Raw genomic sequence first — 56945 nt, forward strand, 5'->3', positions numbered from 1 at the left:
TATCTTAATTCGTCGGGGCATTGCTTTGCTTGGACACTCTTCATTTATATCGTAACTTATTCATCGGACTTGATATGATTGCAATACCGCAGGAAGCTCTACCTCAATAATTTGTCTAATAATATCCAATTTAGGATCGTCATATTCATGCACAATAAATATCACGTAAACCAGCCATTTTCCTCCAAGTAATTTCTGGATTCCGAGATCGGAATTCATGGGATAGAGGCTTAGTCGCTTCATCGATAATCATTAATCGACGAATAACTGTATCTTGATCTTTTGTGTTTTGTTCAAAATTTTCCCAATTCGTCGATTGAAGATACTCAAAGATTAAGTGAATTGAATCAACAATATCAAGAATCGATTGTTTATCTCTTTCCATAAATCACCTGCGCTGATTCCAGGATTGATTTACGTCTTAACCAATTACGACTTTTCCCAATACCCTGCTTACTGACCAAATCAACCTTTCGGCAGAATAAACGTTCTAGCTCTTTCTGGATATCCCAAAAATCAAATCCATAAGTGACTCCTGGATCGAAAACATACAGTAGATCGATATCACTGGGATCATTGTCTGCTGACCGAAAATCGTCCCGTAGTACCGATCCAAACACTGATAATTCTATAATTTTCCACTTCTGGCAAAATGCCACAACTTGTTCCGGAGTGACTTGCAACCGTTTGTAAATTTGCGCGATCGGTATATTAATCTGCCCCAGTTGTGGTTCAAGATTGGTTTCCATCCACAATTCTCTCCTAATCTTTATAGAATAATCGATCTAATTGACTGCAAATTCGGTATAACGTCGGATATGGGGAAGATAAAATCCTAGGACAATTTTATTTTGGGGAATTCCGGCTCTGAGTAAATCATCGGCGATGCCATCTTCTAAACCATCCTCATGAATCCAAATTTTATCTCCAACTACTTCTAGATGAACAATACAACTATGGACTCGCTTTCCTTTCAGTTCTCCGACGGTTAACAATACATAATTCTGGCGATCTTCCCCAATCACCAGTTTGCGCTCTAGTTTCCCATGGGCATAGGGCAGTTTGGCATATTCTACCAGAATGTTTTTAATGACTTCATAATAACGATCTAGGGAATCCATTGCACAATCACCTCCTGCTGTCCATCGAAAACCATTAGATTTAGCCGTTTTTTTCTTAATAGAACTTCCCCAATGGGTTCTGTGAAAATCTCTTCAAATGCATCTTCTGAGAGGGCAAGATAGAGAGTTCTATCTGGATCTGTTTCTTGCATAATATCATAATAGAGAATATATTGTCCTAACGCCTTTTCTAGATCGTTAATCCGGGATTTTCCAATAAAGCTTTTAACTTCGACAGCAATCTTTTGGTTGTCCTTCTCTGCCTACAGCAGTTTCTCGGCTCCTAAATCAACAAACAAGTCTTTTCTACCGATAGTCAAAATGTAGGGATCGTTCGTAATATTCCATCCGTCCTTGATCAAGGCATTTTTTACCGTATCGTGATAAATGTCTTTAGCAGGCATCATTGACCTCTTGTTTTAAGCATCGCGATCAATCTCATGGAGTATGGTTAACACTGTAGCAAAAAACAAAACTCTAGCCTGTCTTGAAATCGTTTCTGGAATCTCTAAAGTCAATTTTCCCAGTAATGGGGTTTGCGTTGCCAGTGCATCACCGCCATAATTAAGATTCTGTCTTCTTCTTGGATTTGATAAATAATACTATAAGGAAAACGGCTGATACGGCAACATCGTGTATTTGCTGATAAAAACGACCAGGCTTCAGGGAACTGTTTGATACGATCTAAAGTGCGATCGAATTCATCTAAAAAAGCATCGCCCAAATCAGGATTGATATTGTCGTAGTAGCTAACAATATCATTTAACTCTTGTCTAGCGGCGGGATGAAAATCATAAATCATTTCTGATGCCTTTCCCGCAATTCCTGAATAACCTGTGACCCAGAAATGGGTGTTACTCGACTTTCCTGAATATCTAACACTCGTTTTTCGGCTTCTTCTGCCCAGGCTTCATTGATTTCATTTTGTTCGACTGCATCAAGACTGTTTAATAGCTGTTCTGCTAACATCACTCGTAAATGGGGAGACAAGTTGATAGCAGCGCTCAAAACATCATTGTAAGTTGCATTAACCATAGAAGTGTCTGGATCGGATACGCTTTTTGAATTATAGCATTCAGATCGGGATAGCCATTGTGTGAATTTGAACGATATGGCTGCTTATCCTGCCGACCTTACTGAGATTAGGGAAATTCTCAAGTGTCAGCATAATTTCATAGCATCCCCGAACCCAGCGATAAGATTGATTGGGGATATTTTACTGGAGCCAAAGAAAGATATTTTATATATCTTGGTTTGCCGTAGGAGATATTTCAACTCGGTAGGTCATATTTTTGCTGAAACTCTTCCCATGCTTGACGAATCGAAATTCCCTGTCCTTGCTCAAATTCTTCTAAGCTTTTCCGAATTCCGACTATTGTTTCTAATGATTCTAGTTTGTCGAGCAGGTTTTGATAACTTTCAGCATCTTGCAGCACAGCCGCAGCTTTGCCATCAATGGTAATCACAATGGGTGTTTTATCGGTTTTTAACTCGTCAAGAATGGCTGGAACGGCTTCTTGAACTTGATCAAGGGAACGAGTGCGAGAAAGATTAAGCATGGTTATTGATCTCATTGAGTATAGTTAATACGGTAGCAAAAGAGCATCTTGCCTTATTCCCTACGCCCTACTCGCCACACCAGTTTGCCCGGAGCCTGGTATCTTAATCCAGGAGTTCATCATTATAATAGTAAGCTTAAAGCGCGAAGATCGCCAATTACCCTAACCATGCAGCCAACTGATTCATCAAAATTTACCAATAAAGCTTGGGAAGCCATTGTCAACTCTCAGGATGTCGCTCGTCGAGGGAAACATCAGCAGTTGGAAGTCGAGCATGTGGCGATCGCCCTTTTGGAGCAAGGAGGACTGGCAAAAACTATCCTAGAAAAGGCGGGAATTGAGCCAGGGCGCTTATTACAGCAACTCAACCAGTTTGATAGTCGCCAGAAAACCACCTACAATGTTGATCAACTTTATCTCGGTCGCAGTTTGGATAAGCTCCTCGATGAAGCCGAAACTGCCCGCCAAAGTTGGAATGATGAATATATCTCCGTCGAGCATATTTTACTGGCTCTTGCCGAAGATCAACGGATTGGCCGGGAATTGGTGCGTCGGTTTAACCGCACCCGCACCCAACTCGAACAAACGATCAAAGACATTCGCGGCAGTCAGACAGTCTCGGATCAAGCCCCAGAAAATAGCTACAACGCTCTGGAGAAATACGGGCGAGATTTGACAGAATTGGCGCGATCGGGCAATCTAGACCCCGTTATCGGGCGGGATGAGGAGATTCGGCGGGTGATACAAGTCCTCTCCCGCAGACGGAAAAATAATCCGGTACTCATTGGGGAACCGGGAGTGGGAAAAACGGCGATCGCCGAAGCCCTAGCCCAGCGTATTGTTAATAATGAAGTACCAGAGTCTCTCAAAAACCGGCAACTGATCACCCTAGATATGGGGAGTTTAATCGCTGGAGCCAAATATCGGGGCGAATTTGAAGCCAGACTGCGGGCAGTTTTGCGGGAAGTTACCCACTCCGAAGGACAAATTGTCCTCTTTATCGATGAGCTACATACCGTAGTCGGAACCGGTTCCGGACAGTCGAGTGCCATGGATGCCTCCAATTTACTCAAACCCATGTTAGCGCGGGGCGAGTTGCGCTGTATTGGAGCAACGACTCTGGATGAATACCGCAATTATATTGAAAAGGATGCGGCTCTAGAGCGTCGCTTCCAACAGGTTTATGTCGATCAACCCGGTGTCGAAGATACCATTTCCATTCTGCGGGGGTTAAAAGAGCGCTACGAAGTCCACCATGGAGTCAAAATTACGGACTCGGCTCTGGTAGCAGCAGCCAAGTTATCAAACCGGTATATTACCGACCGCTTCTTACCCGATAAGGCGATCGATTTAGTCGATGAAGCAGCCGCTAAACTGAAAATGGATATTACCTCTAAACCGGTGGAACTGGAAACTAGAGATCGCCGGATCATGCAGTTAGAGATGGAAAAACTCTCTTTGGATGGGGAACAAACCAAAGAACCCCAAGAAAGAGTCAGACGCATTGAGCAAGAAATTACCGAACTCAAGCAAGAACAGAAAGAATTAAACGATCAATGGCAAGGGGAAAAACAATTGATCGATGATATTAATATCCTCAAAGAATTAGAAGACCAATTGCGCGTGCAAATTGAACAAGCAGAACGGGCTTATGATTTAAATCGGGCAGCACAACTCAAATATGGAAAATTAGAAAAAACGGAACGGGAGCGGGAAACTAAAGAAGGGCAACTGCAACAGCTACAGGAACAGGGATCAGCCCTATTGCGCGAACAAGTTACAGAAGCTGATATTGCCGAAATTGTTGCTAAGTGGACCGGTATTCCCGTCAATAGTTTACTAGAGTCCGAAAGGCAAAAACTGCTCCATCTAGAAGCTTATTTACATCAGCGTGTAGTCGGTCAACATGAGGCCGTACAGGCCGTTTCTGAAGCCATACGCCGCGCTAGAGCAGGGATGAAAGATCCCGGTCGTCCCATCGGTTCGTTCCTGTTCATGGGGCCGACAGGGGTGGGAAAAACGGAATTAGCCAGATCCTTGGCCGCCAGTTTATTCGACTCGGAAGAAGCCATGGTTAGAATTGATATGTCCGAGTATATGGAGAAACACGCCGTTTCTCGCTTAGTCGGTGCGCCTCCAGGATATGTGGGATATGAGGAAGGGGGACAACTGAGCGAGCAAGTCCGCCGTCGTCCCTATTCCGTGGTGCTATTAGATGAGGTGGAAAAGGCGCACCCGGATGTGTTCAATATCTTGCTGCAAGTCCTCGATGATGGACGAATTACGGACTCCCAAGGACGGATGATTGATTTCCGCAATACGGTGATTGTGATGACCAGTAATATTGGATCGGAGCATATCCTGGATGTTTCTGGTGATGATAGCCAATATGAGGAGATGCGCAAACGGGTACAAAAGGCACTCCGCAAACAGTTTCGACCGGAGTTTCTCAACCGCGTTGACGATCTGATCCTCTTCCATGCCTTGGGTAAAGGAGAATTGGGTAGTATTGTCCATATTCAACTCAAACGCACTCAGCAGTTGTTAGCGGAACAAAAGATTACGCTGGAAATTACTCCGGCTGCGGTTGACCATCTGGTAGAGGCAGGCTACGATCCGGTCTATGGGGCCCGTCCCCTAAAACGGGCGATTCAAAAACAGGTGGAAAATGCGATCGCCACCCGAATTTTAGACAATAGCTTCATTGAAGGAGATGCTATTAAAATTGATTGCCAAGAGGGTGCACTCACCTTCGGTAAACTCAGCGATGTAATCGTATCTCCAGAACCCGAACCCGTTGCCTCGATCTCCGAGTAAAGAGAGGAAAAATGTCTGTACAATTTACAGTTGCTATCCCCACCTATAATGGCGCAAACCGGTTTCCAGAAGTTTTGGATAAATTGCGCCAACAAACGGGTATCGATTCCCTGACCTGGGAAATTATCCTAGTTGATAATAACAGTACGGACAAGACGAAACAAGTTTTTCAAGAGTACCAAAACAATTGGGATTTAGACATTCCCTTGCGCTATGTCTTTGAGCCACAACAAGGACTTGCTTTTGCTCGACAATGTGCCTTTCAAGCAGCGCAAGGAGAGTGGGTAGGTTTTCTTGATGACGATAATTTACCCTATCCCAATTGGCTGATTTCAGCTTACCAATTTGGGCAAGCACATCCTAAAGCGGGAGCATTGGGCAGTCAGGTTCACGGTTTATTTGAATCTCCTCCTTCAGAAGAGCTTAAACCCCTCCTACCTTATTTAGCTCTGGTTGAACGAGGTTCTAAACCCCGACTCTACTCTCCTCGAAATAACCTCCTTCCTCCAGGTGCTGGTATTGTCATTCGCAAACAAGCCTGGTTAGAAAGTGTGCCGGAAAAATTAACCTTAAGCGGAAGAATCAACGGTAAGTTTATTAGTGGTGAAGATTTAGAGCTATTATCCTACATTCAAAACAAAGGCTGGGATATTTGGTACAATCCAGCGATGGAATTGGATCATAAAATTCCTCCTTGGCGTTTAGAACGAGACTATTTAATTCAGATGTTTCGGGGAATTGGTCTGAGTCGATATGTTACTCGTACCTTGAAAGCTAAGGATTGGCAGAGGCTTGTGATTTATCCTTTCTATATGATCAATGATACCAGAAAGCTTGTGATGTTGCTATTGCGCTACCGAGATCGCGTCCAATCTGATATCGTTGCAACCTGTCAATTAGAAATTCTCCTCAATAGTTTGAGGAGTCCATTTTATTTGTGGATGCAAGGGTATTTTAATAAGACAATTGATAGGTCTAAAGTTTGAGAGATTCATTACTTATGACAGTAGATTTTACCATTGCAATTATTACTTATAATGGAGCCACAAGGATTCCAGAAGTTTTAGAGTGTTTATTGAAGCAAGAGATAAACTCTATCAACTGGGAAGTTTTAGTGGTTGATAATAATAGCGAGGATAACACTCGTGAAGTCGTTTTGCAATATGGGAAAACTTGGCGTACAGATAGTCAGCTTCGTTATACATTCGAGAGTCGTCAAGGGGCAACTTATGCCCGATATCGTGCGGTAGCAGAAGCCAATAGTAAAAGTTTAATCGGGTTTCTAGATGATGATAATTTACCGAAAGAAAATTGGGTTGCAGAAAGTGTTGATTTTGGCATAAAAAATCCCAATATTGGTGCGTATGGTGGAATCATTCATGCCCAACTGGATATCGATCCCCCCAGTTATTTTCGCCAGATGAAAAACTATCTGACCATATGCAATCGCGGTTCTAAACCTTTCCAATATAAACGCAGTCATAAGATTCGCAGAATTCCCCCTGCACCCGGTGTGGTGATTCGTAAAGAGGCTTGGCAAGAGGCGATGCCTTCCCCAGAAAAATTGTTAATTTCAGGACGAGATCCAAGGACAATGGCTGCGGGTGAAGATGCAGAAATGATGTTTTATCTCCAAAATAGTTCCTGGGAAGTTTGGCATAATCCCCAAATGGAGATTTGGCATCATATCTATGCTCACCGCCTACAAGAAGACTATCTTCTAAAGCTAGCTAGAGGTTATGGTTTATCCAATCATTTAACTCGTTTAGCGCGATATTATCCTTGGCAACGTCCCTGGTTGCAGTTGCTTCGACCTGCATACTTTATACGTGGTGGTTTAAGAGTAATGATGTTTTATTACAAAAATCGACATGATTTAGATCGCGACTTCTCTAAACAATGTGAGTTGCAATGCAAAATTGGCCAGATGTATAGTCCATTCTTAGAAATTTATACAAATTTGATCCATAAATAATGTTATGGCGAGAAACAAGCGTAAATTTGGATTGTATAGCAGAGAAAGAGTTAGTTAGAATGCTAAGTCATGGTTTGAGGCCATAGGCAATAGAAAATCTGCTAATTCTTCCTTGCTCTGCTATAGAAGAGAGAATCGCTATATGCCACACGATAACCTAGAAACTGAGTTTCTGGTGTATTGGGTGGAAACCCAGCTTCTTTTCACAGCTATCCTCTACACGGTTTCCTGTTGAGCGGCTGCTTTGGGTTGTCCTTGGGGTTGGAACTGGAACAGAGAATAAACCACATTCCGGCGAATGGAAATCATCATCTCTAAGAATAGTTCATAGCCTTCACTCTTATACTCAATCAACGGGTCTTTTTGTCCATAACCGCGCAGTCCCACAGACTCTCGCAAGGCATCCATTTGTTGGAGATGTTCCCGCCAAAGGGTATCAATTTGCTGGAGAATAAAGAACCGTTCTGCTTGACGCATTAACCCCGCTTGAATTTGGTCTACTTCCGCTTCTTTCAAGTCGTAAGCAATGCGGACTTGTTCGTGCAAGAAGGTTTTCATCTCCGCAAAACTCAGGTCTTGGAGTTGTTGAGGTTGCAAGTCTCTGAGTAGATAGACAAACTCTTGGACTTTACTCACCAGTTGGCCCAAATCCCATTCTTCGGCGGGTAGTTCTGGGTTAACATAGGCTTCAACAATATCGTCCATAGTTCGTTCCGCATAGGCTATCACCTGTTCCTTCAAGTCTTGTCCTTCCAAGACGCGGCGACGCTCGGCATAAATGGCTCGGCGCTGGTTATTCATCACCTCGTCATATTCAAACACCTGCTTGCGGATATCGTAGTAGTAGGTTTCGACTTTCTTCTGCGCTCCTTCCAGGGAACGGGTGAGCATTCCTGACTCAATGGGCATATCTTCTTCCACTTTGAACATCCCCATCAGACCGGCAACGCGATCGCCCCCAAAAATTCGCAGCAAGTTATCCTGTAAGCTGAGGAAAAACTTCGTTGTTCCAGGGTCACCTTGACGACCCGCACGACCTCGGAGCTGATTATCAATACGTCGGGAATCATGGCGCTCTGTACCAATGACAAACAAACCACCGAGGTTAATCACCTCGTCATGTTCTTGGTCAGTCAATTCCTCATATTCCGAGCGAATGAGATTAAACACTTCCCGCAGCTTTTGAATCACCGAGTCATTGGTCGGCGCTTTTTCTGCGGCTACCGCTACCTTATCCTCAGCCGTCAATTCCGGTAAAGAGCGCTCCCCATACTCTGCTACGGCAAAATCAACAACTTCTTTCAATTTAGCTTGGGTACTCGCCGACAACTCTGTGGGGAAAATCTTCGGGGACACCTTCCAAGTTTTCACCTTCTTATCCAAACTAAACCCTTGGGCAGCCTTCCGTTTACCCGTACCCGCCACTTTCTGCACGCCCAAGCCATCCTCATCTTCCGGCTTCACAATTCGGGGCATAAAATACTCCCGTAACTTCAACCGGGCCATATAATCCGAGTTACCACCGAGTATAATATCTGTCCCCCGTCCTGCCATGTTCGTGGCAATGGTAACTCCCCCTTTGCGCCCGGCTTGCGCCACAATTTCCGATTCCCGCTCCACATTCTCCGGCTTCGCATTGAGTAACTGATGAGGCACACTCAACCCGCTCAACAGCTCTGACAAGACCTCCGACTTCTCCACACTCGTGGTTCCCACCAGAATCGGCCGACCTTCTTGGTAAAGTTCAGAACACTCTTGTGCTACCGCTTTCCACTTCGCTTCCTCTGTTTTATACACCACATCGGCCATGTCTTTACGCCCTGTCGGCCGGTTGGTGGGAACAATGGTCACCTCTAAGTTATAAATCTTCTCAAATTCTGCTTCCTCTGTTTTTGCTGTTCCCGTCATTCCCGATAACTTGGGATAGAGTAAAAAGAAATTCTGATAGGTAATGCTAGCCAAGGTTTGGGTTTCTGGCTGAATCTCCACATGCTCCTTCGCCTCAATGGCCTGATGTAGTCCATCACTCCAGCGACGACCCGGCATTACGCGACCGGTAAACTCATCCACAATGACAATTTCATCGTCCCGGACAATATAGTTAACATCCTTAATAAACAACTCCTTAGCCTTAATTGCATTAAACACAAAATGGGCCCAAGGATCATCTGGGTTAAATAAGTCGGCAACTTGTAAAAATTCTTCAGAGGCAATATACCCGTCATCGGTTAACAGTACATTACGGGCCTTTTCATCGACTTCATAATGGCCATTACCACTTTCCTCATCTAAGGCAACTAAACCTTGGGCCAGTTGAGCCGCTCTAATATATTTTTCACTCGGCCGGTCTACTTGACCTGAAATAATCAGAGGAGTTCGTGCTTCATCAACTAAGACCGAATCTACTTCGTCAATAATGCAGAAATTAAACGGCCGCTGCACCACTTCAGCCATGGAAGAAGCCATATTATCGCGCAGATAATCAAATCCGACTTCCGAGTTAGTCGCGTAGGTAATATCACAGTTATAGTTTTTGCGGCGTTCTGAGGGGGGCATATTTTGTTGAATCAAGCCCACGCTTAATCCCAGGAATCGATGGACTTGCCCCATCCATTCCGCGTCCCGACGGGCCAGGTAGTCGTTAACGGTAATAACATGAACTCCTTTTCCGGTGAGGGCGTTTAAGTAAGCCGGAAGCGTAGCCACCAGGGTTTTTCCTTCCCCGGTTTTCATTTCTGCAATCTGGCCATCGTGGAGGACCATCCCCCCAATCATTTGTACATCGTAGTGCCGCATTCCCAATACGCGCTTGCCAGCTTCGCGCACAACGGCGAATGCTTCGGGAAGGATGTCATCAAGTAAGTCTTTTTGAGCTTGCTCAGAACCCGCTTTTTCCAAACTTTGCTTAAATTCTGCGGTTTTGCCCCTCAATTCGTCGTCCGATAGACCTTGAATGTCTTCTTCGTAGAGGCTGATGTCAGAAACGAAGGGCTGATATTTTTTGAGTTTGCGGGTGTTGGGATCACCAAACAGGTTTTTCAGCATAATCGATGTACTCTACCAGACACTTTGAGGGTAATTAAAAACTTCTCCTCATGGTATCACCTCTAAGATGGGTAATGGGTAATAGGTGATGGGTAATCACCGTATCCCGGCATTCCTATCTTCCTTATCCGCGCTAGGGAATAGGGATATTACATGCCTTTAAAGCCAACGGAGCGGTCTAGTCCAGAAGCGGATAGGGGTTTGGGAGGAGGGGAAGAGGAGAGACGGTTAAGGCCGATTTGGTTGATAATGATGGCGATCGCAATGACTGAGCCGCCGATATACTGGCCGAAGGTGGGAACTTCTCTGACAATGAGATAGGCAAAGACTATCGCAGCTAGGGGACTGAAGGCATTCACGAGGGAGACTTCGGACGCATTGCTGAGTTTGAGTCCTTTGAGCCAAAAAAATTGTCCGCCAACCACGATGATGGCACTGTAGATTAACATCCATTGCCAAATTACAGGGGCAAAAACATCGGTAAAATGAGACCAACCAAAGAGTTTGACTACGATCATGAAGAAAATTAGGGTTCCTAGGGTGGTGCGATAGAGGCTAAAAAAACCGAGAGAAATGTGTTGTAGGGTAATTTTACTGATTATAGTTGCGATCGCCGTGGCTACCGCTCCAGCAATCACTAACAATTCCCCAACTCCAATCTCGAATGCTGCCATTTCCACCATGGAATCTGAAGCAGGCGCAATGAGTACGGTTAACCCAACTCCGATAAAGCCCAGGATAGCCCCAGCAATCACCCAAAGATTGACTCGTTCTTTGAGAAATAGAACAGATAAGGCTAACGTCAGTGGCGGTTCAATTCTGCCAATCAAGATTACATTACTGACGCTGGTTTGATCTAGAGCCGAAAATATCAGGGCTGGTCCTAATGCTCCTGATAATAGGGCAATCAGGCTTAAGAATCCCCAATCTTTGCTCTTCAGTTTTTTCCAGGGATGGGTCTGGATTTCTTGACGATAGAGCAGAACTAAAATAATCAATGCCCAAATATTGCCGACCAATAAGACATTACAAAAAGAGATAGGATTTCGACCGTTAATCAGGTGTTGTTCTCCTAAGTTGATGATTTGACGCGTGACTGAACTGGAGGCAGCAAAAATCAGGGTTGCTAAGATTAAATAAATGCGTCCTGGAAGGCGATTGAGGAGATTCATAGGGAATGGGGAATGGGGTGAGGGTTGCCCTGTCGATCCTATGTTAGCGTCACTAGAATAAATTTTCTCTAAGTCATACCCATTTGGGATTTTTACTTTTTAATTTTTAATTGATCAATTGTAGTCCTAACTACCAAATATCGGTTTGATGTTCGCTAAGGTTTTAAGATAACTTAGACTTAGGGATAGGCTAGGCTGCCTATGCGTTTAGAGCAATTACAAGCATTTTTATCCGTTGCTAGAACTGGAAACTTTCAACAGGCAGCCCATGAGTGTGGGGTCACTCAATCAACGATTAGCCGACAAATTCAAGGATTAGAGGCAGATCTGGGAATGGCTTTATTTCATCGTTCTTCGATCGCCAAATTGACAGTGGGTGGAGCCGCTCTACTTCCCCATGCTCGACGCATTTGCCAAGAATGGCAAACGGCTCAACAGGAAATCTCGGAACTCTTAGCAGGAAAGCAACAGGAACTGTGTGTTGCAGCCATTCCTTCCCTTTGTTCGTATGGTTTACCCCTCGTTTTACAGCGATTTTGTTGGTCTCATCCAGATGTTCAGTTACGAGTAACAGCTTTAGGGAGCGATCGCGCCTTGAAAGTGCTTAAAGATGGTTTAGTAGACTTAGCGCTCGTTATGCAAAATCGTTTTTTAACCACTAGTGCTGAGTTAGTGGTCGATCCCCTCTTTGAAGAAACTATTGCTGTGTTAATGGCAGCCGATCATCCTTTATGTCAAGAACAAGGGTTATCTTGGGAAGCGATTTCCCACTATCCGCAAGTGCTATTTAAGGATGGATATGGAATGCAACGACTGGTTCATGAGCAGTTTAGCAAACACAATCTTCACTATCGAGTCGTTTTAGAACTGAATACCTTAGACGCTTTTCGAGGTGTGATTCGCCAAGGAGAATTCCTGGCTATTTTACCTGAATCAGCAATAAGATTAGCCTGTGAAGATCCCGGCGTGATTTCCTGTCCCCTACAACCGAGTGTTCATGATGGGGGAAAACCTCTAACGCGTAATGTGGTGTTAGTCACCACTAAAGATCGGCTACAAATTCCCCCTATTGAAAAGTTTCGTACCTTAGCCCTAGAATGTATTCCGCCTCAATTTGCTCGACAAGCGACAATCGCAAGTGGAAGATAAATTAGGTAATCGGTAATAGGGAATAAATTATGAGTCATTCTTTCCGAGAACTGTTAAAAAAAGTAGGGAGTGGCCCCCATACTGGAAAACTACTCACTCGCACAGAGTCGGCGCAAGCCGCACGACAGATGCTACTTCAAGAAGCCACACCTGCTCAAATTGGTGCATTTATGATTGCTCACCGAATGAGACGACCGACACCAGAAGAGTTAGCTGGAATTTTGGATACTTATGACGAGTTGGGTCAAAAATTAAGTCCACGTCAGGACGGAGAAAAGGTAGTGCTTCTGGGAATTCCCTACGATGGGCGATCGCGCTTAGTTCCAGTCAATATCATTACCGTCCTCATGCTCAACACCGTGGGTATCCCCGTGATTCTCCATGGAGGAACTCGGATGCCCAGTAAATATGGCATTCCCCTGATTGAGCTGTGGAAAGGCTTAGGCGTAAATTGGGAATCACTTTCCCTAGATCAAACTCAGGAGATTTTTAACCAAACGGGTTTAGGATTTGTTTATCTACCTCAGCATTTTCCGAGAGCTGATAGTTTAGTTTCATTCCGGGAAGAAATTGGTAAACGGCCGCCTTTCGCAACCATTGAACTGATGTGGTGTCCCTATTCTGGGCCCGTTCATCTAATGACTGGGTACGTGCATCCTCCGACAGAAACCCTATTTAAACGAACTTTGGCTCTACGTGGGATTGAGCAACTGACGACCATCAAAGGCTTAGAAGGAAGTTGCGATCTCCCTCTGTCTCGGACAGCTATTACCGGACTCAGTGGCGATCGCTCTGTTGAGATTTCAGGGACTGAGAAGCCAGAAATTGTTCTCGAACGCTTCTGTATAAACTGTCGAGACTATGGATTGACTCCATCCGACCTGTCCTTAGAATCAGAAGAGATGGCGATCGCTTCCCTAAATGCCATTTTAGACCATCAGCCCACCCCTCTCTTAAACTCTGCAATCTGGAATGGTGGATTTTATCTCTGGCGCTGTGGGTATTGTGATAGCGTAGAGACGGGTTTATCCATGGCGAAAGATCTCCTCTCTGGAGACCAGATCGCTAAAACTCTGGATAACCTGCGTAAACGGGTCAATCCTTAAGCCATAATCCTATTCTTTATGATTCGGTTTCTCTATGAAAAAGATAGTTGTTGCCCTAGATTTTTCTGACCAAACCTCTGAAATTCTCGCCCATGCTCAGACTTTTGCCCAAATCTTCCAGAGCAAGCTATGGCTCATTCATGTGGCCGATCCAGAACCAGAATTTATCGGTATGTCCACCGGGCCTCAAGACCAAAGAGACCGTCTGGCCGAAATCTACAAAAATGAACATCATCACATTCAAGAAGAAGCTAAATCGCTACGGGATCAAGGATTTGAGACAGTGGGGTTATTAGTTCAAGGCCAGACTGTGCCAGCCTTGTTAAAAGAGGCGGAAAAATTAGGCGCTGATTTAATTATTGTCGGTTCCCATGGGCGCAGTGGTCTGCAAAAATTTCTCTTAGGGAGTGTGAGTCAGGAAATTTTGCCTAAAGCTCCCTGTCCAGTTTTAGTGATTCCTCCCAAGGAAGAACTTGCACAGTAAGTTTTGAGAAAATTTTGGGAAATATCAATGCTCAAGTGGTTTAGGGTGAGTGAGGAGCAAATTGCCCAAATTCTGGATCGGGTGCGCTCAGAGTTACCAACGACAGAAGCACTACTGATTGGGAAACCGCAAACGGGGAAAAGTTCGATTGTACGGGGACTAACAGGGATTTCTGCGGAAATAGTCGGTCAAGGTTTCCGTCCCCATACCCAACATACCGAGCGCTATGCTTATCCTTCGGAAGATTTACCCCTACTGATTTTTACAGATACAGTGGGGTTGGGGGATGTCGAGCAGGATACGGAGCAGATTATTGAAGAGTTGGCCCAGGAGTTGGAAGGGGAGGCAGTTGGCGCAAAAGTATTGATTTTAACCGTTAAGATTAATGATTTTGCCACAGATAGTCTGCGTCAAGTGGTGCAAAAACTGCGTCAAAAGTATCCTCAAGTTCCGTGTTTATTGGCAATTACCTGTTTGCATGAGCTGTATCCTCTGGATGTGGAGAATCACCCACCCTATCCTCCACAGTTTGAGTCTTTACAACGGGCAGCGTCTGCCATTGAAGAGGGATTTAAGGGCGATCGCTCCCTGGAACCGGATCGGGTGATTTTGATTGATTTTACCCTTGAGGAAGATGGGTATACGCCGGTATTTTATGGTCTGGAACAATTGCGGGATACTCTGGGGGATTTGCTACCAGAAGCTGAGTCTCGCGCTATTTATCAGCTTTTGGATCGGGGGGTGGGTAAGCAGTTAGGAAACCTCTATCGGGACGTAGGACGGCGATATATTGCTGCATTTTCAGTTATGGCGGCAACGGCGGCGGCGGTTCCTTTGCCCTTTGCGACGATGCCGGTGTTAACGGCATTGCAAGCGTCGATGGTGGGAGTATTGGGTAAACTTTATGGCCAAACCTTGAGTGTGTCTCAGGCGGGAGGACTGGTGAGTGCGATCGCCGGTGGATTTGTAGCGCAAGCCATTGGCCGAGAGTTGGTGAAGTTTATTCCAGGCTTTGGTAGTGCGATCGCCGCATCTTGGGCTGCCGCTTATACGTTTGCATTAGGGGAAACAGCTTGTGTGTATTTTGGCGATTTAATGGGTGGCAAAAAACCCGATCCCAGTAAGATTCAGTTGGTCATGCGCGAAGCGTTTCAAGGAGCAAAGGAACGGTTTAAGAATAATTAATCATTAACATTCCCTATTCCCCAACATGAAGCATGGCATCATAGTTAATTAACCGGACTTGAGATTACCCATTACCGCGCGAAGCGCTGTATAGAATTTGTCAATAAAAACCCCTCTCAAAATAGAGAGGGGAATTATTCAAGGGGGCAAGATCATTAGACTCGATTCAAGGGAGATCCTATTTAATGATCAATTTACCTTGCATTCCTGCACCGCGATGGGGTTCGCAATAGAAGGTGTAGCTTCCCAATGCCTGATCGCCAGGGATTTCAGTAGTGTAGCTGTCACCCGTTTTAAACAGAAGTTGCTTCTGAGAGAGTTTAGGTTGTCCTTCAACTACAGCGTTGTGAGGGCCAAGCTTGTTATTGATCCAAGTAATGGTATCTCCAGGAGAGGCTTCAATATTACTGGGAACAAAGACCAGCATACCGTTATCAGCACCCATTTTTACTTCAATGGTCTGTGCTGCGGCTGGTGCGAGGTTGATGCCAACGCTCAGAAGGATGGCGATCGCCACACAAACAAGAGTTCGAGCCAAAGCTTTCATAGATTTCATCTCAAAGACGATTTAACTTAAGGATTTCTTAATTTCTTATTGTACGATACTTCGGCCACTTTTGCAGATCGCACCTTACCATCGATACACTGCTTTGCTCTCTGCGTGGGGGAGAGAGAAGATATAGAACTTTGCTTGCGTTATGGCGGTATCTGTAGTAGGGGCGAAAAATTTTTCGCCCCTACAGATACCGGCATTGTAGATAAATTGTTGTGTCTCAACCTTAACCGAATTGACTATATGTCTCACTGTTGATCGAATCAACTATATGCACCAAAGCCTGTTCCCTAGCGCAAAGCACTATAATCGACGTAAAAATTCCAGAGGCAACCCATCTCTATCCGCAATAAATGTGACTTCATAAACGCGATCGCCAATCATTTGTTGCATCGGCGCTAATAAAACCTTGAGGGGAGATAGATGGGGAGAAGCCGTTACTTTTGCTTGTAAATCCTGCAACCAACTCGGTAAATCCGAAACCGAATCTGTTAAATCAAACGACAGATGATAATATCCCGTATAGTGTTCATCCCCAAAGGCATCAGCGGCTGGACGAGGTTGAGGAATCTGGATTAACTCGATCCGTCCCCCTAACCCTTCCAGCCAACAGGCTAACGTCATACCTGTAGTAAAGCGCTCCGTCACCTCAAATCCCAGGATCTCATAAAAGGCGATCGCCTCATGAATATTACCCGTGCGAATCGAAACATGGTGCATGAGACTTCTGCTTACTCAAACAAACGGAAATAAGGATAACGTACTGGTGCGCCCGGTTCCTTCTCCAAATCAAAATTAATCACTTCCCAGCACGGTTCCTCCGACGGGTCAGGACTAAATTCAACCGGCAATCCATATAATTTAGGGGGTTGGGTATCCTTACTATTGCGCCAAGTTGAATTGCGCTCTAAATAAGAATAAATCAAATCCTGATAGCGGCGAGCAATAATAATTTTAGTCGCCCGATATCCCTGAGTGTAAAGCCGGTCTAAACCCTCATGGATCTCAAAGCGAATGCCATCTGGATGGGTATGTTGTCGATACCATTGATCTTTCCAGAGTCGCCAATGACGGCCAGACTGGATATGGAGTAGCTCTTTAGTTTTCGGATCGGATTCAAACGCGCCATGACGAGGACAAAGATAGGTATCCGTCAACGTCAACGCTGGAATGGTTTGACGACAGTGAGGACACTGTATCTCTGGCCCGAAAACGGGATATTGAAACACAGGGTTGATCATGGAGCGTTTTTTGCCAGAAGAAATCGCACTTGTGTCAAGGATTGTAACACATGGCAGGTTATAGCGCTTTGTGCTGGGAACAGGGAACAGGCAATAGGGAATGGGTCAACTCAGCGTATCTATATATAATCAATACTTGTTCTGTCGTTGTCAGTTGAGTAAACATCCCATATGAATCCTTCTGAAACCCCGTTTCCCACCTACTGGGAACTCCCCGATACTTCCCCAGCAGCCTTTATTGCCTCGAATGCCACCCTAGTCGGTAATGTTCAATTAGGCTTAGGCTCTAGTGTTTGGTATGGCGCAGTGCTTCGGGGCGATGTGGAACGGATTGATATTGGAGACTATACCAATATCCAAGATGGAGCAATTTTACACGGAGATCCAGGTAAACCTACGATTCTAGAAGACTATGTTACCGTGGGCCATCGAGCTGTCATTCATAGTGCTACCATCGGCCGAGGATCTTTAATTGGTATTGGGGCCATTATTCTGGATGGCGTAACCGTGGGTGAAGGCTCTATTGTCGGTGCAGGAGCAGTGGTAACGAAAGATGTCGCGCCCTTTTCTCTGGTGGTGGGAATGCCTGCGAAGCGATCGCGAGAACTCTCGAAAGAGCAAGCTGATGATTTAATTAAACATGCCCAGAAGTATTATCAGTTAGCCCTAGTTCACGCTAATAAAGGAACAGATATAGGATTTACTGCCCCTGAATAGTCCACTGAAGCCATGCTTGCCAAAAGACATAAATCGCTAATAGTGCTAACAGTAGACGAAAGCAAAATGTAATCACTTGATCGTCCAATTTGGGCAAAAATCGGGTACTGATTTGTGCCCCCACTAATCCCCCGGTTCCTAATAAAATTCCAGCTAAGGGAACCACATTATTTTGCAGTGCATGACCGACACAAGCGGATAGGGAGGTGAGGACAATCACCCCTAAACTGATGCGAACGGCATCTTTAATGGTTTCGCCGAGCCATAAAATTTGTAAGGGAACCATAATGACTCCTCCTCCTACGCCTAAAAATCCCGCCATAACTCCGGCGATCGATCCGGTAATCATTCTCGCGAAGGTGGGATTAAACTTCGGTTTCTCAATGGTGAGTGGGTTTTGGGTAATGTTCTTGCGGACTTGCACTAAGTAGAGGTTGAGCAGTAGGAGAAGGCCGAACGAAAATAGGAGGAGATGGGAGGGAATGCGATCGGCGAAAATACTCCCGAATTGAGCGGTAATAATTGCGGGTAATCCTAAGAGTAAGACTTGAGATAATTTTAAATAACCCATGCGCCAGTTTTGCACGGTTCCCGAACTGGCAGTAATTAAAATGGAGAGGCTACTGGTGGCAACAGATTCTACGGGGGAATACCCTAATGTCGTTAATAGGGGCACTAAAACCGTTCCCCCACCAATGCCTAAAAAACCGGCTAGAATTCCGGCAAAGAGTCCTCCACTGGCTAAGAAAATAATTTGAATGGATGTCATACTGGAAAACCTTGAGGAAGCATCTTCAGGGGAAATAGGCCATGAACCCCTTTTTGCGGTCGGTTCACGACTTGGGTAATCCGAAAAGAAACGGCTAAACTACAGAGAACATAGGCTTCTTCTGGGGTGAGACCTGTGCAGTATACCAGCACCCGAATCATCTGTTCCAAGGCCTGTTCTAAGGCTTCGTCTAGGGTGGGGGCAAATCCCATGGTAATCAGGTCGGTTGGGGTTTGCGCAAGGGGGACGGGAAGGGGAAAGTTTTGATGGAGAATCACTTGAAGGGTTCCATTCATGGAGGTTTCAATGGCGGTGACGTTAACTTCGCCATCCCCTTGAGCTGCGTGACCATCGCCAACCGAGAGTAAGGCCCCAGGGACTTGGACGGGCAGAAATAGCCTCGCTCCAGCTTGCAATTCTCGATTGTCTATATTACCACCAAATGTGCCTGGAGGAATGGAAGAATGGGGTTCTGAGGGGGGAGCAACGGCTAAAATACCAAAAAAGGGCTGAAGAGGAATTTTCAGGTCTGGATGACCGGGAAAGTGGGCGGTTTGTTGGTCGAGGTCTAGGGGAATAAAGCGCAGCGCTGGATCGGGGAACTGTTGGGGTAAGGCACCCCAACCGGCACGAATGGCATTAAAACCGACGGGTAGACTGGGGGTAATGCGTTCTAGACGGATTTCTAGGATGTTGCCAGGTTGAGCGTTTTGGATGTAGATGGGGCCGGTAAGCAGGTGGGGGCCGGGGCCAATTTTGCGCTCAGGAGGGAGATGGTGACAGATGTTGAGTAGTTCTGGAGGGAAGAAGGCTTGGGGAGCGCGATCTCGTTCCTTACTCAGATAAAATCCAGTATAGGTCTCGATGTGAATGCGATCGCCCCCCTCCACCGTAAGCACTGGCGGAATTTTATCCGAAAATCCCCCCAAATGTACTGTCTCGCAAGTCGCTTTTAAGAAATGTTCTTTCATGAGTTTAGGGAATAGGCTATTTCCTCAATGTTTCATCCCTACTTTTATGAGACATTTACCGTAACTTTTTGTCCAGTTGCGGCAGATCTCTTGGCAGCGCAAGCCACTTTTAGTGCGTATAAACTAGACTGGGGATTGACATAGAGTTCTGTCCCTTCGGTTAAATAATCTAAGACTTGGCGAGTATCTTGAGCAAAGAGTCCTCTGCGAGTGCCTACGGGAATTTCTGTCGTTTTATCGAGTTGAATTAAGGCACCTCGATCGCCTTCAAATATCAGAGTGCCTTGGTGCCCATGGGCTTCGAGTTTCCGTTCGGGATGCCAAAAGACATCCCCTTTACCATAAATAATATCGGCAATTGTACCACAGGTAAAGCGGAGTTGAGCCGTACAAAAACAGCCGTGGTAATAGTCTGAAGCTTCTGGCCAATAGCAGTTTTGGGCGTAAACCGTATCCACTGTTCCTAATGCATCGGTGAAACGGTGGATACAAGAAAGAGACGCGACTAGAGGAAATCCAAAGCCCTCTTTTTGATAATTCCAGCGCTGGGGTGCAGGATGTTTAGGGGCGATTTTGCTATAGCGTAGATAGCTAATTTCTCCGAGTTGGGGTAGGGTTTGTTTAAAGGCTTGATGGAGTCCACCTAAAATTTCGATATGCTCAATATGCAGAAGTTTATGTTGGGTTTTCGAGAGTATCCAGAGGCTTTGGGCTTCCTCAAAGTTAAGCGCTAGGGGATATTCAACGACGACGTGCTTTTGAGCGGTTAAGGCGGCTTTGGCGATCGCCCCATGGTCTCGATTAATTGTACTAATCATGACCAGATCCAATTCATCAAGATCGACTAGTTCTTGCCAAGACTCTAGCATCCTTGCGCCATATTTTTGGGCAAACTCAGCCGTTTTCTGAGGATTATATCCCACCACTGCCATCAGACGACTACGGGAGTCAGCGTGTAAGGTTTCTGCCCTCAAACGAGCTGCAAATCCCGTGCCAATCAAACCGACATTCAGATCATTCTCCAATGGTTTCCCCCATCAATTCATACTTTCCACATAGCCCAAAAATGCCTTCACCGCCTCATTCGGTGGACTTTTATAGACATAGAATAAGTCGCGCGTATAGGGATAACTGGAAAATCCAGGTAACACCCCATCAATAGCCAACGCTCTCACCGTACTCTGACTAACAATTTGATCGGCTGTAGCGTAACCTATGCCATCTTCACCCAATGCCCGTAGCATGGGAGTGGTAGCATCTCGGTCTAAGGTCGTAATATTCGGGGTTGTACCGAAATTCTCCCCTTGTAGTGCTAATGCTTGAAACGTCTGACGGGTTCCACTGATTGTAGGTCGGTTAATCACTCGAATTTGACGATTTGACCCCCCAACCTCTGACCAATTGGTCATTTTTCCTTGGAAGATGTCCTTCACCTGTTGAGCTGTTAAGCCAGCAGAGAAAGGATTACTATTGCTAACGGCGATCGCAATTTGATCCCTCGCCACTGGAAACGCCATTAACCCCTCCTCCGTCTCTTGCGATGACAGGGGACGAGACACTGCCGCCACATCCAACTGTCCCATCAATATCCCTTGAATCCCCTTATCTGAACCATTCGCCTGAGTGACTACCGTGGTATTGGAAAATTGCCCTTCAAAGCCCTTTTTCAGGGTTTGATTCAGCGTCACCATACTGGTACTCCCATCAATACGAATCACCGTACCTCCTGGAACAGATATCGGTTTGACAAACTGAGGGGCTTGGCTATTATCGACAGTGGGTTGAGCAGGAGTTGATGCTCGATCCTCTGTTTCCAAATTTTCCCCAGGAGATGAAGGGGGTTGGCGCAAGAAAAACCAATAGCCTCCTCCAGCTCCCAAGATCAAAAACAGAATAATGAACAGAAATGGAGATGGGTCGCGATTTTGAGCCATAATCTCAGTTAGCCAGGAACTTGAGCTAAGGTGCCAATATTCTCTAAAGCTAACCCCGGACAAGTCCGTTTGACTAGGCCGGTCAACACATTACCCGGGCCAAGCTCAATCACTTTTTCAATCCCTTCTTCCACGAGCTTTAAGCAAGTTTCTCGCCACCGCACTGAACCGGTCATTTGCTCAAGTAAACGAGTTTTGAGAGTATTGGCATCAGTAGTGGGGGAAGGATCGACATTGGACAGAACGGGAACTTTCGCTGCTGCAAAGGAGATGGTTTCCAGAAATGCTCTAAACTTTGGCGCAGCCGCATCCATAAAGGGGGAATGGAATGCACCAGAAACAGGTAAGGGAATGGATTTTCTGAGCTTAATTTGAGCAATAACCTGATCGACGGCTTCCGGTTTCCCAGAAATCACTACTTGTTTAGCACTATTGTCATTGGCTAAGACCACATCTGGCGTTTTTTCTAGCACCTCCTGGAGTTGATTGAAGTCGAATCCAATCAAGGCAGCCATTTTACCCCCTGAAGCATTCTCCATCAGTTCCGCCCGGTGCTTAACCAATTGCAGTCCTGTGACGAAATCAAAGACTCCAGCCGCATACAGGGCAACATATTCACCCAAACTATGGCCAGCGACCAGATGGGGGGAGTGGCCTTTTTCTTGTAGCAGGTCAATCAGAATAGTCTCAATGACATACAGACAAGGTTGAGTATAAAGAGTGCGAGATAAGGTTTCTGCTTGACTTTGACAGAGGTCTAAAACTGACCATCCTAAAATTTGTTCGGCTTGAACAAAACGATCTTGTGCAATTTTGGTATCTTTAAGGTCGATACCCATACCTGTTTTTTGCGATCCTTGTCCGGGAAATAACCAAGCTGTTTTTGTCATAGATTAGTAGTAAGTAATGGATAAAGAGTAATAGGGAATAGGTTATGGGTAATGGGTCATCTCCGCGTTCCCCTATTGCCTATTGCCTATTCCCTATTGATTAATGTCCCCAGCGAAAGATTGCCGATCCCCAGGTTAGTCCTGCACCAAATCCAGAAGCGGCAATCAAATCGCCGGGTTTAATTCTCCCAGCGCGAACGGCTTCATCAAGTACCAGGGGAATGGAGGCAGCGGAGGTATTGCCGTAGTTGGCTAAATTACTCAGGACTTTGCGATCGGGAATATTGAGCCGTTTAGCCACAGCATCAAGAATGCGTTGATTGGCTTGATGGAGGATCAGCCAATCGACTTCATCGCTGCTGATTTGGGCATGAAAGAGGGCTTTTTCAATGACTTCAGGAACTCGTTGTACAGCAAAGCGATAGACTTCTTTGCCATTCATGCTGATAAATTGATAGGTTCCTTGACCGACGGTGAGATGAGGAAGGATTTCCTCATATTTGGGTTGGTAAGCCAGTTGCAGACAGTTATTTTGGCTGCCATCACTTTTGAGTTCAAATCCGAGAAGCCGATCTTCTGGATTGGCTTCCATGACAACAGCTCCTGCACCATCACCAAATAAAACGCAAGTGGTGCGATCGCTCCAATTGACCCATCGAGAGAGCAGATCTGCCCCAATCACCAACACTTTCTGGTAAGCTCCCGTCCGGATATATTGCCCCGCCGTCACCAATGCAAAGAGGAACCCAGAGCAAGCAGCGGTTAAGTCAAAAGCGACTGCTTGATGGGCCCCTAATGCGGCTTGGATTTGACTGGCATTGCCAAATAAATCATCGGGGGTTGAAGTAGCCAGGACAATCAAATCGAGATCGGCAGGGGAAAGTCCGGCTTGCTCTAAGGCTTGAAGTCCTGCTTGGGTGGCGATCGCCGTTAACGACTCCCCCTCTCCAGCCACACGACGATTTTTAATTCCCGTCCGAGTAGTAATCCACTCATCTGAAGTTTCGACTCTCTGGGATAGGCCCTGATTCGTCAGTTTCGCTCCAGGGGTAGCCGAACCACTACCGGTTATTGCAATGCCCATAGGTTTCATATCTGTTGTTTATTTTCTCAAGGAAACAATCCTGGCTTGTATAGCAACCACCCAGGCAGTTAGCACAGACTTACTGTCACCTAACGTAGGTTTATTGCCTATTGCTCGAGGGCGAGGCGCTATATATCCAAGTTATCCCTCACTCTCCTGGTTTGCTGAAACTGTGCCTAAGTTGGCTACCGTTTTTTGGTATTGTCCTCGGAGTCGGTCTAAGACGCGATTATCCACCGCTTCTTTACCTAAACGCACTGCATTAAAAATGGTTGGGGCTTGGGCAGAGCCATGGCTAATGATACAAACTCCTGCGACTCCCAACAGTAATGCTCCTCCATGTTCGGCATGATCTAAGCGTTGCTTGATCCGTCTGAGATTGGGTTTGAGGATCGCTGTACCGATTTGGCCGTGAAGACCTTGGGGCAACTCTTCTCGCACAATCTGTAACATGACGCTCCCGACTGCTTCCGCAAATTTGAGCAACACATTACCAGCAAAGCCATCACAAACAATCACATCATACTGACCCGATAGGACATCGCGACCTTCTGCATTGCCAATGAACGGAATCAGAGGATTTTCATCTAATAACTGGTGAGTACGAATGGCTAAGTCATTTCCTTTGCAGGATTCTTCTCCAATGTTTAATAGTCCCACTTTGGGTTGGTCAATTCCCAGAACGTACTGACTATAAACTGTACCCATGAGGGCAAATTGTTCTAAAAATTGGGGGCGACAATCGACATTCGCCCCCACATCTAAAATCAGAACGGATTTATCAGCCATCAGGGTGGGAAACATTGCCCCGATCGCCGGACGGTCAATCCCGGGTAAGCGCCCTAACCGCAGCAGGGCTGCTGCCATGGCTGCCCCAGAATGACCGGCCGATACTACTGCATCCGCTCTATTTTCTTTTACTAAATTCATCGCCACACTGATGGAGGCATTTTTCTTGCGTCTGAGAGCAACCAATGGTTCCTCATTCATGGAAATCACGCCTTCGGAAGGTACAATTTCCAGTTGGTGTGATTGGGTGTGCTTGCCGATTGATTCTTCAATCCGATCGGGATCGCCCACCAACAGGATATGGACATCGAGTTCCTCTTTTGCCCTTAGCGCTCCTGTGACAATTTCATCGGGGGCGTAATCCCCACCCATTGCGTCTATTGCGATTCTTGCCGGAGTTGATCCCATTGCTCGCCAGTGATAAAAGCCTTACAAATTCTACCAAATCGTTTCACCCCAGAGATCGCCTTCTGAAAGCGATCGCTTAATTTTCTGGGGCTATTCCTCTGCTCCTGCCTCCAGAATACGTTGGAATAAATACCCTGTTCCCCTAGCCGTGAGGATTAATTCGGGGTTACTGGGGTCTTCTTCTAACTTGGCTCGCAGTCGCGAAATATGAACATCGACTACACGAGTGTCCACATGACGTTCTGGGGTATATCCCCATACTTCCTGTAGAATCTCGGAGCGGGAGAAGGGTTCTCCTGAACGACTCACTAAGAGTTCTAGAAGGCTAAATTCCATTCCGGTGAGGCGAATGCGTTCGTCTCCTTTATAAACTTGTCGTTTATTGGTATCGATGCGGATATTGCTCACCTGGATCACGCCGGAGCTAGGAATGCCAGAGGTGCTGGTTTTATCTACCCGACGGAGAACTGAACGAATGCGAGCTTCGAGTTCTTTGGGAGAAAAGGGTTTAACCACATAATCATCAGCTCCCAATTCTAGCCCCGTAATGCGATCGGCCACATCTCCGAGGGCAGTTAACATGATGATCGGCACATCTGATTCTTTACGGAGTTCTTGGCAGACTCCATAACCATCGAGCTTGGGCATCATCACATCTAAAACCACCAAATCCGGCAGGATATGGCGAAAGGTTTCTAGGGCTTCTTCCCCATCACCAGCCGTGACGACATCGTACCCGATCATTGATAATCGGGTTTCTAAGATGCGTCGGATACTGGCTTCGTCATCAACAACCAGAATTTTTTCTTTGTCCAAGTGCCGTAACTCTCCTTGACCTCTGAATTCTGCTGCAAAAGTTTTATCTTAACTTGTCTTAACACTACGATATTATGTGGTTGGGCTTTTGAGCAATAAGGAATGGGGAATAGGGAATAGATATTGGGTAACAAGTTAAGCAAACGAGAGAGTGACTGACTCAATTCCTGCCTTTTCGTTTCGGCCAATTGTCGGAGCGATCGCGCTTCTTCCGTAGCTTTTGTACCCAATTTTACTTTATCTCAGTCATCAATGATGTCTTGCAGTCCACTGGCGAGTACCCCATTATATAAGTTTTTGAGAAACCGGATTTCTAGTTCCCATGGGTATAGCGCTGCGCGCTAGGGAATAGGGAATGGGGAATGGGGAATAGGTTATGGTTGCTAGGTTTTCAGTATTAAACCATATCCTAACCGACTCTTTCTCTGCTATAGGACTAGCTGCGAGCAGAGTAGCCAGCGTTCATCGGTTTGGCTCGAGTCCCACCAAGCGCAGGAAATGCAGGCGGCCTAACCTTTCCCCAGCAACGATAGTCCGGCCATCAGGGGAAATAGCGCAGCAGGCCATTTCATCCTCTCCAGAGAAACTAGCTATTACTTCTCCAGTTTGTAGATGCCACACCTTCAGAGTCTTATGGTCTGAAGCAGAGACCGCCCACTCTCCATCTGGGCTAACTGCTACGCCATCAAACCAGTCGCTCTCATCATCACCGTAGAACGTATGCTGTAACTCCCCTGTGTGCAGATCCCATACTTTTATGATGTTGTCCCATGAATGAGAAATTACCCGTTCTCCATCTGGAGTTATTACTGCGGTTTTGATCGAATCGCCATCGTCATTATCATCATCATCATCGTCATCGTCATCATCATCGTCATCGTCATGACCTATGAGAGTTCGCTCCAGCTCCCCAGTGAGCAAATTCCATACCTTCAGAGTCTTGTCGGCTGAAACAGAGAGCGCTCGCTCCCCATCTGGAGTCACCACTATAGTAAGCATTGAGTTCCTATGACCTTCCAGGGTCTGCTCCAGCTCCCCAGTATGCAAATTCCACACCACCAAGACACCATATACTGAATTAATGACTCGCTTCCCATCTGGCGTTACAGCTAGGCTATCAGCCGAGCAGCTCTCCCCTGTAAAGGTTTGCTCTAATTCTCCTGTGCGTAAATTCCACACTTTCAGGGTATCGTCGCATGAAGCGGAGATCGCTCGCTCCCCATCTGAGGTTACCGCTATGGTATAAACCCATTCGCTATGACCTGTAAAAGTCTGCTCTAATCCCCCAGCGTGCAAATTCCACACTTTCACCGTATTGTCCTCTGAGCCAGAGATTGCTCGTTTCCCATCTGGGGTTACCGCTATGGCAGAGACTGAGCGACTATGGCCTTCAAAAGTCTGCTCTAATTCCCCTGTATGTAAATTCCACACTTTCACCGTGTTGTCGTCCAAACCGGAGATTGCTCGTTGCCCATCTGGAGTTACCACTGGGCGGCCAACCCGGTGGCTGTACTTAAAAAAGCTCGGCTCTAACTCTTGGCGGTGCAGATGCCATACTCTTAGAGTATTGTCCCCCGAAGCCGAAACCACTCGCTCCCCATCTGGGGTTACAGCTAAATCGCTAACCCAACTGTTATGACCGAACAAAAGCTGCTCTAACTCTCCAGTCTGCAAATTCCACACTTTCAGAGTTGTATCTTCTCCCAATTCTGCTGAACTGGAAATTGCTCGCTTTCCATCTGGGGTTATTGCTACGGCACTAACTGACTCGCTATGACCACCTTCCAGGGTCTGCTCTAACTCCCCTGTCTGTAAATTCCACACTTTTAGGGTCTCGTCGTCTGAACCTGATATCGCTCGCTTCCCATCCGAGGTTATGGCTACGGCATTCACACACCTGTCATGTCCTGTGAGAGTCTGCTCTAACTCTCCGGTTTGCAAATTCCAGACTTTTAGGGTGTCGTCGGAGGAACCCGAGACTACTCGCTTGCTATCTGGAGTAACTGCTACGGCATTAACACAACTGTCATGTCCTTTCAGGGTGCGCTCTAACTCCCCTGTATACAAATGCCATACTTGTAGTGTGTCGTCGGATGAACTCGAGATTACCCGCTCGCCATCTGGAGTAACTGCGACGGCACTAATGCGGTGACCGTATGGAAAAGTATGTTCTGCCTTGCCAGTGTAAAAATTCCACACTTTTAGAGTACCGTCATCTGAACCAGAGATCGCTCGTTGCCCGTCCGGCGTGACTGCGACGGCCTTAACATAGTGGCTATGATCGGTAAAAGTCTGTTCTAACTCTCCTGTCTTGAGATTCCACACTTTTACAGCATTGTTCTTGCCCCACGAACCCGAACCAGAAATTACGAGCTGCCCATCCGGGGTGACTGCTACAGCATAGAGTGATTCGGTATCTTCCAGAGTTCGCAGGAGCGATCGCCCCGGAGGAATTAAACTTGAGGTTAACGGACGCAGGCCAGGAGTTTGGCTCTGCTTGGCTCGGGCGAGCAATTGTTGAATCTCCGGACGTTTGAATCCCTGCATCCGTCCCAAGAGTTGCCCCACCAGTTGGCGGCGATCACGTTGTAATGCCTTGACCGAAAGTTGCAGCGCTCTTTGCACCAATTGCAGTACTGGAAACTGTTCTATTGCTTCACCGATTAACTCATAATCCTCAATGAGTGCTTGCACGCCCAATTCAGGATGGTTAATCTTGGCTTCGATAAACTCAAAATCTGTGAGTAGTTCCCCATACTCTGGCAACTGCCCGGATCGTACCAAGCTGTAAGGATAAGTTCCCAAATAAGCAGACTCGAGAACAGCGAGTTCGCTGCGATCGTTTTTGCTCTGCCGGTACTGCTTCAAGTATGTGGCTATGCGCCGATTAACTTCTTCAAACAATTGACGCTCTCGGTCGAGTTCCCGTCTAGTTTCGAGAAAGTCAATAAAACTCCTGTTATGGATTTGGTAGCATTTTGCTCCCTGAAAGTTCGTGGATGACACAGACTCAACCCATACATTCTCCAGCAGATTTTCCACATCATCCCTATCTTGTTCGGCAATCTCAGCGATTATCTTGCTGGTGACAGGTTGTTTCATTTCCTGCACAATAAACAAAATCATCACCATGAATTCTGGCGGAGCATAGTGCCTGCCTATTTGTACCCCATAGTTTTGATAATGCTCGTTGAGACCATCCGGGAGTTGAGCTAACTGCAAATAACCATATTGACTTTTGGCGATCGCTGGTAAGAGATAGCGCCCAATATAGGTTTTAATATCAGCTTCATTGAATTGAATATACTTGTCTTCTCGCAAATCCAATTCAGCACAGGGAACGTCTGGAGATAAGTCCAACCCATTGGTCTGGGTATTGTCAGGTCGGCGCGTCAAAAAAATATAAACCCCCTCTGGCAGCGTCACGGGTAAATTTAAAGGATTCCCTCCCTGCTTTTGATTGACTTCATCTAAAGCATCAACAACTAAAATTAATCGCTCTCCTACAGATAGTTTCTGACTCGCTTTTTGCAACAAGATTAGCAAACTATCCCTGGCTACATTTACCAACTCATACCGCCCAGTCAACTGCTGGCGAATACTCTTCAGAAAGAATTCTGGAGTATTTGTATTTTCATGCAAAATATTAAAATGATAGGGATATTGGCGCTCAGATACCAATTTGGCCGATAATGCCGTTTTCCCTATTCCGGCATCGCCAATAACGATAAAATAGCCTTTGCTCTGCTCCTGCATAAACTGGTCAAATGCTTGAAACACAAACTCACGACCACAAAACTTTTCAGTCTTCTTGGCAATCAGTGCCTTAAATTCATCGCAGTACAACCCTTCTAATTTCTGAGGAATGAAAGAAGGACGGCCATGGCAATATTGCCGCCTCAGGAAGTTATGCAAAATGCGACCTTTTCCTGAGCTTTTACGGTTCTCTAAATCTTGACATATGTCTTCAAAATTAGCATAAATTAACCTCATATTTCTCTTGACAATACCCTTAGAGAAATTCGTTTTTGCAGCAGCCTTGTTTTCATTTAAACGTTTATTTTCACTAGGAAATCGCGCCAATAAAGTCTGTTCTTGCTCGGGAGATAACCCGCGCTTCTCACAGATAGTTTTGATAAAGTCTTCCCAACTCATGGTCATGCTATTTTTCCCTTCTCATCCTCAGCCAGAAGAACAATCTGTCCCAACGATAACACTCTCAAGTGGCTGAGGTTAAACAATCTGGTACTTTTACTGACTCAGTTCCTGCATGTTCTCTTCGGCAAATTGTCGGAGCGATCGCCCTGTGTCCATGGCTGTTGACCAATTGTACAGGCGATCGCATAGAGAAGAACAATCCGAGGTAATCTCCCCATGTTCCCATGACATACCTAGAAATATTGGCGCAATTTCAACACCTTCATGACCTCTCGGCGCACTCGTTTATACAATGGCATTGTGCCAACGGGAATTTCGGCATAGAATTCACCATTGACCAATCCTTGCTGGTCTAAATTATCCACTGTTGCTGTTAAAACCAATTGCTTCGTTTGTTGAGAAGCATCGGGTTGCGCCGCTTTTTTCATATTGCTCACATCTACTGTTTCAATCTCATAACCCGGTTGCGTTGGTTTTAATATCACTTGCGCCGATCCTTCTTTCAGGATCAGTTGAATTAAATCTGCTTCTGCTTGATCGACAAAAATTCTCGCCTCTAGTCGATCCATTTGCACGATTTGCATAATTAGATCCTGGCGTTCTAACCATTTTCCCTTATTATCTGATAGGTTTTCAGCAAAAACAGTTCCTTCATGCTCGGCTTCAATAATTTGGTTTTTTGACTGCTGCTCTTGTAAAGTAGCGATGGTTTCTTGACGGATCTCGACGATCTCTGATTGAGCTAACTTTTCTTGTTCGGCAGATTGCAATTCCTGAATTACGGTTGCCAAACGCTCTTCTTCCATTCTCAAATCATCTTCAATTCTCTCCAGGGAGCGCTCTAGCCTCTGACCAATAGCGGCAATTTCTGCACGTTTAGACAACTGATGAGTGATCAACTCTTCAATTCTAGCGTCATTCATAGCTGACTCTTCTTGCAGCATCTGGATTCTTTCTTCAAGATCGTGTTGATAATTTCTAGAAAGTGCTTTTTCTTCAATAGCTTCTCGCGCATCATCAATTTGTTTTTGCAAACGTTCCATTCGCCGATCGCGATGATCGATTGCCTTCTCTAATCCTCCAATCTGTCGATCCATCGCTTCAATTTCATGGGTGATACTTTGAATTTCTGGAGGCGGCGAACTGCTTGACAATCGATTCACATCTTGCCGAGCGTCTTCTACTTGCCGCTGTATCGCTCTCACTCGCTGCTCTGCTTCGCTTTGTTGAGCCACTAAAATAAAAATCCTTTCACGGGCAGAGGTTAACTTTGCTTTTTCTTCTTTCAGTTTAATTTGTTCGGCTAGAATCTCTTCTTTCAAATCTTGACTTTGAACTTCAGCCAAAGTGTCTCCAGCTTTGACTTCATCTTCATGTTGAACCAGGAAATTAACGAGTCTTCCGGGTTCTTCTAGATAAACCGGGTGGATATTTTCTTGTAAAGGGGTGAGTTTTCCTTCGCCCCGCACGGAGATCGGAACTTCCAGTTGGGAGAGCCAAAATCCACCCCCTAAGACGACGGATAAAAAGAAAATTCTGCCCCAGTTAATGCCTGGTTTCTCGGGAACAGGCATGGATTCTTGGGCAGGCATTTCTGGAGATTTCGGTGCAGATGGGGCAGAGGATTTAATTTTATTGGGGGGAACGGCTTTTAAGGAAGGGTGTTGGCGTTCAGGGGTGCTAGTCATAGTAGATACCAAAAATAAAAGAACAGCAGGATTGACGACAAAATTCAGGAAACCATTAGTCTCTGGGGCAGAAATAGTAAACGGCCCAAATTGCGAGCAACAATAAGGCGGTGATGGGCATATTCGTAAAACTCCAGGTGAAAATGCGCCAAAAGAGAAAGCCAAACACAAACCAGATGTAGAGCAAGCTCCAGGGAGCGTAAAGGGCTAAAATCCACAGGTCTTTTTTGGGTTCGCGGATGGGTTTACCGGTGAAAAAGTTAATGTATAATCCAAAGGCGCGACCTCTTAAGTTGTTAATGCCGGTGGCAGCAACGGCGAGATAATAGCCATCAAATTTGGCAACGGGGTTGAGGTTGAGGGCGAGGGTAAATAGGGCGGCTGCCATGAGTAGAAAACTGGTTTGATGCAACCAGATGCCATCGGTGGAAAAATGCCAGATCCAAAATCCGATCGCCGCTAAAATGAATTGCACTAAGATTCCAGCTCCGACTACCAACAACCGTTTCGATCGCGGCAAACAGTAGCTATCGCTAGTATTGGTATAGGCTGCGGGAATCAGCATCATGAACAAAAGACCGATTTCGGGCACGATTCCTCGATAATGTTTGAGGGTGAATGCATGACCGAATTCGTGGAGGGTGACGACAAAAGCGCTACAGAGAATGAAGGGTAATGTCAGTGATGCTCCGTAGTGCTGGAGCAGTTGTTGCCCTTGAAATACAATGATGTCCCGATGGTAGACTCCGAGGGCAGCAGAAAAGCTTAGAAACCCCAAGAGCAGAACGGCTGCGGGTTGGGAGAAGAGCCAGCGTATTTTGTCGATATGGGCGTTGAGGAAGCGATCGGGGTTAAGAAGCGGAATTCGGAAAAAGAGCAGTTGTAGGGGGGTAAATTTGCCTCTACGGGGTTTTGCTGGTTCGGTTCCTACTAACATACCGGTGGCGGCCAGCATTTGCAACAGACCTTTGAGATGATCGGGGGGAATGCAAAATTCTTGGATAATGGCTTGGGGCGATCGCACACCAATCTGTTCAATAATGATTTTATCTTGGGTCCCCACTTGCAGAAACGTCACATTTTCTGGGTTTCGCAGTACCCAATAGTCTCGGTGTTCAATCCACTCTAGACAGGGTTTGAGTTGGGAACCCCTAGGAGGAGGTTCAGGTATTTCGGTTGCTTCGACTGGATCAAAAGTCAAGATTCCCAAACCGATCAATTTTTCGAGCAGTTGCCCTGCAAAGTTGGGGTCAAGTGTGCCTTCAAACTCATCTTGGCAAGCTTTTTGGATACTCTCTAGGCTAAATTGTCCGGTAAAGTAGCGCAGAGCATAACCTTCTTCTGGTGGAAACAGGAACTGTTGTCCCGATGCTTTAAGGATGACTTGGTTGGAGTCTTTAACTTTACCGAGTTTCCAATATTGTCCCAAGTTCGGACAAATCAGGGTATCGCTTTGAGAAAGTGGGGGGGATGATTCGGAGTTCATCTTCTTGGGTAGACGCGATGGATAGATAAAAGAAGGAGAACTGAGTTCTCCTTCGAGAGGATAGCGGCAGGATTGAGGAATTTGCTCCCTCCTATAGGGTTCTCAGTTTTTGGAGGCGGTTTTTATGCAAAATCCCGAAAACTGTAATATTTCTTCACAGAGTGGAGGTTGAAGTGGACATTTTGGCGATCGCCCCAGAGTGAGTGCCAACACGAACAGCGATGGGAATTTCAGGTATGATCTAAAGTCTTGGTGAACTAAAATCTAGATATGCTCAAGAATGATAAGTGGATAGCAGAACAAGCCCAGAAGGGAATGATTGACCCGTTTGAGCCTTCATTAATTCGGGCCATTGAAGGCGATCCGGGATTGGTCAGAAAAGTATTAAGTTATGGCGCTTCTTCCTATGGGTATGATATCCGATTAAGTCCCAAAGAATTCCTCATCTTTAAGCACATTCCCGGTACAGTTGTCGATCCGAAAAATTTTAATCCCGACAACCTTGAATCGGTTCCCCTGCACCAGGATGAACAGGGCGACTTTTTCATTATTCCTGCCCATAGCTATGGCTTAGGTGTTGCCCTAGAGCGTCTAGAGATTCCACCCAACATCACAGTTATTTGTTTGGGTAAATCAACGTATGCTAGATGCTCTATTATTCTTAATGCGACTCCCGCAGAAGCCTGTTGGCGAGGTCATCTGACCTTAGAATTGTCCAATTCTTCCAGTGCCGACTGTCGAGTTTATGCCAATGAAGGGATTGCCCAATTGTTGTTTTTTGAAGGAGAACCCTGTAACGTCACTTATGAAGACCGATTGGGTAAGTACCAAGATCAAACCCATCAAGTGGTTTTACCGAAAGTGTAAATGATCTGATGTCAGGAGAATTTACTACCATAAGTCCTTGCGAATTTATTCGTTCGGCAAGGGACTGTGGTGTTCACTTCTCCTGTCAAGGAACTATAGCTGTTCTTTGGATCTGCGATCGAGCGATAAAATTTATCCCGATTTTAATCTTTAGCCTCTCAAGGACATCGATAGTGGCACAATGGAGAATAAACAATGATTGCTATACAAACTGAGGTCTTATGACGATTCTTCCTCAACTGCAACCTGCTTTAGCCCAAGGACGGGCGCTGAAAGTGATTAGTGGGTTAATGAATTTTGATGCCGATCGCACAGCTATGGTGGTTAAGGCTGCCGATCGCGGAGGGGCGACATTTGTGGATATTGCAGCCGATCCGAATTTGGTGCGTCTTTGCCGCACTTTAACCGACCTACCCCTGTGTGTTTCTGCCGTGGAGCCGCAGAAATTTGTGGCGGCAGTGGACGCGGGAGCGGATTTGATTGAGATTGGGAATTTTGATGCGTTCTATGCCCAAGGACGGCGATTTGAGGCGGATGAGGTGTTGGCACTGACTCAGGAAGTGCGATCGCTGCTTCCGGATATTATGCTCTCGGTGACAGTTCCCCATATTTTACCGTTGGATGAACAGGTACAGTTAGCTGGAGCGCTGGTTACTGAAGGGGCAGATGTGATTCAAACGGAAGGCGGAACCAGCAGTCAACCCACCCATTCCGGCACATTGGGATTAATTGAAAAAGCAGCTCCTACATTGGCGGCTGCTTATGAAATTTCCCGTGGGGTCGAGGTTCCGGTCTTATGTGCTTCTGGCTTATCTAATGTTACTGCACCAATGGCGATCGCCTCTGGCGCTCAAGGCATTGGGGTGGGTTCGGCAATCAACCGGTTAGATAATGAAGTAGCTATGGTTGCTGGGGTACGTTCTCTGGTAGAAGCATTGAATTCGGCGATCGTTGTGCGCTCCTAATTCACTCTGGATAAAGCCTTGAGAGGCAAGGGGCTGACCTGCTCTCAGCCCCTTGTTAAGGGCAAATGCATAGAGAACGGGTTTTAGGCGATCTCTAATTCCGTAAACTTTCGAGTCTCTGGAGAATGAAACGCCAGTACAATGTCAACGTCTTCTTTGGGTACGTTACGATCGCACCAAATAGGATATGGAGCGGCAAAAGTATTGTTTAATAGGGCGGCAATAAGCGGCGAATCCCATGAAGGAGAACCACAATCAGAAAAACAACATTGCGCAACAATAGTGCAAAAATGGATAAAGATAAAGGAGGTTGTATCATCGCTTCATCAGAAACCACTAAACTTTTCCCTAGTGTTTCGAGCCATTGCACCGTTCTCGGCCATTCCCATAAATGATCTAACCAACGTTGAGGAATTCCAGTTTGGCCGACCCTAGAGCCAATAATTCCGCCTAAAATGGCGGCAGTAGTATCTGTATCTCCTCCGAGGCGAATAATTTCGGTAATGGCTTTTTGATAATCTTCAGGGTATTTTAGCCAAACTTGGATCGCGATGGGAACTGTATGATAAATATAGCCGGTAATGCCATGTTTTAATCCTAATCTTACAGCAAATTTTGCAGCAGATTCTTGGTTGGCCGCACTTTCACAAGCTTGGTTGATTAACGATAAAAATTGAGCGGCGTTAACGGGTAGACTGTTTTCTAAGGTTTGATAATAGTCTTGGGGAGAAATGGGAGATTGCTGACTCGATAAATAAGTAGCGATCGCCACTGCCAATGCGCCATATTCTGCTTTGGGGTCAGTATGAGTTAGTCGCGTGGAAGTTTGGATTAATGCCCGAAGTTTTGGCAAGTCATGGCCATAACAAACCCCTATGATAGCGCTTCTCATTGCTGGGCCATTTCCCGCCGAAAATACCCCAGAGCGATCAGCTCGAAAGCCTAACCATAATTTGACCAGCGATCGCAACGTTGCCCAACCCACTCCCGCAGGCAAACCCAGCAACCAAAATCGGAATTTCCAGGCAAGTTTGGTTTGAAACTTGGCCACATTACCCCTGGAAATCATTAAAGCGTGAGCCACCATGCAAGTATGTTCCGTATCATCGGAAACCATCCCTTTGCCCAATAAAAAATCGTAGCCCCGAATCTGAGGATACATTCGCTGTTGTCGGCGTTTTGATAATCCTTCGTAGGGTAGTCCCATTGCATCACCAACGGCAGTCCCTAGTAAGCATCCGACGATCGCATTTGTTTTAGCATTGGTCATGTATTTAGAAGCGATATAAAAAATGTAGGGACAAGGTAATGTTGTGTCCTCATTTTTTAATGATAATCACTGATCGTCATCCCTTACCGACGTTCAGCAGCAGTGTTTAAGAAGACATCGGCTTGACGCTCTTGGGCATCACCATAACTGGCTATAGCGATCGATTCTAAGGGGTCAAAGAGGGGCTTGGCTGCCAATTCTACTAGCCTTAACAGGGGAATTTGACGTTCGAGGGGTTTTTGAGCCGATCGCCAATTGATAAAGAAATAGCCCTGGTTAACTTCTGGTAAAGGGGCGATACTGGCTTGAAACAGGGCATCGGTTGCCAGGGAATTGCCTGTACTTTTGGCTTTCAGTACCCGATCCATGGCAGCAATAGACGAGGTAATAATCTCATACTGGTTCAGTGTGGTATGCACTCCTTGCACTTTGGCTTTTAATACCCGACTTTTAGCGGTTTCTTCTCCATCGGTTATCGGATCGGCGATTAATTGTGTCCAAGCGACGAGGGTTTGATCGTCTAACTGAAATGAGCCAATACTAAAGCCTTGCTGGTTAAGAATGTGATCCAAACGATCGCTTAAACTCTCTCCCGTGTTTTCGCGAATCACAATCCAATCTAAATCCTTTTCTGCTTCATCAAGTAACAAGGCGATCGCATATTCTCCTTCAATCGCATCAAGAATATCGGCTTGCACATCCAATTTCCATTGTTTCCCCCAGTCGAGCAAGGGCTGGCGAATAATCTCGGAAATGTTGCCATAACCAGCCGTTTCTGTTTGCATTTGTTGCCAAAACTGACGCAAATTCACCCCATTGATCGCTAAATAACTGCTGGAGGGGAGATAGGCTAATAAGGAAAAGGAATTTAAGGACGCTTCTGCTCCTTCAAGCAACGCTGGATCGGTGGGTAACCAGTGGGTTTGGGCTAAAACTCCTTCCGGTTGCAACTGCACCGCCATTCCCAAGGCTTGATACAGGGGATGCTCGACTTCCATGCCCAACTTTTGCGCTAACCTGGGAAGATTCAGCCAGGAGATCGCTTCCTTCTTCTCGCTATTGAGTTCTTGTAACTCTTGATAGTCTGGGGTTGCGCCTAAACTCAGTTCGGCAACTTGTACATTATTGATGGCTTCTTTGAGAACTTTAGGATGATTGGCTAATAATACAAACCGTGACCCCACAACCGTTGTAGAAATGCGGTTCTCTTCTTGGCTATAAATTAATTGTGTGCCTTTGTAGGGTTCAAAGACTAAATCTTGGCCGGCGATCTCCTCCCGTTGCCAATAGACTTCTAATAATTCCTGAGAAAGTTGGGCATTTTTCGTCGGTAACACCACCAAATAACCGGGTTGTTGTCCATTTTCCCCTTGGCGATCGACATCCGTACTCGTCATCGCCCAAATTCCACCCCCATCGAGCCAAGGCTGAATATCCTGTTTATAGTCCAATCCAGTATTATCGAGGAGAGTATTTTGTAGGAGTTTGTCTGGCCGATCTAATCCTTTTATCTGCGATAACACCTGCTCCGGTTTCTGGGATAATGACACCACTACAGGCGCTTGTTTAGAGATAAAGCGAGCCGCTTCCAACGCTTCCACTGCCGACAAATCTCCCGAAACCGGCGATCGCGCACATCCACTTAACCAGAATACCAATCCACAGGCGACCAGCGTAGATACTTTTAATATTGTTTTACCCCATTGGGCGATCGGGGCTAGATTCATGATTCCCTCACCCTTACCATTCGATGAGCCAAGCCCCATCATACTATATAGGGCACTGCCCTGGTAATGGGTAATCGGTAATGGGTAATGGGACGTAATTTTTAATTTCTCATTGATTCAGTGGCGATCGCCAAACGAATCCCTTGAATGGTTCTGAGGCGATCCATCACTTCGATCACTCGTTTATGGGCGATCGCTTCATCCGCTTTGATCACCACTAACTGAGTTGATTTCCCCTGCATCAACTGAACCACCCTTGCCTCCAGTTGCTCTAAAGGAATCATCGTTTCATCTAAGCCTATCTTGCCTTGGGCATTAATCGAAACAGTAATGCGCTCTTGCCGTTGAACTTCTCCCGTTCCTGCTTCCGGCAAATTAACCGGTAACCCCTCATTACGGGTTAAAAACAGCGTCCCAATCATGAAAAACGTCAAAATTGAGAAGATCACATCAATCATCGGCAAGATGTTGATTTGAGGCGGCAGATCGGGATCGTCATCAACTAAACGCATGAATTACAGTCTAGGTCAATTACCACTCCTAGTGTAATGCACGTAAAACTAGGGAAGCCAATCAAGCTTAGGTTGTTGTTTTCACCCATCCTCGCTTAATTGCATGACGCAAACGAGTGATCATATCTAACTCTTCTGCTGCCAGCCTAGAGGAGGTAGCCGAGGATTCTAAGCGATGATACTCATCTGAACTAATGAAACCTGTGCTATAAATTCTAGAGACTTTTTCTACTAAATCTTCTTCACCAAACAGATTAATACCAGATGAATCTAAGAAAGTCATGATTCTCTCTCCTGAGAACTCTTGGAGAAAAATTTAACACAATGGTCAGCCTTTAATCAGGGCTTTTAATAAACTTTTAATCAGTGTGAAAACAACCCTCTTTTTTTATTTACAATCCTTTGTCTAATGCAACATGCCTTAGAAATAAATTCAAATTTCATGGTGATTCGAGAGAAAACTTCATATTTGTTTACTAATATTAATAATATTCTCTGATTTGTGAAAGCAGTCTATTTTATCCTTGACGACGAATTGAGAATTCATCGAACTTAACCACATTAGAATCTGGCTCACGGGTATCAAAGAAATAGCTACTGACGGTTGCTGTTTCCGTATCTAGAATACTAAATACTGTTATATTATTACTAGCAATATAGGGTAAGAGTTGGTTGTTTTCTCTGAGTGGTGCTAGGCTAGGAATCATCGGCTCTAAGCCATTCGGATCGCCTGCAGGCGAATATTCAGGTTGATAAGCAGGGGGCACATAACGGCGAGATTCACCCCTATACGCCCCATAAGTATTGCCGACATTAGATGTTTCTAAAAAGTTCATGCCTCTCGGGCTAACAAACCGGTTCCATAGATGGGAATGACCATATAAGACGAGGTCAACATTCGCTTCTTCTAATAAAGGGATTACATCTCGGATAATATAATCCTTTTCTTTCGGATATTCGTAGCGAATGACTAAGGGATTACCAGCTCGATCTCGATCAATAATTTGCACCGGATCGGTATAAGCAGGCACAACATTTTCTCCCAGAGAATGGGGGGGATGATGGAACATGACAATTTTATATTTTGCCTTTTGAAATTCCGGTGAATTTAATTCTGCTTTTAACCATTCATATTGGGGACTGCCTGGAGCTATGGGTTCAAAAATATGTTGCCCATAGCCCCAATTTTGGGGTTGATTTAAGTCTCGATCGCGTTCTCGAAAGCGTCCTTGAGTATTGGCTGATAAATTCGGCGATCGCCACATATTCGTAATTTGGGGAACCACCAGCCGAATATCCCCAAAGCTAACCGCATAATATCGGCCATTACCTGGACTTTTGGGTAAACTGAAAATCTGTTCGTAAGTATCGCTATTAAAGCTATGGTCTTTAACCCAATTTTCTTTGATATTCGCATCGCCACTGGGATTAATCCGATCGGCTTGCCGTTCATAATCGGCTTGTGCGGCTTGGCGAGGATAAGAACCATTAAATTGGTTATTTAATCCCTGTTCCTCAGACCATTGTCCCATGATTTCATGATTACCCAAAGCGGAAAATAGGGGGGCATTTTGGATTAAAGCAGCTCCTGTATAGGTCGTTCTTGTTCCCTCTTTTTCTAGGTCATGATTTGCCCGTCCTTGCAGGACTGGAAAAAAGGCATTTCCTCGTTTATCATCAAACCACTCGGAAGCTCGATCAGCAATATCAACCAAATCCCCAGCAAAGAAAATAGCATCAACTGATCCCATGGTTTCGCCAACTTTCTGAATATTTGCCGCAGTCATCGGTTTATGCTGATGGTCGGATGTCAGTAAAATTTTTAAGGGCGTTCCGGGTAGGGGAGTGGGAGCTAAGGTGAAGCGATCGCTGCGAATTTCCTGACCATTATCATGGAAACTAATCGCTGCATAGGGCAACTTTTCCCCAGGCATTAAGCCCGTAATTTCCCCTTCATGTCGCCAAATATCTCGAAATACCGGAAACTCTCCTTGTTTCCCTAGCAAAGTTTCGTCAATATGGGAGAGCTTATCCTCACGAGTGCGCGCTAACTTCGTCCTTGTTGCCTTCACTTGACGCTCTAACTTTTCCCCATAAACCACCCAATGCTCAGTTCCCGGAAATGGGGTAAACCAAACCACCCGCACCGTACTTTCAGTGGGGAATTGTAAAAACGGATCGGTGAGCAGATATGCAGGAAACATAGAAAAAGGAGGAGAGATAAATGTACCACTAAGCCAACCTAAAGCCATTAGCACCAACGTGCTAATCAGCAGAATTATACCGTTATTCCACCGCCCACTTCGACCCATAGGTTCAAAACCCAAATTTTAATGTTTAGTTAACCACTCGATCGCCCAACCGAAATTGTACAATCTTAGTAATCTCATCTAGCGCGTGTTCTCGCTCCGCTTGCCAACTGTGATTTAATCGTTCTTCAAAAGCCTTTAAAATTGTATCTTGGGTTTGTCCCTTGACCGCCATAATAAAGGGAAACCCAAACTTATCCTGATAAGCTTGATTCAAAGATATAAACCGATCGTACTGTTGGGGACTCAAGCGATCCAAACCTGCACCCGCTTGTTCGGAGATCGAATCTGGAGCCATTTTTACTCGACTCCCCAAATCAGGATGCGCTTGAATTAACGCCATTTTTTCCGCATCACTCAACTCCAGCATCTGGGAGATGAAGCTTTGATAGAGATGTTCCGTATCTCGAAATGGCCTCTTTTTCCAAGTTTGAGCTGCAATGATTGGCGTATCTTCAAAGACACTACCCAAAGCCTCCACAAAATGCTCTTGACTCATTTGATTGATTTGCGCGATCGTATAGGTCATTAGCTAATCATGAAAACTTAAGACTATGTACATTTTTTCAACTCACAAGTAGAAAAGTGGAACCCGGTTTTCCCTATTCCCTATTCCCTATTCCCTATTCCCTATTCCCTATTCCCTAATTAACTTCCCCGATAAGTCGTATAAGACCAAGGAGACACCAACAAAGGTACATGATAATGACTATGGGGATTAGATACTCCAAACTGGATGGGAACCTGATCCAAGAAGACCGGCTCTGGTAAATTTCCGATCGCACGCTGAAAATAATCACCGACAAAAAAAACTAATTCGTAAGTGCCAACTTCCAACTCACCCTCTTCCAATAAAGGAACATGGGTTCGGCCTTGCTCATTGGTTTTCGTCTGTTTGAGCAAGGTTTTAATCGGCGACTTGCGATCGACTGCCCATAACTCCAATGCCATTCCCACAGCAGGAGAACCTTGCGCCGTATCTAATACATGAGTTGTTAATTGACCAACCATATCCTCATCCTGACTCCATTTCCTAGGTTACTCAATCTTCCGTTTATTTTGCCTTCCTCCGTTAAGATAAACAAGGAGAGCAATCTACACAGCGTAAGAGAATGGCTTCTAAAACTCGCGTTCAAGGTAGTCGGAAACCCTGGGATTTCAATCGATTGATTGACACTCTAAACACCTTTGAAGTATTTCCGATTCTCAGTAGTCTTCAGCGTGGGTTACGAACCCTCACCGGACAACCTCAACCGCCAAAAGGACAAACTATGGGTACAATTCTAGTTGTTGGAGCTACGGGTGGAGTCGGAAAACGGGTCATTCGCCGTTTAGTCGAACGTAAGATACCCGTCCGCGCTCTGGTGCGTGATGCCAAGCGAGCAGAATCTATTTTAGGTCAAGGAATTGAATTATTTGAAGCGGATTTAACCCTTTCCGAAACCCTGAAACTGGAAATGATGCAAGATGTCATTTCTGTTATTTGCTGTTCGGGTACTCGCGTGCAACCCGTCGAGGGCGATACCCCCAACCGTGAGAAGTATTATCAAGGGGTAAAGTTCTATCTGCCGGAAGTGGTAGATAGTCCAGAAATGGTGGAATATAATGGCATGAAAAATCTGATCCGCAGGGTAGCCCCCTACCTCAGTCGGGCAGATGAACGGATGATTTTCGATTTTACCAATCCTTCATCAAGTTTGAAGACCACTTGGGGAGTGATTGATGATGTGGTGATGGGGGGAGTAAGCTCGAGCGAACTACGCATTACTCCGAACTATGGTTTATTTACGGGCGAAGTTTCCACTGCTAACTCTGGAGGATTTGTTTCCATTCGCACAAAGAACTTTGAACCCTGTCTGAATCTAGCTGGATATGAAGGGATTAGTCTGCGAGTACAAGGGGATGGTAAGCGTTATAAGTTTATTCTCCGCAATGAGGCTCGATGGGATGGGATCAGTTATTGCTATTCCTTTGATACCCTCAATAATACTTGGATGACGGTGGATATTCCGTTCGATCGCCTGATTCCCATTTTTCGCGCTAAAACCTTGCCGAGTGCCCCGCCATTTGACCCCAGTCAGACCTATGCTATTCAACTGATGCTCAGTAAATTTGAGTATGATGGAGGTCTCAATCCTCAGTTTTCTCCAGGACGCTTTGGTCTAGAAATTGGCTCCATCCGCGCCTATGGAGGGCCGAATTTACCGAAATTTGTGCAGATTAGTTCCGCAGGAGTGACTCGTCCAGGAAGACCGGGTTTAAATCTGGATGAGGAACCGCCAGCCGTGAGACTCAACGATCAACTCGGTGGCATTTTAACCTGGAAGTTGCGAGGTGAGGATGCGATTCGAGAAAGTGGGATTCCCTATACGATTATTCGTCCCTGTGCCTTAACTGAAGCACCAGGGGGCAATGGTTTAGAAGTGGCTCAAGGGGATAATATTCGTGGTCAAGTCAGTCGTGAGGATATTTCTGAATTGTCTATTCAGATGTTATCCCAACCCCAAGCCTGTAATTTAACGTTTGAGGTAAGAGCAAAAGAGGGTGAGCAAATGCAGGATTGGGATCAAGTGTTGGTCGGTTTAAGTTGAGGGGAGATGGGAATTTGAATGATAAATTCGGTTCCCTTTCCTGGAGTAGAGTGGCATAGAATTTGACCCATGTGGGTTTCAGTAATAATTTGATGACTAATCGCTAAACCCATTCCGGTTCCTTGACCGATGGCTTTGGTGGTGAAGAAGGGGTTAAAAATATGGGGTTGGACGGTTTCAGGAATACCTCTGCCATTATCGGAGATCGTGATTTGTATCCAGTCGGAGTTCACTGTAGTGGTGGAGACAATAATCTGAGAACTTTGAGGGTTAGGTCGTTCTTCTAGGGCATCTATAGCATTAGCGAGAATATTCATAAATACTTGGTTGAGCTGTCCTGGATAGCACTCTATTACAGGCAACTTGCCATAATTTCGGGTGACTTGGATTTCTGGGCGATCGGGTTGCTCTTTGAGGCGATGCTGTAGGATCATTAGGGTGCTATCGATGCCTTCATGGATATCGACTTCCTTAACGTCAGCTTGATCCATGCGGGAGAATGTACGTAAAGATAAAACAATTTCACAAATGCGCTCTGTGCCAATTTTGATGGATTTTAAAATTTTGGGTAAATCTTCCTCCACAAATTCTAAATCATGGTGATTAATATAGTCTTGAATCACGTCTTGAGGGTCGGAATCGTATTCTTGATACAGATGAATCATCCCTAACAAGTCTTGAAAATATTCTTCAATATGACTTAAGTTTCCGTAAATGAAGCTAACGGGATTATTGATTTCATGGGCTACTCCAGCAACCAAATGACCCAAACTCGACATTTTTTCAGCTTGGATCAGTTGGGCTTGGGTGCGTTTGAGTTTGGATAAAGTTTCTTCTAATTGGCGCTTTTGCGCGACTTCTTCTTGGGAGTTTTTCAATTCGACGATCACTTGTCGAAGTAAAGATTCTTTTTTTTCATTGGTTTCTTCTAACTCTAGACAGTTCTTCTCGGATCGCTCTAATTTCTTGCGTAAAATTCGGTTTTCTTTTTCCAGTCGCGCGATTTTTTCTCCCATATCTAGGGTGTCTAGAGTTTGCGACATGATGTTATTCTTCTCCCAAGAGCAAGGCAATAAATGTTTCATTATGAAAATAGGATGTACCGTGTTGTTCTAATGGAGCAATCTCTCCATTCGTATAAAAACCACAGGATACTAAGGTTTGTTTCAGATACTGTTGAGTTAAATTATACTCTTCAAGGGTACGACTGCCTAGGATTTGTCGCCGACTAGCACAGGAAAAGAATAGTATTGTACTCGGTTGGCTTCCAGGATAGTTCTGAATCGCTTGTTGCATGGAGGCTTGAGAGGCTAGGAGAATGCGATCGCGGGTTGTTTCTGTAATTTGTACGATCGCCTGTTCTGGAATATCGCCAAAGAAGGTTACGCTTCCCAATGTCGGATTGTAGGAGCCACTCGGCGCTCGCATGTAAGAATACTGTTGTGTGGGATCAAACACCATCAGGGGGTATTCAGAGGAGGGAGGATGTTCTCCTAAATAGCGATAATAAAAGTCCAAGGCACGATGATGGTCAATTTCATAAACCACATTGTCTTCGACTTTGGTGACTTGACCGACTTTACCAATAGGGTTCCAACCACTGGCTAATCCATGGGAAAAGAGTAGGTGTCCGGAAAAGACTAGAATGGGGATGGCATCGCTATAAACTTCATTTTTATAAAACTGATAACTTTGCTTAAAGCGCCATTGATCGGCGGTGAGACCCCCAAAAATAGGCACTTGCTTGCCTAATAATTCATTGAGACAATCGACTAATTTAGCGGCACTGATAGAGGTGAGTCCTTCGGGTAAGGTAATACAGAGTTTCATGGGTTGGGTCAGATCGGTTGTTGCTTGGGCGATCGCCTCTTCTAGTGCTCTATGGAAATCCTGTGAGATTCTCGGACCGATTCCAGCCCGGATTTGTAAGCGATCAGAGCAAAATAATATTAGAACCAGGGAATCTTGTTGAAATCCTAGAACTGAAGACATTTCTCCATCAGTTGTGCCTCCAATTAATTCAATTTCTGGATAAATAGATACAATTTTCTGTACAATTTCGGCATGATCGAAATCAATCGCCGCTAACAGAATTCCTGCTTGCGGCAAGTCTCCGGATAAGGCTCGATCGCATTGATTGAGAATCTCTACAATAGCGGACTCTGAGTCTGGATCATTGCTATGGCCGACTACTGTTTTAAACATAGATTTATTCCTAAAGAAAGTTTACATTTAATACTACAACCTTGGCAGCATGACTGAGGGAGCGATCGCTGAAATATTTCTTTGCTAGTACAATAGATTACAGATCTAGTGAATGAGAATCAGTTTAAATGACTAGAGCGCTCCTTTAATTTAATGATGAATTCTTAATATTTCGGTCAAGTCTTGACAAGCGCGATTGGCTTCTAACCAAAAAGCACACCAGAAGATAAAAAGAACGATGAAGGGTAAGGGGATAAACAGGAGGGTTTCTAGACCAACATCTTCTGAGAACAACGCAGCAAATAGAAATAAGAGTGAAGCGCTACCCCAAGATGAACCCCAAAAGAGCAGAAAAATACTAACGATAGGATGTAGACTCAAGGTAATATGAACTGCTGTTCCATTGGGTAAAGATTCAAATCGTCCTCGAATTTGGGGTAAAAAAGAATTGCGATAGTGAATGACTCGCCGAATTTTAAAGCCATCTTCGGAAATCGTACCGCAATAGGGAGCATGATTAGGAGGAACTCGCCATTGCCAGATCTTGGGGGCTTCAATATGAGGTTCTAGGTAACGGATAACTTCGGCTACGGAGGCTGAAGTTTCCAGGGTAAAGCGATCGTAAGGTAAAATTCTCATAATGACGACCATCCAGCTTAAAATGAAATATATTCAAAAGTAGATCGCACCACAAAAATTGATGAGTCCAGAGTACTGAAATAATGAGCGGTTAGACTATTGGGCCAATCTGATCGAAAGATGTAAAGTTAGGGAACTGTTGTAAACAACTGGGTTTTTAACTCCCAAAGATTCATTTCATCAATTGGACTTTAGGCGGGTAAGTGACCTGTTTTAGCGTAAAGTAGACAACCTTCCTGACTAAAAGGTGAATGACTGCTACCAACAGGAGACCTTAACCAAGTCCCTTTGGGATACTTGCCATACTCATCTTCCCAGACTCCATCCAAAACCAACACTTCTGAGCTACTTGAATGGGTATAGTGAGGATAATGTGTTAGAGCTTCCCACTTCATGAGAAAGACTTGTTCTGTATGAAAGCAACGTAGGGGCATCATTTGTAAACCGGAAACTTCTCCTGGTTGCCAAGATGCCTGGTTGGTATCGATGCAGACCTGGTTTTGGTCTTTAGGGGACATTTGGCAGAGTTTAACAAAGATAGTACAGCCCTCTTGACATTTTTGTAATACTTTTGTAGTATAAAGATGGGGCAAGGGAAAAAGAGCCTGAAATCTCTATCTCAAGCTATGTATAGTCATTTTAATTAAGATTGACACGCCAAGATCTATCTAAAGCCAGGGTATATGTAGGGGCGAATGGCCGTTCGCCCCCTCCTTAATTAAAACAACTATATATTGAAAACTAAAGAAATCCGTTTTATGGGGTTGTAGCTCAGTTGGTCTAGAGCGCCTGTCTGTCGAACAGGAAGTCACGGGTTCAAATCCCGTCAGCCTCGTAGCAGTGTAGCTTAATGGTTAAAGCCCCAAGCTCATAACTTGGTCGATGTGGGTTCAAGTCCCACCACTGCCACCAAATGTAGGGATAGTGTAACGGTAACATCCTAGTCTCCAAAACTAGAATTTGAGGTTCAAATCCTTATCCCTACGCCAAATGGCCCCATCGTCTAGCGGCCAAGGACGTTCTATCGAAAAACACGGGTTCGAGTCCCGTTGGGGCTATAGGACTTTGCGCTGGTCATGAGTAATGTGGGGGTGTTGTCAGTTATCCCAGCATGATGCTTTGCTCTGTGGTGTAATGGCAACATCTCGCACTTTGAATGCGAAGATTCCAGGTTCAAGTCCTGGCGGAGCAGTCAATTAATTTTTCGGTTGGGTGGTTGGCAGAGCGGTAGATGCATCCGGCTTTTAACCGGAATCAGATAGGTTCAACTCCTACACTACCCCCCAAATCCTACTATAGACAAATAGGAAGAGGCGATCGCTATTGTCCTAAGATCGGAGTCAGGTAGCTGACTAGGAAAACTAAACCGTTATCTGGCTCTACAAGAGTTACTCATGTTGAGGATACCTAAATATGGATATTCAAATTAAGTTGTTTGACGAACTTCCTTTACTAAACGAAGTTCTGGACAACGGACTTTATCAAACCGTTTATGAATGTTTTTCAACTCCTCCATTTAATGAAAATGTTGTCCGTGAAAACGTTGAGTTTTATTTTCAAAAATATGTTCGATTTGGTAGTTTGCATCTTGCCTACTGTCAGGAGAGACCTATCGGTTTTATCGGAACTCTCCCGTTAGTTGAGACCAAAGAATTCAGAGAATTATCGTTTCTGGGAACTTGGGCTGATTTTCAGGGCAAGAAAGTTGAGCTAAATCAAGAGTTCTTTAGTCAGCAAACACACTATAGAATTGAGGAATTCCGGTGTGTTTCTGATGTGGGAGTAGCCTTGGATTATCGTAAGCTAGGTTTAGCTAAACGGCTTTTACAAAGTGTATTTGCTTATTTTGATGATTCTACACCTTATATCTTGAGGACTACCGGCGATCCTGACTTTGCTTATGTGGTTAAACTGTATCAAAAAGTGGGATTTACCCTTTTACCCGTGACTCAAACAGTGGAATATCTTAACAAAGAAGGAGTACTGACTCAGAGAGAGAGCTGCATTTGTGTTAAATTGCCATCAGCATCTTCCATGGTTGCTAACTCAGGATAACTGAAGTTCGCACCGTTCCAGCCCGTTCGGCGATCGCCTCTACCCTTACCTCACTCCCGGCTTTCCCCTTTACTACCCAACTGCGATGGGTGCGATAGTCGGTCCCATTGGCAGATGCATTGAACCATTTATTAGAACGCCCTTCTAAAGGATCAATTTCCTGCTCTTGCTCCCCACTAATCAGGGTAACCCCTTCCGGTAGCCCTAATTTTACTCGCGTAGGACGTACTGCTTGCCGTTCTAGCGCCTTTTTACTGGTGTAAGTGGGCAAAAAGCCCAAATTTTCCCATTGTACGGTTATGCTGTAAATATCAGCCCCTTCGTGACTCACCTCACTACGAGCGACTGATAACCGGGGAGACATGAGTGCATGGGTAATGGCGAATTTGAAATGGCGATCGCAGATTTCTGGCAGTGCCTTCGCGGGTGCATTTTTCCACATTCTCTTCATATCCCATCCTCCAATCTCCACCTCTCCCAGTTGGGGATGTTCAAAACCTTGCCAAGGAATAAACCCTTTACCCTCTAAATACTCATCATTCCATTGCAGAATTTTCAGATCATCCTCTATTGGATGTTCTCGTCCCCATTCAATATTATTCTGCTTTTCAACACCAGCTTCCTTAGCCGCATCCCAGAGTTCTACCGTAAACCCAAACCATCCCCAATGATCGTAGCCATAATCATCCATTGCCCCATAAACCACCGTTTTTGGGTCATAACGAAAATCATGATAAACCGAAACACACTTATATTTTGTTAATTCACTACCTTTTTTCCCAATCAGTTGATAGATGCGTAAATCTTCGGTCGGCAAATGATCGTCTCCATGGGTACTGTAAGGGCGTAAAATCAGTGCTCCAAACGTATGATAAGTCATAAACCCATTAATATTACGATGCTTGCGCCAAAACTCTGCCTCTGCACGAGTTTCAGGCTCAGAAAAAGGGAAATCTCCCGCGCCCCTCTGCTCGCCTTCCGGTTGCCAATAATAGGGATAATTACGATTAAAATCCAATCCTTCTAAAGCTGGCGAAATCTTAAATTCATAGCCATTATAATTATGGATTAAACCTTCTGGGACTAGGGTATAGTAAGTCCCTCCAAACTCATCCGGTTGCCGACGAATCATTAAGCGCGGATCATCCTCAGAGATCTTCCAAGCTCCGCAGGAATCTTTAATCCGCATATTCAGAATTAATCCATCTCCATTAATATCTTCTGGATATAAACCATCTTGCTGTTCAGATTCCGGATAGAGACGGGGACTAGACCGGAGATTATAGGGAGTTTGTAGATATTTTTCTGCCCCATCTACCGCAATTCTCGGCAAAATATATAGGGTATAGTTCTGTAATAAATGGGTGATTTGCGCATCTTGGTTATATTGAGTTAAAACCTGATAGAGAATATAACAAGCGACTGCCGAACCTGTAACTTCTGCTGCATGGGTATTAGCATCAATCCAATATCCAGGTTTTTCAAGAGCTGCTCCTGTCGTTTGATCGGTCACAGTCGTCAACCAAATTTCTCGTCCTTCGTCTGTTGTCCCCAGGCTTTTCAGGTGCATCAAATTTGGATAAACTTGAGCCATCTGGGTTAAGTAATCTGTCAGTTCTTGATAGGGGAAATAGTGACTGAAATCAAACGCCGGAATAGTCATCAGGACAATAGAGTGAGATTGTTTTATAATTGAGGATATTTTAGGACAAATAATCCGGATGATCAAGAAAAAGCTCAATTGGGGATTGCAGCGCAAATCTACTTGGATCAGATTGTCAATCTTGAGTATGATCTTGATCAGCATTTCCTGGGGAGGATGGAAAACCATGTTACAGATGCCGGGGAAAAGTTATCAGGATGCCCTGTTGCCGCTGACGGTAGAAGAGCAACAATTGGCACAAGATCTAGAGGTTGATGTGAAGAAGATTGCCTCTGAACCCCATAATTTTCTTGCCTATGATAACCTCGTGCAAGTCGCTCTGTATCTAGAAAGCCAATTGACTCGTGCAGGATATCAGGTTAATCATTATAAATATATGGTTGATGACCAAGAATTTGATAACTTAGAAGTAGAAATTCCTGGCACAAAAAAAGCTGAAGAAATTATTGTCATTGGTGCTCATTATGATTCTGTTGCCAATGTTCCCGGAGCGAATGATAATGGTTCAGGAGCAGCAGTAGTTTTAGCCTTAGCTCGTAGATTTGCGGGAAAATCACAACAGCGAACCCTGAGATTTGTATAATTTGTCAATGAAGAACCCCCTTTTTTCTGGACACCCGATATGGGAAGTTTAGTCTATGCCAAAATTTGTAAGCAGCGCCAAGACAATATTGTGGGGATGATAAGTTTAGAAACTATGGGATACTATTCTGATGAACTAGGAAGTCAGCAGTATCCTACGCCTTTAAATTTATTTTATCCCCTGCAAGGTAACTTTATTGCTTTTATTGGTAATATGGATTCTGGTAACTGGGTAAAACAAGTCATTGGATCGTTTCATCAGCACACCCAATTCCCCTCTGAAGGGGCAGCCGTTCCTAACCTTTTACCAGGAATTGGTTGGTCAGATCATTGGTCATTTTGGCAGCAGGGATATCCGGCTTTAATGATTACGGATACGGCTCCCTTTCGCTATCCCTATTATCACACGGCTGAAGATACTCCGGATAAAATTGATTATGGGAAATTAGCGCGAGTTGTGGTAGGGTTAGAGCGAGTCATCCATGATGTTACCCATTATAGAAATTAATAGAAAACTATGTTAAAGATGCCAGGGGAAAGTTATCAGGATGCACTCTTGCCTTTGAGGGTAGAAGAGCAAGCATTAGCAAAAGAGCTAGAGGTCGATGTCAAGGAAATCGCCTCCGAACCCCATAATTATCTCGCTTATAATAATTTACTGGTAACGGCTCAGTATCTAGAAACTGAGTTTACTTGTGCAGGATATCAAGTTACTCACTACCAATACTGGATTGATGACCAAGAATTTGACAACTTGGAAGTCGAAATTCCAGGCACAACTAAAGCGGAGGAAATTATTGTAATTGGCGCTCATTATGATTCTGTAGCTCATGTTCCTGGAGCTAATGACAATGGTTCGGGAGCAGCAGCAGTTTTAGCCTTAGCTCGGCGGTTTGCGGGAAAACCACAACAGCGAACCCTGAGATTTTTAGAATTTGTGAATGAAGAAAATCCTTTTGGCTGGACAGAAGATATGGGAAGTTTAGTCTATGCCAAAATTTGTAAGCAGCGCCAAGACAATATTGTTGGCATGATGAGTCTGGAAACTATGGGATACTATTCTGACAAGCCAGGGAGTCAACAGTATCCTGCTCCTTTAAATTTATTTTATCCTCTGCAAGGAAACTTTATTGCTTTTGTTGGGAATCTTGACTCTGGGAACTGGGTACAACAAGTAATAGGATCGTTTCGTCAGCATACTCTCTTTCCCTCAGAGGGGGCAGCACTGCCTAACTTTTTGCCAGGAGTTGGATGGTCGGATCATTGGTCATTTTGGCAGCAAGGATATCCCGCTTTAATGGTTACTGATACCGCACCCTTTCGCTATCCCTATTACCATAGGGCTGAAGATACCCCAGATAAGATTGATTATGGGAAGTTAGCGCGAGTTGTGGCAGGTTTAGAGCGAGTGATTCGTGATGTTGCTAATTAGAATGTTCTGTGCTATTTTGAGAGTGGATTAAAATATATTGATGGCAATGCCTGCACACGATATATACCACGATACGGTTAAAACTGCTCTAGAAAAAGATGCTTGAAAAATCACTAAAGATCCGTTGACACTCCAATATGGTGGTAAAGACTTATTCGTTGACCTGGGGGCAAAAAAATCCTAGCAGCAGAAAAGTATGGAGAAAAGATCGCTGTAGAAATCAAGGCTTTTTTGGGCCGCTCTGCCATATATGAGCTGGAAAAAGCAGTGGGACAGTATATTGTTTACCGCAATATCCTTGAAGAAGTTGAGAACGATCGTACTTTGTATCTTGCCATTCCTAAAATTGCATTTAAAGAGGTTTTTGAAGAACGACTGGGCCATCTAATCTTAACGAAAAATAAACTTCGTTTACTGGTCTTTGATCCAAGCAACCAAGAGGTGGTAATATGGATTCATTAGAACACTATTATCCAATTATATATCAAGCTCTGAATGAATATTACCAAATCCCCTATTCTTATGGAGATTTAGAACGGAGACTCATTATTAGTGATGATAAAACAAATTATATTTTATTAACCCTGGGATGGCAAAATGATAGTCGAGTTCATGGTTGTTTAGTCCATATGGAAGTGATTGAGGGTAAAATTTGGATTCATCGAGATGGCACAGAGGATGGTATTGTGAATGATTTGCTGGATTTAGGAGTGCCGAAAGATAAGATTGTTTTGGGATTTTACCATCCGACTCAGCGCCCTTATACGGAATTTGCGGTGAATTGAACTAACGAATTCCCAATAAAAGAAAATGTCCTTATCTTATTCTGGATATCTTTTATACTACCACACAGAAGAAACCTAAGAGTATAAGACGGATTGTTATTCCTTTTTTGATAAAAGAATTTAACTCATTAATGGAAATTAATAAGCCAGCCATTATTAAAGACAGGATCTGGTTCTGGAAATGCTGGATTTATTGCCCTCCATGTAGCTATTGCGGAAGCAGTTCTTATAGTGTCTGGTGTTGTATCAACTTCTATTCCCCTAACTTTAGTGATTTTGACACTATAGCTATTTGTAGGTTCTTTTTGCTTTAAATATTGTAAAGTTTGTCTAGCTCCTTCTATTGCTGCATTAATCCAATCACTATGAGTTTTTGAATTTACTTCTCCTGCTCTTCTATTGATTGTTTTTTCCATTGTTGAATCAATCACAGTGTTTTCACTATCAAAATATTCAATATCAACAAATACATAAGCAAAAAACATAGCATTACGACGTTCGTGTACTATTTTTGCTAATTTGTATTCACCCATCATAGTGCTTACCTCTGTCTAAATCATTTTAATTCATAGGAATATCTTATTCTCAAGTTACACTACTGGTGAAAAAAAGTGTACTCCTTACTCATTCCCCGTTGCCTGCTGTCCCCTGGTAATGGGATAATCAACTGCACAAACTCTTTATCCCTGCCCTTAAGTTAATGATGGATTGTATTCACGTCTCTAATATTCGCTGTTATGGATATATTGGCTACTTACCGGAAGAAAAAATACTGGGACAATGGTTTACAGTTGAGCTGTCCCTATGGTTAGATGTATCGGTATCTGGAGCGAGTGATGATCTTGATGATACGTTCAATTATTGTGAAGCGATTGAGATCGTTAAAGGAATTGTCAGTAGCAATAAATTTGATCTAATTGAGAAATTGGCGACGGCGATCGCCGATGAACTGCTGAACCGAGAAAACCAACCCCATCAACGTCCTCCCCTACAAAAAGTCGGCGTACGCGTGATCAAATCTCCTCCCATACCCGACTTTGGCGGCCAAGTCACGGTTGATATTACTCGCACGAATCCCCAATTTGCCTAATTTCAGTCAATGGGGCAAATCGATTACCGTCAATTCGCTTGAGGCCACCCGCCTTTTGCAAGAAACTGTTACATTAGTTTATAGGCAGGTGAGATTGACAATACACTACAGTAGTAGACTCTTGTTCAATCTCCAATGCAAAAGCGGCTCCAACCTAAAAGGATAGAAGTTGTCGCGGTGAACTGTACGGAGGTCTAACGTGAATAACCCGTCGAATCAAAATCCTGAATTATTTCAGGGCGACACTGACAATAACTTATTATGGGACTATGTTCAATCCTTGAGTCCGGAAACTGTGGCTCAACTCTCTAAACCTACCTCTTCGGAAGTTTTCCAAGTCATGGAAAACAACATAATGGGACTTCTGGGCCATCTCCCATCAGAACAATTTGGGGTTACCGTAACAACCAACCGAGAAAACCTAGGTCGCCTCTTAGCCTCTGCCATGATCAGTGGCTATTTTTTGCGTAATGCCGAACAGCGTATGATGTTTGAACATACTTGGTCAGCTTCTGAATCCCACGCAAGTGAGACTGAATAAGGTTTACTGAAGTCAAGTTTCCAGTAAGTTCAGGTGTCTTCATTATCTAAATCACTACAAAATCCTTGGAAGTCGCCTGAACCGGCTGTTCTTGAAGATCTCCGGACTTCTTTGCTGCGCTGGTATGGTGATGCGGGTCGGGTCTTGCCTTGGCGAAAAGAACGAGACCCTTACCCCATTTGGATTTCCGAGATCATGCTCCAGCAAACGCAAGTGAAGACAGTTTTACCCTATTACGATCGCTGGTTGCACGCTTTTCCCACCCTAGAAACCTTAGCCCAAGCTGACCTGCAACAGGTGCTGAAACTTTGGGAGGGACTCGGTTATTATAGCCGGGCGCGAAATTTACATCGAGCAGCCCAGCAAGTCATGGAAGAGCATCAGGGCATTTTTCCCCAACAGCTAGAAGCGGTTTTAAGTCTACCGGGTATTGGCCGGACAACGGCTGGAGGTATTCTCAGCGCTGCCTTTAATCAGCCCATTTCCATTTTAGATGGCAATGTTAAACGCATTTTGGCTAGACTAATAACGCTACCGAAGCCCCCAGGGAAATCCCAGAAACAGCTTTGGGAATTATCGGATGCTATTCTAGATCGGGATAATCCTAGAGACTTTAATCAAGCCTTGATGGACTTAGGGGCAACCCTTTGTACTCCGAAAGTACCAAAGTGCGATCACTGTCCTTGGAATTCCCATTGTCTCGCCCATCAAACTGGAACCCCTACCCATTGGCCCATGCGTGAAACTCCCCCTGTTCGGCCCCACAAAAACATCGGTGTTGCTGTCATCTGGAACGATCGAGGACAACTGCTCATTGACCGTCGTTTAGACAAAGGATTACTTGGGGGTTTGTGGGAATTCCCAGGTGGCAAGCTCGAACCGGGCGAAACTCTGCCAGAATGTATTAAACGGGAAATTCAAGAGGAATTAGCGATCGACATAGAAGTGGGAGATCATCTGATTACCATTGACCATGCCTATACCCATTTTCGAGTCACCTTAAATGTCTACAACTGTCGTTACTGTTCCGGCACGCCGCAAGCCATAGAATGCCAAGAAATTCGCTGGGTTACCTTAGAAGAATTAGACCAATTTCCCTTTCCCAAAGCTAATCTGAAAATTATTGAAGCCCTACGCGAGCAGGGAATAGGGTATAAGCAATAGCTTGTATTGCTAACTTTCTGCCCCAGTCTCAAAAATCGTGACACAATACGGTATAGTTTCAACCTTTGTCTACTCTTCCCTGCTCTCTATGGCTGATTCAACCCGTCGTAAATCTAAACCTATTGTCCTCACCTCCCATCCTCGCAGCAGTGGGGCAAAACCGATCGCCATTGATTGGGGCAATTCCGATCCGATTGCCAGAGGGCCGGTAATTGCTACATTAACCAATCCTGCTCACCGGAATGTGATAGGAACCCATTCCGGTTCCTATGCCATTTATCGCGCCCTAGCGGTTGCTCGTCAAGCGCTAAATCCAGAACATCGAGCAGATCTAACCAATACTGCACCCGTGGCAGACATTGGCCCCCATTCCAGTTGGACCGATCGAGATAAAATTGTTTCTCTAGACCCTTTTGGCGCTCGTGTGGGTGACATTTATACGCAATTCTACGAACAAGGAATCGATATTCGGCCAACGATCGCCATTACCCAAGCCCATATCAATATGCCCGAACTTCAGGAAGCCGTCAGTCAGGGACGGTTGCACGTTGATGGCCAGATCTTAAAGGAAGGTGGGGATTTAGTCGTGGTCAAAGCGGCGATCGAACCGGTGTGGTATTTACCGGGAATCGCCAAACGTATTGGGGTAGAGGAAATGGATCTGCGTCATGCTCTGTTTGAACAGACAGGGGGCATGTTTCCCGAGTTGGTGACCCGGCCGGATTTGGTATTATACTTACCCCCCATCGGTGGTTCAACGGTGTATTTGATTGGCGATTTAAGGGCAATTGCGGATCGAGATCGTCCCATCGCTGTTCGCGTCCATGATGAGTGCAATGGTTCTGATGTCTTTGGCTCCGATATTTGCACCTGTCGTCCCTATCTTGCCCATGGGATTGAGGTCTGTATTCGGACTGCCCAAGAAGGGGGCTTAGGGGTCATTGTCTATTTCCGGAAGGAAGGTCGTGCCCTGGGTGAAGTCACTAAGTTTCTCGTCTATAATGCTCGCAAACGTCAGGAAGGAGGCGATCGAGCAACCGCCTATTTTGAGCGCACCGAATGTGTAGCGGGAGTTCAAGATATGCGCTTTCAGGAATTTATGCCCGATGTCTTGCATTGGTTAGGTTTAACCCGCATTGACCGGTTGGTGTCCATGAGTAACCTGAAATATGATGCGATTACCAATTCAGGAATTGAAGTCATTGAGCGTGTTCCCATTCCTCCTGAGTTAATTCCCAAAGATGCACAAGTCGAAATTACGGCCAAGCGGGCGGCTGGATATTATGCACCGGAAGAAGTTCCCGATCTAGCAATGCTAGAAGAAACGTTAGGTCGGGGGTTAGAGGGATAGGGATTAATTCCAATCTGTTAGCATAAATGACCGATTCAACGAACTTGGCAGGATGCAGCGTTGAAATAACCTGAGTTCGG

55 protein-coding genes, 6 tRNA genes and 2 pseudogenes are annotated in these 56945 nt (G+C 45.0%); 26 read left to right on the forward strand and 37 right to left on the reverse strand.

The annotated features are described in order from the left end of the window. Positions 1 to 145 precede the first annotated feature (145 nt). The 7 genes and pseudogenes from J7529_RS16685 to J7529_RS16715 all read right to left on the reverse strand — a co-directional run bounded on the left by J7529_RS16685 (position 146) and on the right by J7529_RS16715 (position 2680). The gene (locus J7529_RS16685; protein ID WP_318729922.1) at positions 146 to 385 is read right to left on the reverse strand and encodes a DUF86 domain-containing protein; all 240 of its coding nucleotides are present in this window, start codon (positions 383 to 385) and stop codon (positions 146 to 148) included. Further along, complete coding sequence (locus tag J7529_RS16690; RefSeq protein WP_318729923.1) at positions 372 to 749, reverse strand: nucleotidyltransferase family protein; 378 nt, start codon at positions 747 to 749, stop codon at positions 372 to 374. The genes J7529_RS16685 and J7529_RS16690 overlap by 14 nt, the downstream gene beginning before the upstream one ends. A gap of 36 nt (positions 750 to 785) precedes the next feature. Continuing rightward, positions 786 to 1121 (reverse strand): XisI protein, encoded by a 336-nt coding sequence (locus J7529_RS16695; RefSeq protein WP_318729924.1) that lies wholly within the window; start codon positions 1119 to 1121, stop codon positions 786 to 788. Further along, positions 1109 to 1525 (reverse strand): annotated as a pseudogene (locus J7529_RS16700) (element excision factor XisH family protein). The gene J7529_RS16695 and the pseudogene J7529_RS16700 overlap by 13 nt, the downstream one beginning before the upstream one ends. Positions 1526 to 1635: 110 nt before the next feature. Beyond that, positions 1636 to 1923, reverse strand: coding sequence for a type II toxin-antitoxin system RelE/ParE family toxin (locus J7529_RS16705; protein ID WP_318729925.1), 288 nt, complete (start codon positions 1921 to 1923; stop codon positions 1636 to 1638). Then, positions 1920 to 2156 carry an addiction module protein gene (locus J7529_RS16710; protein WP_318729926.1) on the reverse strand — a complete coding sequence of 79 codons (237 nt, stop codon included), beginning with the start codon at positions 2154 to 2156 and terminating at the stop codon, positions 1920 to 1922. Before J7529_RS16710 ends, J7529_RS16705 begins: the two co-directional genes overlap by 4 nt. 236 nt (positions 2157 to 2392) lie before the next feature. Then, positions 2393 to 2680, reverse strand: coding sequence for a type II toxin-antitoxin system Phd/YefM family antitoxin (locus J7529_RS16715; protein ID WP_318729927.1), 288 nt, complete (start codon positions 2678 to 2680; stop codon positions 2393 to 2395). A gap of 168 nt (positions 2681 to 2848) precedes the next feature. On the opposite strand from J7529_RS16715, the gene clpB reads away from it, so the two are divergent. The 3 genes from clpB to hpsE (J7529_RS16730) are packed head-to-tail and all read left to right on the forward strand — an operon-like array spanning position 2849 to position 7472. Beyond that, complete coding sequence (gene clpB, locus J7529_RS16720; protein WP_413038907.1) at positions 2849 to 5497, forward strand: ATP-dependent chaperone ClpB; 2649 nt, start codon at positions 2849 to 2851, stop codon at positions 5495 to 5497. Between the two features lie 11 nt (positions 5498 to 5508). After that, positions 5509 to 6483, forward strand: a complete 975-nt coding sequence (gene hpsE, locus J7529_RS16725; protein ID WP_318729929.1) for a hormogonium polysaccharide biosynthesis glycosyltransferase HpsE — start codon at positions 5509 to 5511, stop codon at positions 6481 to 6483. A gap of 14 nt (positions 6484 to 6497) precedes the next feature. Beyond that, positions 6498 to 7472: a hormogonium polysaccharide biosynthesis glycosyltransferase HpsE gene (hpsE, locus tag J7529_RS16730; protein ID WP_318729930.1), complete on the forward strand. Its 975-nt coding sequence runs from the start codon at positions 6498 to 6500 to the stop codon at positions 7470 to 7472. Positions 7473 to 7688: 216 nt separating this feature from the next. Here hpsE (J7529_RS16730) and secA read toward each other — a convergent pair whose 3' ends face one another. Both secA and J7529_RS16740 read right to left on the reverse strand, forming a co-directional pair. After that, the gene (gene secA / locus J7529_RS16735) at positions 7689 to 10517 is read right to left on the reverse strand and encodes a preprotein translocase subunit SecA (RefSeq protein ID WP_271937612.1); all 2829 of its coding nucleotides are present in this window, start codon (positions 10515 to 10517) and stop codon (positions 7689 to 7691) included. 149 nt (positions 10518 to 10666) lie between these two features. After that, positions 10667 to 11689, reverse strand: a complete 1023-nt coding sequence (locus J7529_RS16740; protein WP_318729931.1) for a DMT family transporter — start codon at positions 11687 to 11689, stop codon at positions 10667 to 10669. 201 nt (positions 11690 to 11890) lie between these two features. Between J7529_RS16740 and J7529_RS16745 the strand changes: the two genes are divergently transcribed. The 4 genes from J7529_RS16745 to J7529_RS16760 are packed head-to-tail and all read left to right on the forward strand — an operon-like array spanning position 11891 to position 15613. Continuing rightward, the gene (locus J7529_RS16745) at positions 11891 to 12838 is read left to right on the forward strand and encodes a LysR family transcriptional regulator (protein ID WP_271937615.1); all 948 of its coding nucleotides are present in this window, start codon (positions 11891 to 11893) and stop codon (positions 12836 to 12838) included. 29 nt (positions 12839 to 12867) lie between these two features. Continuing rightward, positions 12868 to 13944: an anthranilate phosphoribosyltransferase family protein gene (locus J7529_RS16750; RefSeq protein ID WP_318729932.1), complete on the forward strand. Its 1077-nt coding sequence runs from the start codon at positions 12868 to 12870 to the stop codon at positions 13942 to 13944. A gap of 34 nt (positions 13945 to 13978) precedes the next feature. After that, complete coding sequence (locus J7529_RS16755; RefSeq protein ID WP_318729933.1) at positions 13979 to 14428, forward strand: universal stress protein; 450 nt, start codon at positions 13979 to 13981, stop codon at positions 14426 to 14428. Positions 14429 to 14455: 27 nt separating this feature from the next. Further along, the gene (locus tag J7529_RS16760) at positions 14456 to 15613 is read left to right on the forward strand and encodes a GTPase family protein (RefSeq protein WP_318729934.1); all 1158 of its coding nucleotides are present in this window, start codon (positions 14456 to 14458) and stop codon (positions 15611 to 15613) included. Positions 15614 to 15791: 178 nt separating this feature from the next. On the opposite strand, the gene petE is transcribed toward J7529_RS16760, so the two are convergent. The 3 genes from petE to J7529_RS16775 all read right to left on the reverse strand — a co-directional run bounded on the left by petE (position 15792) and on the right by J7529_RS16775 (position 17407). After that, positions 15792 to 16169 (reverse strand): plastocyanin, encoded by a 378-nt coding sequence (gene petE, locus J7529_RS16765; protein ID WP_413038905.1) that lies wholly within the window; start codon positions 16167 to 16169, stop codon positions 15792 to 15794. A 300-nt stretch (positions 16170 to 16469) separates the two neighbouring features. Continuing rightward, positions 16470 to 16886, reverse strand: a complete 417-nt coding sequence (locus J7529_RS16770; RefSeq protein ID WP_318729936.1) for a VOC family protein — start codon at positions 16884 to 16886, stop codon at positions 16470 to 16472. An 11-nt stretch (positions 16887 to 16897) separates the two neighbouring features. Then, positions 16898 to 17407: a TIGR02652 family protein gene (locus J7529_RS16775; RefSeq protein WP_318729937.1), complete on the reverse strand. Its 510-nt coding sequence runs from the start codon at positions 17405 to 17407 to the stop codon at positions 16898 to 16900. Between the two features lie 171 nt (positions 17408 to 17578). Here J7529_RS16775 and J7529_RS16780 point away from each other — a divergent pair, with 171 nt between their 5' ends. Beyond that, entirely contained in the window at positions 17579 to 18124 is a 546-nt protein-coding gene (locus tag J7529_RS16780; protein WP_318729938.1) for a gamma carbonic anhydrase family protein, read from the forward strand. Here J7529_RS16780 and J7529_RS16785 read toward each other — a convergent pair. The 12 genes from J7529_RS16785 to J7529_RS16840 all read right to left on the reverse strand — a co-directional run bounded on the left by J7529_RS16785 (position 18108) and on the right by J7529_RS16840 (position 33117). Next, positions 18108 to 18893, reverse strand: a complete 786-nt coding sequence (locus J7529_RS16785; protein ID WP_318729939.1) for a sulfite exporter TauE/SafE family protein — start codon at positions 18891 to 18893, stop codon at positions 18108 to 18110. The two genes, J7529_RS16780 and J7529_RS16785, sit on opposite strands and share 17 nt — an antisense overlap. Further along, positions 18890 to 19864, reverse strand: coding sequence for an acetamidase/formamidase family protein (locus tag J7529_RS16790; RefSeq protein ID WP_318729940.1), 975 nt, complete (start codon positions 19862 to 19864; stop codon positions 18890 to 18892). The genes J7529_RS16785 and J7529_RS16790 overlap by 4 nt, the downstream gene beginning before the upstream one ends. A 44-nt stretch (positions 19865 to 19908) precedes the next feature. Continuing rightward, entirely contained in the window at positions 19909 to 20889 is a 981-nt protein-coding gene (locus J7529_RS16795; RefSeq protein WP_318729941.1) for a Gfo/Idh/MocA family oxidoreductase, read from the reverse strand. 12 nt (positions 20890 to 20901) lie between these two features. Next, positions 20902 to 21798, reverse strand: coding sequence for a phosphate ABC transporter substrate-binding protein (locus tag J7529_RS16800; protein ID WP_318729942.1), 897 nt, complete (start codon positions 21796 to 21798; stop codon positions 20902 to 20904). Between the two features lie 8 nt (positions 21799 to 21806). Then, positions 21807 to 22688 carry an ACP S-malonyltransferase gene (gene fabD / locus J7529_RS16805; protein WP_318729943.1) on the reverse strand — a complete coding sequence of 294 codons (882 nt, stop codon included), beginning with the start codon at positions 22686 to 22688 and terminating at the stop codon, positions 21807 to 21809. Positions 22689 to 22788: 100 nt separating this feature from the next. Further along, positions 22789 to 23781, reverse strand: a complete 993-nt coding sequence (locus tag J7529_RS16810) for a beta-ketoacyl-ACP synthase III (RefSeq protein WP_413038906.1) — start codon at positions 23779 to 23781, stop codon at positions 22789 to 22791. A gap of 132 nt (positions 23782 to 23913) precedes the next feature. After that, the gene (gene plsX / locus J7529_RS16815) at positions 23914 to 24969 is read right to left on the reverse strand and encodes a phosphate acyltransferase PlsX (protein ID WP_271937639.1); all 1056 of its coding nucleotides are present in this window, start codon (positions 24967 to 24969) and stop codon (positions 23914 to 23916) included. Positions 24970 to 25059: 90 nt separating this feature from the next. Next, positions 25060 to 25785, reverse strand: a complete 726-nt coding sequence (gene rpaB / locus J7529_RS16820; protein WP_271937641.1) for a response regulator transcription factor RpaB — start codon at positions 25783 to 25785, stop codon at positions 25060 to 25062. Between the two features lie 462 nt (positions 25786 to 26247). Then, positions 26248 to 29946, reverse strand: coding sequence for a hypothetical protein (locus J7529_RS16825; protein WP_318729945.1), 3699 nt, complete (start codon positions 29944 to 29946; stop codon positions 26248 to 26250). A gap of 90 nt (positions 29947 to 30036) precedes the next feature. Beyond that, positions 30037 to 30174, reverse strand: coding sequence for a hypothetical protein (locus tag J7529_RS16830; RefSeq protein WP_318729946.1), 138 nt, complete (start codon positions 30172 to 30174; stop codon positions 30037 to 30039). A gap of 2 nt (positions 30175 to 30176) precedes the next feature. Further along, positions 30177 to 31631, reverse strand: coding sequence for an HlyD family efflux transporter periplasmic adaptor subunit (locus J7529_RS16835; protein ID WP_318729947.1), 1455 nt, complete (start codon positions 31629 to 31631; stop codon positions 30177 to 30179). 55 nt (positions 31632 to 31686) lie between these two features. Continuing rightward, on the reverse strand, positions 31687 to 33117 hold the full coding sequence (locus tag J7529_RS16840) for a M50 family metallopeptidase (RefSeq protein ID WP_318729948.1): 1431 nt from the start codon (positions 33115 to 33117) through the stop codon (positions 31687 to 31689). A gap of 270 nt (positions 33118 to 33387) precedes the next feature. On the opposite strand from J7529_RS16840, the gene dcd reads away from it, so the two are divergent. Then, positions 33388 to 33984, forward strand: a complete 597-nt coding sequence (gene dcd / locus J7529_RS16845) for a dCTP deaminase (protein ID WP_271937647.1) — start codon at positions 33388 to 33390, stop codon at positions 33982 to 33984. Between the two features lie 221 nt (positions 33985 to 34205). Beyond that, positions 34206 to 34949, forward strand: coding sequence for a DUF561 domain-containing protein (locus J7529_RS16850; RefSeq protein ID WP_318729949.1), 744 nt, complete (start codon positions 34206 to 34208; stop codon positions 34947 to 34949). A gap of 208 nt (positions 34950 to 35157) precedes the next feature. Here the strand turns inward: J7529_RS16850 and J7529_RS16855 are convergent, their stop codons facing one another. The 7 genes from J7529_RS16855 to uraH all read right to left on the reverse strand — a co-directional run bounded on the left by J7529_RS16855 (position 35158) and on the right by uraH (position 41778). Next, positions 35158 to 36219: an ADP-ribosylglycohydrolase family protein gene (locus J7529_RS16855; protein ID WP_318729950.1), complete on the reverse strand. Its 1062-nt coding sequence runs from the start codon at positions 36217 to 36219 to the stop codon at positions 35158 to 35160. An 83-nt stretch (positions 36220 to 36302) separates the two neighbouring features. Continuing rightward, complete coding sequence (locus J7529_RS16860) at positions 36303 to 37946, reverse strand: DUF3352 domain-containing protein (RefSeq protein WP_318729951.1); 1644 nt, start codon at positions 37944 to 37946, stop codon at positions 36303 to 36305. Between the two features lie 101 nt (positions 37947 to 38047). Continuing rightward, entirely contained in the window at positions 38048 to 38458 is a 411-nt protein-coding gene (locus J7529_RS16865; RefSeq protein WP_271937658.1) for an ExbD/TolR family protein, read from the reverse strand. Between the two features lie 67 nt (positions 38459 to 38525). Continuing rightward, positions 38526 to 38741, reverse strand: coding sequence for a hypothetical protein (locus J7529_RS16870; RefSeq protein ID WP_271937659.1), 216 nt, complete (start codon positions 38739 to 38741; stop codon positions 38526 to 38528). A 235-nt stretch (positions 38742 to 38976) separates the two neighbouring features. Then, on the reverse strand, positions 38977 to 40770 hold the full coding sequence (locus J7529_RS16875) for a metallophosphoesterase family protein (RefSeq protein ID WP_318729952.1): 1794 nt from the start codon (positions 40768 to 40770) through the stop codon (positions 38977 to 38979). A gap of 25 nt (positions 40771 to 40795) precedes the next feature. Next, positions 40796 to 41296: a 2-oxo-4-hydroxy-4-carboxy-5-ureidoimidazoline decarboxylase gene (gene uraD / locus J7529_RS16880; RefSeq protein WP_318729953.1), complete on the reverse strand. Its 501-nt coding sequence runs from the start codon at positions 41294 to 41296 to the stop codon at positions 40796 to 40798. Positions 41297 to 41415: 119 nt separating this feature from the next. Continuing rightward, complete coding sequence (uraH, locus tag J7529_RS16885; protein ID WP_271937663.1) at positions 41416 to 41778, reverse strand: hydroxyisourate hydrolase; 363 nt, start codon at positions 41776 to 41778, stop codon at positions 41416 to 41418. 101 nt (positions 41779 to 41879) lie between these two features. Here uraH and J7529_RS16890 point away from each other — a divergent pair, with 101 nt between their 5' ends. After that, a complete protein-coding gene (locus J7529_RS16890; RefSeq protein ID WP_318729954.1) occupies positions 41880 to 43358 on the forward strand; it encodes a CIA30 family protein in 1479 nt (492 codons plus the stop codon). On the opposite strand, the gene J7529_RS16895 is transcribed toward J7529_RS16890, so the two are convergent. The 4 genes from J7529_RS16895 to J7529_RS16910 all read right to left on the reverse strand — a co-directional run bounded on the left by J7529_RS16895 (position 43334) and on the right by J7529_RS16910 (position 46720). Beyond that, positions 43334 to 44401 (reverse strand): sensor histidine kinase, encoded by a 1068-nt coding sequence (locus tag J7529_RS16895; protein ID WP_318729955.1) that lies wholly within the window; start codon positions 44399 to 44401, stop codon positions 43334 to 43336. The genes J7529_RS16890 and J7529_RS16895 overlap by 25 nt on opposite strands. A 4-nt stretch (positions 44402 to 44405) precedes the next feature. Continuing rightward, positions 44406 to 45563, reverse strand: a complete 1158-nt coding sequence (locus J7529_RS16900; protein WP_318729956.1) for an FIST signal transduction protein — start codon at positions 45561 to 45563, stop codon at positions 44406 to 44408. Between the two features lie 150 nt (positions 45564 to 45713). Then, a complete protein-coding gene (locus tag J7529_RS16905; protein WP_318729957.1) occupies positions 45714 to 46214 on the reverse strand; it encodes a hypothetical protein in 501 nt (166 codons plus the stop codon). Positions 46215 to 46393: 179 nt separating this feature from the next. Then, positions 46394 to 46720 carry a cupin domain-containing protein gene (locus tag J7529_RS16910; RefSeq protein ID WP_318729958.1) on the reverse strand — a complete coding sequence of 109 codons (327 nt, stop codon included), beginning with the start codon at positions 46718 to 46720 and terminating at the stop codon, positions 46394 to 46396. 242 nt (positions 46721 to 46962) lie between these two features. On the opposite strand from J7529_RS16910, the gene J7529_RS16915 reads away from it, so the two are divergent. The 7 genes from J7529_RS16915 (at position 46963) to J7529_RS16945 (ending at position 48257) form a co-directional block, all read left to right on the forward strand. Then, a tRNA-Asp gene (locus J7529_RS16915) sits at positions 46963 to 47037 on the forward strand. 1 nt (position 47038) lies between these two features. Then, positions 47039 to 47114, forward strand: a tRNA-Ile gene (locus J7529_RS16920). 3 nt (positions 47115 to 47117) lie between these two features. Continuing rightward, positions 47118 to 47191, forward strand: a tRNA-Trp gene (locus J7529_RS16925). Positions 47192 to 47194: 3 nt separating this feature from the next. Then, positions 47195 to 47260 (forward strand) — tRNA-OTHER (locus J7529_RS16930). 62 nt (positions 47261 to 47322) lie between these two features. Then, positions 47323 to 47394, forward strand: a tRNA-Gln gene (locus J7529_RS16935). A gap of 18 nt (positions 47395 to 47412) precedes the next feature. Then, positions 47413 to 47488 (forward strand) — tRNA-Lys (locus tag J7529_RS16940). Between the two features lie 127 nt (positions 47489 to 47615). Further along, positions 47616 to 48257, forward strand: a complete 642-nt coding sequence (locus J7529_RS16945) for a GNAT family N-acetyltransferase (protein ID WP_318729959.1) — start codon at positions 47616 to 47618, stop codon at positions 48255 to 48257. Here J7529_RS16945 and J7529_RS16950 read toward each other — a convergent pair. Beyond that, positions 48244 to 49920, reverse strand: a complete 1677-nt coding sequence (locus J7529_RS16950; protein ID WP_318729960.1) for a M14 family metallopeptidase — start codon at positions 49918 to 49920, stop codon at positions 48244 to 48246. The two genes, J7529_RS16945 and J7529_RS16950, sit on opposite strands and share 14 nt — an antisense overlap. A 127-nt stretch (positions 49921 to 50047) precedes the next feature. Here J7529_RS16950 and J7529_RS16955 point away from each other — a divergent pair. The 4 genes and pseudogenes from J7529_RS16955 to J7529_RS16970 all read left to right on the forward strand — a co-directional run bounded on the left by J7529_RS16955 (position 50048) and on the right by J7529_RS16970 (position 52719). Then, a pseudogene (locus J7529_RS16955) lies at positions 50048 to 51010 on the forward strand (M28 family peptidase). 9 nt (positions 51011 to 51019) lie between these two features. Beyond that, positions 51020 to 51934 (forward strand): M28 family peptidase, encoded by a 915-nt coding sequence (locus J7529_RS16960; RefSeq protein ID WP_318729961.1) that lies wholly within the window; start codon positions 51020 to 51022, stop codon positions 51932 to 51934. 219 nt (positions 51935 to 52153) lie between these two features. Beyond that, on the forward strand, positions 52154 to 52396 hold the full coding sequence (locus J7529_RS16965; protein WP_413038908.1) for an element excision factor XisH family protein: 243 nt from the start codon (positions 52154 to 52156) through the stop codon (positions 52394 to 52396). Next, positions 52384 to 52719 carry a XisI protein gene (locus J7529_RS16970; protein ID WP_318729962.1) on the forward strand — a complete coding sequence of 112 codons (336 nt, stop codon included), beginning with the start codon at positions 52384 to 52386 and terminating at the stop codon, positions 52717 to 52719. Before J7529_RS16965 ends, J7529_RS16970 begins: the two co-directional genes overlap by 13 nt. 128 nt (positions 52720 to 52847) lie before the next feature. On the opposite strand, the gene J7529_RS16975 is transcribed toward J7529_RS16970, so the two are convergent. Beyond that, positions 52848 to 53255 carry a hypothetical protein gene (locus J7529_RS16975; protein WP_318729963.1) on the reverse strand — a complete coding sequence of 136 codons (408 nt, stop codon included), beginning with the start codon at positions 53253 to 53255 and terminating at the stop codon, positions 52848 to 52850. Positions 53256 to 53419: 164 nt separating this feature from the next. Here J7529_RS16975 and folB point away from each other — a divergent pair, with 164 nt between their 5' ends. The 4 genes from folB (at position 53420) to J7529_RS16995 (ending at position 56865) form a co-directional block, all read left to right on the forward strand. After that, on the forward strand, positions 53420 to 53809 hold the full coding sequence (folB, locus tag J7529_RS16980) for a dihydroneopterin aldolase (protein ID WP_313898540.1): 390 nt from the start codon (positions 53420 to 53422) through the stop codon (positions 53807 to 53809). A 199-nt stretch (positions 53810 to 54008) separates the two neighbouring features. Beyond that, positions 54009 to 54350 carry a DUF760 domain-containing protein gene (locus J7529_RS16985; protein WP_271937681.1) on the forward strand — a complete coding sequence of 114 codons (342 nt, stop codon included), beginning with the start codon at positions 54009 to 54011 and terminating at the stop codon, positions 54348 to 54350. A 33-nt stretch (positions 54351 to 54383) separates the two neighbouring features. Further along, entirely contained in the window at positions 54384 to 55514 is a 1131-nt protein-coding gene (gene mutY / locus J7529_RS16990) for an A/G-specific adenine glycosylase (protein WP_318729964.1), read from the forward strand. Between the two features lie 88 nt (positions 55515 to 55602). Beyond that, on the forward strand, positions 55603 to 56865 hold the full coding sequence (locus J7529_RS16995; RefSeq protein ID WP_318729965.1) for a GTP cyclohydrolase II: 1263 nt from the start codon (positions 55603 to 55605) through the stop codon (positions 56863 to 56865). Positions 56866 to 56945 lie beyond the last annotated feature (80 nt).

The sequence above is a fragment of the Roseofilum sp. Guam genome (assembly GCF_017746735.1).
GTDB lineage: Bacteria > Cyanobacteriota > Cyanobacteriia > Cyanobacteriales > Desertifilaceae > Roseofilum > Roseofilum reptotaenium.

What these genes read in the sequence shown, in the direction of transcription:
- J7529_RS16685 (WP_318729922.1), bottom strand. Translation starts at nt 385, where the DNA reads ATGGAAAGAGATAAACAATCGATTCTTGATATTGTTGATTCAATTCAC.
- J7529_RS16690 (WP_318729923.1), bottom strand. Translation starts at nt 749, where the DNA reads ATGGAAACCAATCTTGAACCACAACTGGGGCAGATTAATATACCGATC.
- J7529_RS16695 (WP_318729924.1), bottom strand. Translation starts at nt 1,121, where the DNA reads ATGGATTCCCTAGATCGTTATTATGAAGTCATTAAAAACATTCTGGTA.
- J7529_RS16705 (WP_318729925.1), bottom strand. Translation starts at nt 1,923, where the DNA reads ATGATTTATGATTTTCATCCCGCCGCTAGACAAGAGTTAAATGATATT.
- J7529_RS16710 (WP_318729926.1), bottom strand. Translation starts at nt 2,156, where the DNA reads ATGGTTAATGCAACTTACAATGATGTTTTGAGCGCTGCTATCAACTTG.
- J7529_RS16715 (WP_318729927.1), bottom strand. Translation starts at nt 2,680, where the DNA reads ATGCTTAATCTTTCTCGCACTCGTTCCCTTGATCAAGTTCAAGAAGCC.
- clpB (WP_413038907.1), top strand. Translation starts at nt 2,849, where the DNA reads ATGCAGCCAACTGATTCATCAAAATTTACCAATAAAGCTTGGGAAGCC.
- hpsE (WP_318729929.1), top strand. Translation starts at nt 5,509, where the DNA reads ATGTCTGTACAATTTACAGTTGCTATCCCCACCTATAATGGCGCAAAC.
- hpsE (WP_318729930.1), top strand. Translation starts at nt 6,498, where the DNA reads ATGACAGTAGATTTTACCATTGCAATTATTACTTATAATGGAGCCACA.
- secA (WP_271937612.1), bottom strand. Translation starts at nt 10,517, where the DNA reads ATGCTGAAAAACCTGTTTGGTGATCCCAACACCCGCAAACTCAAAAAA.
- J7529_RS16740 (WP_318729931.1), bottom strand. Translation starts at nt 11,689, where the DNA reads ATGAATCTCCTCAATCGCCTTCCAGGACGCATTTATTTAATCTTAGCA.
- J7529_RS16745 (WP_271937615.1), top strand. Translation starts at nt 11,891, where the DNA reads ATGCGTTTAGAGCAATTACAAGCATTTTTATCCGTTGCTAGAACTGGA.
- J7529_RS16750 (WP_318729932.1), top strand. Translation starts at nt 12,868, where the DNA reads ATGAGTCATTCTTTCCGAGAACTGTTAAAAAAAGTAGGGAGTGGCCCC.
- J7529_RS16755 (WP_318729933.1), top strand. Translation starts at nt 13,979, where the DNA reads ATGAAAAAGATAGTTGTTGCCCTAGATTTTTCTGACCAAACCTCTGAA.
- J7529_RS16760 (WP_318729934.1), top strand. Translation starts at nt 14,456, where the DNA reads ATGCTCAAGTGGTTTAGGGTGAGTGAGGAGCAAATTGCCCAAATTCTG.
- petE (WP_413038905.1), bottom strand. Translation starts at nt 16,169, where the DNA reads ATGAAATCTATGAAAGCTTTGGCTCGAACTCTTGTTTGTGTGGCGATC.
- J7529_RS16770 (WP_318729936.1), bottom strand. Translation starts at nt 16,886, where the DNA reads ATGCACCATGTTTCGATTCGCACGGGTAATATTCATGAGGCGATCGCC.
- J7529_RS16775 (WP_318729937.1), bottom strand. Translation starts at nt 17,407, where the DNA reads ATGATCAACCCTGTGTTTCAATATCCCGTTTTCGGGCCAGAGATACAG.
- J7529_RS16780 (WP_318729938.1), top strand. Translation starts at nt 17,579, where the DNA reads ATGAATCCTTCTGAAACCCCGTTTCCCACCTACTGGGAACTCCCCGAT.
- J7529_RS16785 (WP_318729939.1), bottom strand. Translation starts at nt 18,893, where the DNA reads ATGACATCCATTCAAATTATTTTCTTAGCCAGTGGAGGACTCTTTGCC.
- J7529_RS16790 (WP_318729940.1), bottom strand. Translation starts at nt 19,864, where the DNA reads ATGAAAGAACATTTCTTAAAAGCGACTTGCGAGACAGTACATTTGGGG.
- J7529_RS16800 (WP_318729942.1), bottom strand. Translation starts at nt 21,798, where the DNA reads ATGGCTCAAAATCGCGACCCATCTCCATTTCTGTTCATTATTCTGTTT.
- fabD (WP_318729943.1), bottom strand. Translation starts at nt 22,688, where the DNA reads ATGACAAAAACAGCTTGGTTATTTCCCGGACAAGGATCGCAAAAAACA.
- J7529_RS16810 (WP_413038906.1), bottom strand. Translation starts at nt 23,781, where the DNA reads ATGAAACCTATGGGCATTGCAATAACCGGTAGTGGTTCGGCTACCCCT.
- plsX (WP_271937639.1), bottom strand. Translation starts at nt 24,969, where the DNA reads ATGGGATCAACTCCGGCAAGAATCGCAATAGACGCAATGGGTGGGGAT.
- J7529_RS16825 (WP_318729945.1), bottom strand. Translation starts at nt 29,946, where the DNA reads ATGACCATGAGTTGGGAAGACTTTATCAAAACTATCTGTGAGAAGCGC.
- J7529_RS16830 (WP_318729946.1), bottom strand. Translation starts at nt 30,174, where the DNA reads ATGTCATGGGAACATGGGGAGATTACCTCGGATTGTTCTTCTCTATGC.
- J7529_RS16835 (WP_318729947.1), bottom strand. Translation starts at nt 31,631, where the DNA reads ATGACTAGCACCCCTGAACGCCAACACCCTTCCTTAAAAGCCGTTCCC.
- J7529_RS16840 (WP_318729948.1), bottom strand. Translation starts at nt 33,117, where the DNA reads ATGAACTCCGAATCATCCCCCCCACTTTCTCAAAGCGATACCCTGATT.
- dcd (WP_271937647.1), top strand. Translation starts at nt 33,388, where the DNA reads ATGCTCAAGAATGATAAGTGGATAGCAGAACAAGCCCAGAAGGGAATG.
- J7529_RS16850 (WP_318729949.1), top strand. Translation starts at nt 34,206, where the DNA reads ATGACGATTCTTCCTCAACTGCAACCTGCTTTAGCCCAAGGACGGGCG.
- J7529_RS16855 (WP_318729950.1), bottom strand. Translation starts at nt 36,219, where the DNA reads ATGACCAATGCTAAAACAAATGCGATCGTCGGATGCTTACTAGGGACT.
- J7529_RS16860 (WP_318729951.1), bottom strand. Translation starts at nt 37,946, where the DNA reads ATGAATCTAGCCCCGATCGCCCAATGGGGTAAAACAATATTAAAAGTA.
- J7529_RS16865 (WP_271937658.1), bottom strand. Translation starts at nt 38,458, where the DNA reads ATGCGTTTAGTTGATGACGATCCCGATCTGCCGCCTCAAATCAACATC.
- J7529_RS16870 (WP_271937659.1), bottom strand. Translation starts at nt 38,741, where the DNA reads ATGACTTTCTTAGATTCATCTGGTATTAATCTGTTTGGTGAAGAAGAT.
- J7529_RS16875 (WP_318729952.1), bottom strand. Translation starts at nt 40,770, where the DNA reads ATGGGTCGAAGTGGGCGGTGGAATAACGGTATAATTCTGCTGATTAGC.
- uraD (WP_318729953.1), bottom strand. Translation starts at nt 41,296, where the DNA reads ATGACCTATACGATCGCGCAAATCAATCAAATGAGTCAAGAGCATTTT.
- uraH (WP_271937663.1), bottom strand. Translation starts at nt 41,778, where the DNA reads ATGGTTGGTCAATTAACAACTCATGTATTAGATACGGCGCAAGGTTCT.
- J7529_RS16890 (WP_318729954.1), top strand. Translation starts at nt 41,880, where the DNA reads ATGGCTTCTAAAACTCGCGTTCAAGGTAGTCGGAAACCCTGGGATTTC.
- J7529_RS16895 (WP_318729955.1), bottom strand. Translation starts at nt 44,401, where the DNA reads ATGTCGCAAACTCTAGACACCCTAGATATGGGAGAAAAAATCGCGCGA.
- J7529_RS16900 (WP_318729956.1), bottom strand. Translation starts at nt 45,563, where the DNA reads ATGTTTAAAACAGTAGTCGGCCATAGCAATGATCCAGACTCAGAGTCC.
- J7529_RS16905 (WP_318729957.1), bottom strand. Translation starts at nt 46,214, where the DNA reads ATGGTCGTCATTATGAGAATTTTACCTTACGATCGCTTTACCCTGGAA.
- J7529_RS16910 (WP_318729958.1), bottom strand. Translation starts at nt 46,720, where the DNA reads ATGTCCCCTAAAGACCAAAACCAGGTCTGCATCGATACCAACCAGGCA.
- J7529_RS16945 (WP_318729959.1), top strand. Translation starts at nt 47,616, where the DNA reads ATGGATATTCAAATTAAGTTGTTTGACGAACTTCCTTTACTAAACGAA.
- J7529_RS16950 (WP_318729960.1), bottom strand. Translation starts at nt 49,920, where the DNA reads ATGACTATTCCGGCGTTTGATTTCAGTCACTATTTCCCCTATCAAGAA.
- J7529_RS16960 (WP_318729961.1), top strand. Translation starts at nt 51,020, where the DNA reads ATGTTAAAGATGCCAGGGGAAAGTTATCAGGATGCACTCTTGCCTTTG.
- J7529_RS16970 (WP_318729962.1), top strand. Translation starts at nt 52,384, where the DNA reads ATGGATTCATTAGAACACTATTATCCAATTATATATCAAGCTCTGAAT.
- J7529_RS16975 (WP_318729963.1), bottom strand. Translation starts at nt 53,255, where the DNA reads ATGATGGGTGAATACAAATTAGCAAAAATAGTACACGAACGTCGTAAT.
- folB (WP_313898540.1), top strand. Translation starts at nt 53,420, where the DNA reads ATGATGGATTGTATTCACGTCTCTAATATTCGCTGTTATGGATATATT.
- J7529_RS16995 (WP_318729965.1), top strand. Translation starts at nt 55,603, where the DNA reads ATGGCTGATTCAACCCGTCGTAAATCTAAACCTATTGTCCTCACCTCC.